Annotated in this window: 50 protein-coding genes (1 of these 50 running past the window's edge); 21 read left to right on the forward strand and 29 right to left on the reverse strand. The window is 38.4% G+C overall.

The features are described from left to right. Window positions 1-455: photosynthetic reaction center family protein (locus H6G68_RS01965; protein ID WP_479686158.1), on the reverse strand; the 455-nt coding region annotated here is incomplete at its 3' end. A 224-nt stretch (window positions 456-679) separates the two neighbouring features. After that, window positions 680-1,030 carry a histidine triad nucleotide-binding protein gene (locus H6G68_RS01970; RefSeq protein WP_190721126.1) on the reverse strand — a complete coding sequence of 117 codons (351 nt, stop codon included), beginning with the start codon at window positions 1,028-1,030 and terminating at the stop codon, window positions 680-682. 190 nt (window positions 1,031-1,220) lie between these two features. On the opposite strand from H6G68_RS01970, the gene H6G68_RS01975 reads away from it, so the two are divergent. Then, the gene (locus H6G68_RS01975) at window positions 1,221-2,090 is read left to right on the forward strand and encodes an Rpn family recombination-promoting nuclease/putative transposase (RefSeq protein ID WP_190905110.1); all 870 of its coding nucleotides are present in this window, start codon (window positions 1,221-1,223) and stop codon (window positions 2,088-2,090) included. A gap of 18 nt (window positions 2,091-2,108) precedes the next feature. Further along, a complete protein-coding gene (locus H6G68_RS01980) occupies window positions 2,109-2,342 on the forward strand; it encodes a hypothetical protein (RefSeq protein ID WP_190905111.1) in 234 nt (77 codons plus the stop codon). A 63-nt stretch (window positions 2,343-2,405) separates the two neighbouring features. Here the strand turns inward: H6G68_RS01980 and H6G68_RS01985 are convergent, their stop codons facing one another. Together H6G68_RS01985 and H6G68_RS01990 are read right to left on the reverse strand one after the other, a co-directional pair. Then, window positions 2,406-3,368 (reverse strand): S1 family peptidase, encoded by a 963-nt coding sequence (locus H6G68_RS01985; RefSeq protein ID WP_190905112.1) that lies wholly within the window; start codon window positions 3,366-3,368, stop codon window positions 2,406-2,408. A gap of 30 nt (window positions 3,369-3,398) precedes the next feature. Next, a complete protein-coding gene (locus H6G68_RS01990) occupies window positions 3,399-4,004 on the reverse strand; it encodes a Uma2 family endonuclease (protein WP_190905113.1) in 606 nt (201 codons plus the stop codon). A 135-nt stretch (window positions 4,005-4,139) separates the two neighbouring features. Here H6G68_RS01990 and H6G68_RS01995 point away from each other — a divergent pair, with 135 nt between their 5' ends. Further along, window positions 4,140-5,669 carry a YifB family Mg chelatase-like AAA ATPase gene (locus H6G68_RS01995; protein ID WP_190905114.1) on the forward strand — a complete coding sequence of 510 codons (1,530 nt, stop codon included), beginning with the start codon at window positions 4,140-4,142 and terminating at the stop codon, window positions 5,667-5,669. Between the two features lie 49 nt (window positions 5,670-5,718). Here H6G68_RS01995 and H6G68_RS02000 read toward each other — a convergent pair whose 3' ends face one another. The 4 genes from H6G68_RS02000 to H6G68_RS02015 all read right to left on the reverse strand — a co-directional run bounded on the left by H6G68_RS02000 (window position 5,719) and on the right by H6G68_RS02015 (window position 10,240). Continuing rightward, window positions 5,719-6,357, reverse strand: a complete 639-nt coding sequence (locus H6G68_RS02000) for a hypothetical protein (protein WP_190905115.1) — start codon at window positions 6,355-6,357, stop codon at window positions 5,719-5,721. Between the two features lie 311 nt (window positions 6,358-6,668). Continuing rightward, window positions 6,669-7,763: a Gfo/Idh/MocA family protein gene (locus tag H6G68_RS02005; RefSeq protein ID WP_190905116.1), complete on the reverse strand. Its 1,095-nt coding sequence runs from the start codon at window positions 7,761-7,763 to the stop codon at window positions 6,669-6,671. Between the two features lie 41 nt (window positions 7,764-7,804). Next, window positions 7,805-8,953, reverse strand: a complete 1,149-nt coding sequence (locus H6G68_RS02010; protein ID WP_190905117.1) for a DUF1822 family protein — start codon at window positions 8,951-8,953, stop codon at window positions 7,805-7,807. 117 nt (window positions 8,954-9,070) lie between these two features. Next, window positions 9,071-10,240 (reverse strand): sigma-70 family RNA polymerase sigma factor, encoded by a 1,170-nt coding sequence (locus H6G68_RS02015; protein ID WP_190905118.1) that lies wholly within the window; start codon window positions 10,238-10,240, stop codon window positions 9,071-9,073. A gap of 131 nt (window positions 10,241-10,371) precedes the next feature. On the opposite strand from H6G68_RS02015, the gene H6G68_RS02020 reads away from it, so the two are divergent. Next, the gene (locus tag H6G68_RS02020) at window positions 10,372-12,483 is read left to right on the forward strand and encodes a calcium-binding protein (protein WP_190905119.1); all 2,112 of its coding nucleotides are present in this window, start codon (window positions 10,372-10,374) and stop codon (window positions 12,481-12,483) included. 298 nt (window positions 12,484-12,781) lie between these two features. Then, window positions 12,782-13,249, forward strand: coding sequence for a hypothetical protein (locus tag H6G68_RS02025; RefSeq protein WP_190905120.1), 468 nt, complete (start codon window positions 12,782-12,784; stop codon window positions 13,247-13,249). A gap of 98 nt (window positions 13,250-13,347) precedes the next feature. Here the strand turns inward: H6G68_RS02025 and H6G68_RS02030 are convergent, their stop codons facing one another. Together H6G68_RS02030 and H6G68_RS02035 are read right to left on the reverse strand one after the other, a co-directional pair. After that, a complete protein-coding gene (locus H6G68_RS02030; RefSeq protein WP_190714496.1) occupies window positions 13,348-13,644 on the reverse strand; it encodes a hypothetical protein in 297 nt (98 codons plus the stop codon). A 197-nt stretch (window positions 13,645-13,841) separates the two neighbouring features. After that, window positions 13,842-14,744 carry a polysaccharide deacetylase family protein gene (locus tag H6G68_RS02035; RefSeq protein WP_190905121.1) on the reverse strand — a complete coding sequence of 301 codons (903 nt, stop codon included), beginning with the start codon at window positions 14,742-14,744 and terminating at the stop codon, window positions 13,842-13,844. Window positions 14,745-14,945: 201 nt separating this feature from the next. Here H6G68_RS02035 and H6G68_RS02040 point away from each other — a divergent pair, with 201 nt between their 5' ends. Further along, entirely contained in the window at window positions 14,946-19,976 is a 5,031-nt protein-coding gene (locus H6G68_RS02040) for an nSTAND1 domain-containing NTPase (protein WP_190905122.1), read from the forward strand. Here the strand turns inward: H6G68_RS02040 and H6G68_RS02045 are convergent. The 4 genes from H6G68_RS02045 to H6G68_RS02060 are packed head-to-tail and all read right to left on the reverse strand — an operon-like array spanning window position 19,973 to window position 23,746. Then, window positions 19,973-21,451 carry an NB-ARC domain-containing protein gene (locus H6G68_RS02045; protein WP_190905123.1) on the reverse strand — a complete coding sequence of 493 codons (1,479 nt, stop codon included), beginning with the start codon at window positions 21,449-21,451 and terminating at the stop codon, window positions 19,973-19,975. The two genes, H6G68_RS02040 and H6G68_RS02045, sit on opposite strands and share 4 nt — an antisense overlap. Window positions 21,452-21,464: 13 nt before the next feature. Continuing rightward, window positions 21,465-21,809, reverse strand: a complete 345-nt coding sequence (locus tag H6G68_RS02050) for a hypothetical protein (protein ID WP_190905124.1) — start codon at window positions 21,807-21,809, stop codon at window positions 21,465-21,467. Between the two features lie 48 nt (window positions 21,810-21,857). After that, window positions 21,858-22,499 carry a HEPN domain-containing protein gene (locus H6G68_RS02055; protein WP_190905125.1) on the reverse strand — a complete coding sequence of 214 codons (642 nt, stop codon included), beginning with the start codon at window positions 22,497-22,499 and terminating at the stop codon, window positions 21,858-21,860. Between the two features lie 14 nt (window positions 22,500-22,513). After that, window positions 22,514-23,746 (reverse strand): DUF262 domain-containing protein, encoded by a 1,233-nt coding sequence (locus tag H6G68_RS02060; protein WP_190905126.1) that lies wholly within the window; start codon window positions 23,744-23,746, stop codon window positions 22,514-22,516. Window positions 23,747-23,917: 171 nt separating this feature from the next. On the opposite strand from H6G68_RS02060, the gene H6G68_RS02065 reads away from it, so the two are divergent. After that, the gene (locus H6G68_RS02065) at window positions 23,918-26,506 is read left to right on the forward strand and encodes a VIT domain-containing protein (RefSeq protein ID WP_190905127.1); all 2,589 of its coding nucleotides are present in this window, start codon (window positions 23,918-23,920) and stop codon (window positions 26,504-26,506) included. Between the two features lie 169 nt (window positions 26,507-26,675). Here H6G68_RS02065 and H6G68_RS02070 read toward each other — a convergent pair whose 3' ends face one another. From H6G68_RS02070 to H6G68_RS02085, 4 genes are all read right to left on the reverse strand, one after another. After that, window positions 26,676-28,292, reverse strand: coding sequence for an iron uptake porin (locus tag H6G68_RS02070; protein ID WP_339327830.1), 1,617 nt, complete (start codon window positions 28,290-28,292; stop codon window positions 26,676-26,678). A 32-nt stretch (window positions 28,293-28,324) separates the two neighbouring features. Next, the gene (locus H6G68_RS02075) at window positions 28,325-29,593 is read right to left on the reverse strand and encodes a FecR family protein (protein ID WP_242045109.1); all 1,269 of its coding nucleotides are present in this window, start codon (window positions 29,591-29,593) and stop codon (window positions 28,325-28,327) included. A 109-nt stretch (window positions 29,594-29,702) separates the two neighbouring features. Beyond that, window positions 29,703-30,758: a tRNA dihydrouridine synthase DusB gene (gene dusB / locus H6G68_RS02080; RefSeq protein WP_190905128.1), complete on the reverse strand. Its 1,056-nt coding sequence runs from the start codon at window positions 30,756-30,758 to the stop codon at window positions 29,703-29,705. Window positions 30,759-30,817: 59 nt separating this feature from the next. Then, window positions 30,818-31,612 (reverse strand): Rpn family recombination-promoting nuclease/putative transposase, encoded by a 795-nt coding sequence (locus H6G68_RS02085; RefSeq protein ID WP_190905129.1) that lies wholly within the window; start codon window positions 31,610-31,612, stop codon window positions 30,818-30,820. Between the two features lie 463 nt (window positions 31,613-32,075). Between H6G68_RS02085 and dnaK the strand changes: the two genes are divergently transcribed. Beyond that, a complete protein-coding gene (gene dnaK, locus H6G68_RS02090; protein ID WP_190905130.1) occupies window positions 32,076-33,986 on the forward strand; it encodes a molecular chaperone DnaK in 1,911 nt (636 codons plus the stop codon). 328 nt (window positions 33,987-34,314) lie between these two features. Here dnaK and H6G68_RS02095 read toward each other — a convergent pair whose 3' ends face one another. The 3 genes from H6G68_RS02095 to H6G68_RS02105 all read right to left on the reverse strand — a co-directional run bounded on the left by H6G68_RS02095 (window position 34,315) and on the right by H6G68_RS02105 (window position 38,362). After that, window positions 34,315-36,195 carry an ABC transporter ATP-binding protein gene (locus H6G68_RS02095; protein WP_190905131.1) on the reverse strand — a complete coding sequence of 627 codons (1,881 nt, stop codon included), beginning with the start codon at window positions 36,193-36,195 and terminating at the stop codon, window positions 34,315-34,317. Window positions 36,196-36,257: 62 nt separating this feature from the next. Beyond that, on the reverse strand, window positions 36,258-37,613 hold the full coding sequence (gene gor / locus H6G68_RS02100) for a glutathione-disulfide reductase (RefSeq protein WP_190905132.1): 1,356 nt from the start codon (window positions 37,611-37,613) through the stop codon (window positions 36,258-36,260). Between the two features lie 215 nt (window positions 37,614-37,828). After that, entirely contained in the window at window positions 37,829-38,362 is a 534-nt protein-coding gene (locus H6G68_RS02105) for a peroxiredoxin (RefSeq protein ID WP_190905133.1), read from the reverse strand. A 182-nt stretch (window positions 38,363-38,544) separates the two neighbouring features. Between H6G68_RS02105 and H6G68_RS02110 the strand changes: the two genes are divergently transcribed. Continuing rightward, window positions 38,545-38,976: a Fur family transcriptional regulator gene (locus tag H6G68_RS02110; RefSeq protein ID WP_190905134.1), complete on the forward strand. Its 432-nt coding sequence runs from the start codon at window positions 38,545-38,547 to the stop codon at window positions 38,974-38,976. 205 nt (window positions 38,977-39,181) lie between these two features. Next, window positions 39,182-39,397, forward strand: a complete 216-nt coding sequence (locus tag H6G68_RS02115) for a hypothetical protein (RefSeq protein WP_190905135.1) — start codon at window positions 39,182-39,184, stop codon at window positions 39,395-39,397. Window positions 39,398-39,632: 235 nt separating this feature from the next. Here H6G68_RS02115 and hisG read toward each other — a convergent pair whose 3' ends face one another. Beyond that, on the reverse strand, window positions 39,633-40,265 hold the full coding sequence (gene hisG, locus H6G68_RS02120; RefSeq protein WP_127056753.1) for an ATP phosphoribosyltransferase: 633 nt from the start codon (window positions 40,263-40,265) through the stop codon (window positions 39,633-39,635). A gap of 55 nt (window positions 40,266-40,320) precedes the next feature. Here hisG and rppA point away from each other — a divergent pair, with 55 nt between their 5' ends. Together rppA and H6G68_RS02130 are read left to right on the forward strand one after the other, a co-directional pair. After that, window positions 40,321-41,013, forward strand: coding sequence for a two-component system response regulator RppA (gene rppA, locus H6G68_RS02125; protein WP_190905328.1), 693 nt, complete (start codon window positions 40,321-40,323; stop codon window positions 41,011-41,013). 83 nt (window positions 41,014-41,096) lie between these two features. Then, complete coding sequence (locus tag H6G68_RS02130) at window positions 41,097-41,483, forward strand: Hpt domain-containing protein (RefSeq protein ID WP_190905136.1); 387 nt, start codon at window positions 41,097-41,099, stop codon at window positions 41,481-41,483. Between the two features lie 85 nt (window positions 41,484-41,568). Here H6G68_RS02130 and H6G68_RS02135 read toward each other — a convergent pair whose 3' ends face one another. The 4 genes from H6G68_RS02135 to H6G68_RS02150 all read right to left on the reverse strand — a co-directional run bounded on the left by H6G68_RS02135 (window position 41,569) and on the right by H6G68_RS02150 (window position 45,461). Next, window positions 41,569-42,462, reverse strand: a complete 894-nt coding sequence (locus H6G68_RS02135) for a bestrophin family protein (RefSeq protein ID WP_190905137.1) — start codon at window positions 42,460-42,462, stop codon at window positions 41,569-41,571. Between the two features lie 69 nt (window positions 42,463-42,531). Then, a complete protein-coding gene (locus H6G68_RS02140) occupies window positions 42,532-42,921 on the reverse strand; it encodes an STAS/SEC14 domain-containing protein (RefSeq protein WP_190905138.1) in 390 nt (129 codons plus the stop codon). Between the two features lie 606 nt (window positions 42,922-43,527). Beyond that, entirely contained in the window at window positions 43,528-43,905 is a 378-nt protein-coding gene (locus tag H6G68_RS02145; protein WP_190905139.1) for a hypothetical protein, read from the reverse strand. A gap of 488 nt (window positions 43,906-44,393) precedes the next feature. Next, entirely contained in the window at window positions 44,394-45,461 is a 1,068-nt protein-coding gene (locus H6G68_RS02150; protein ID WP_190905140.1) for an NAD(P)/FAD-dependent oxidoreductase, read from the reverse strand. Between the two features lie 118 nt (window positions 45,462-45,579). Between H6G68_RS02150 and H6G68_RS02155 the strand changes: the two genes are divergently transcribed. Both H6G68_RS02155 and H6G68_RS02160 read left to right on the forward strand, forming a co-directional pair. Beyond that, window positions 45,580-46,422, forward strand: coding sequence for a YaaW family protein (locus H6G68_RS02155; protein WP_190905141.1), 843 nt, complete (start codon window positions 45,580-45,582; stop codon window positions 46,420-46,422). Further along, window positions 46,404-47,714, forward strand: a complete 1,311-nt coding sequence (locus tag H6G68_RS02160; protein ID WP_190905142.1) for an O-antigen ligase family protein — start codon at window positions 46,404-46,406, stop codon at window positions 47,712-47,714. The genes H6G68_RS02155 and H6G68_RS02160 overlap by 19 nt, the downstream gene beginning before the upstream one ends. A gap of 159 nt (window positions 47,715-47,873) precedes the next feature. Here the strand turns inward: H6G68_RS02160 and H6G68_RS02165 are convergent, their stop codons facing one another. Next, window positions 47,874-48,491 (reverse strand): Uma2 family endonuclease, encoded by a 618-nt coding sequence (locus tag H6G68_RS02165; RefSeq protein ID WP_190905143.1) that lies wholly within the window; start codon window positions 48,489-48,491, stop codon window positions 47,874-47,876. Between the two features lie 203 nt (window positions 48,492-48,694). On the opposite strand from H6G68_RS02165, the gene H6G68_RS02170 reads away from it, so the two are divergent. Then, window positions 48,695-49,219 carry a Ycf51 family protein gene (locus H6G68_RS02170; protein ID WP_190905144.1) on the forward strand — a complete coding sequence of 175 codons (525 nt, stop codon included), beginning with the start codon at window positions 48,695-48,697 and terminating at the stop codon, window positions 49,217-49,219. Here H6G68_RS02170 and H6G68_RS02175 read toward each other — a convergent pair. Continuing rightward, window positions 49,214-49,342, reverse strand: a complete 129-nt coding sequence (locus H6G68_RS02175; protein WP_190905145.1) for an alpha/beta hydrolase — start codon at window positions 49,340-49,342, stop codon at window positions 49,214-49,216. The two genes, H6G68_RS02170 and H6G68_RS02175, sit on opposite strands and share 6 nt — an antisense overlap. Window positions 49,343-49,574: 232 nt before the next feature. Between H6G68_RS02175 and H6G68_RS02180 the strand changes: the two genes are divergently transcribed. The 6 genes from H6G68_RS02180 to arsJ all read left to right on the forward strand — a co-directional run bounded on the left by H6G68_RS02180 (window position 49,575) and on the right by arsJ (window position 56,219). After that, a complete protein-coding gene (locus H6G68_RS02180) occupies window positions 49,575-50,726 on the forward strand; it encodes an iron-containing alcohol dehydrogenase family protein (protein ID WP_190905146.1) in 1,152 nt (383 codons plus the stop codon). Between the two features lie 90 nt (window positions 50,727-50,816). Then, window positions 50,817-52,025 (forward strand): aspartate aminotransferase, encoded by a 1,209-nt coding sequence (locus H6G68_RS02185; RefSeq protein WP_190905147.1) that lies wholly within the window; start codon window positions 50,817-50,819, stop codon window positions 52,023-52,025. A 223-nt stretch (window positions 52,026-52,248) separates the two neighbouring features. Beyond that, complete coding sequence (locus H6G68_RS02190) at window positions 52,249-52,563, forward strand: ArsR/SmtB family transcription factor (protein ID WP_190905148.1); 315 nt, start codon at window positions 52,249-52,251, stop codon at window positions 52,561-52,563. Between the two features lie 155 nt (window positions 52,564-52,718). Next, window positions 52,719-53,768 (forward strand): phosphate ABC transporter substrate-binding protein PstS family protein, encoded by a 1,050-nt coding sequence (locus H6G68_RS02195; RefSeq protein ID WP_190905149.1) that lies wholly within the window; start codon window positions 52,719-52,721, stop codon window positions 53,766-53,768. A 1-nt stretch (window position 53,769) separates the two neighbouring features. After that, the gene (locus H6G68_RS02200; RefSeq protein WP_190905150.1) at window positions 53,770-54,786 is read left to right on the forward strand and encodes an ArsJ-associated glyceraldehyde-3-phosphate dehydrogenase; all 1,017 of its coding nucleotides are present in this window, start codon (window positions 53,770-53,772) and stop codon (window positions 54,784-54,786) included. Window positions 54,787-54,956: 170 nt separating this feature from the next. Then, window positions 54,957-56,219 (forward strand): organoarsenical effux MFS transporter ArsJ, encoded by a 1,263-nt coding sequence (gene arsJ, locus H6G68_RS02205; protein WP_190905151.1) that lies wholly within the window; start codon window positions 54,957-54,959, stop codon window positions 56,217-56,219. 395 nt (window positions 56,220-56,614) lie between these two features. On the opposite strand, the gene H6G68_RS02210 is transcribed toward arsJ, so the two are convergent. Beyond that, window positions 56,615-57,671, reverse strand: the final stretch of a protein-coding gene (locus tag H6G68_RS02210; RefSeq protein WP_190905152.1) for a diguanylate cyclase domain-containing protein. 4,031 nt of this gene lie beyond the right edge of the window; only the last 1,057 of its 5,088 coding nucleotides appear in the window; its start codon lies beyond the right edge, outside the window; it ends in the stop codon at window positions 56,615-56,617.

Consider the following 57,671-nt stretch of genomic DNA (forward strand, 5'->3'; position numbering starts at 1 on the left):
GCTACAGGAGCGGAGAAAGCAACACAGATCCAAGGACGCATACCTAAGCGGTAAGAAAGTTCCCATTCACGACCGAGGTAGCAAGCTACACCGATTAAGAAGTGGAAAATTACCAATTGGTAAGGACCACCGTTGTACAACCACTCATCTAAGGAAGCTGCTTCCCAGATTGGGTAGAAGTGCAAACCAATAGCGTTAGAAGAAGGAACAACTGCACCAGAGATGATGTTGTTTCCGTAAATCAAGGAACCTGCAACTGGCTCACGGATACCGTCGATGTCAACGGGAGGCGCAGCGATGAAAGCGATGATGAAGCAGGTGGTAGCAGCTAACAGGGTAGGGATCATGAGTACGCCGAACCAACCGATGTAGATACGGTTTTCGGTGCTGGTGATCCATTCGCAGAAGCGATCCCATACGTTAGCGGTTGAACGCTGTTGTAAGGTTGTGGTCATTTTATGAGTGCTTTATTTTCGTATGATGTTGATAGGTTGTTTTGCCTATCTGTATTCAACATTAAAGCCTAAGTTGAGTTTTGTAAAGATAATTAAAATTAGTATTGGTTATGACAGTTATATGTTTTTCTAATGTGATGAGATTGACAAAAGGTATTTGGGTGGGCAGGATGCCCACACCACAAGATTTCTAGATTATTAATAGATTATTTCAGATGTGGAAGTTAACCGGGTGGCCAGGACATGGGACGACGACCTAGTATATGTATATGTAGGTGATGGACTGTTTGACCGCCATCAGCACCTGTATTCATGACTACGCGATACCCGTTTTCTAGTTCAGCTTGTGCTGCGACTTTTTGGACTGTTAACAATAGATGTCCTAATAAAGCCTGATCTTCTGGTTCGGCTGTTGCGAGGCTAACTATGGGTTTTTTGGGAATGACAAGGATGTGAACTGGGGCTTGGGGGTTAACATCTGTAAAGGCCAGGGCTAAATCGTCTTCATAAACAATATTGGCGGGAATTTCTTTACGAATGATTTTGCTGAAAATCGTTTCTGTGGTATTGCTCATGCAGATTTACTTACTCATCTGTTATGTCAAGTCCTTTAGAATAGTTATCATATCTGTTGGGGCAGGGAATAGGGAACAGGGAAACAGTTATTCTCACTAATTAGCCGGACTTGATATTAGAGATTTTAGGCGATCGCTTATTTGTGGAGAAAAAGTTAAGCTGTTGTGTAGTCAGTGCATCTATAGCTCTATGTCGAAACCTGCTGATGTCAGTACCAAACGCTTAATTAGCCTTGCACCCGACAATTGGGTAAAATGGGTGACGCAAATCTCTGATGTGGTTGCTGGGGAAATTCTCAATTCTGAGTTCCAATGGATTAGTCGAGAAAGTGATGTACTTATCCGCGTCGAAAGTCAAGAGTACGGAAAATTTCTGGTTCTGAATGAATTGCAATTGCGGTATAAACCAGAAATGCCACGACGAATGCGTGCATACTCAGGATTAGCTGAGGAAAAATATAAATTACCAACGTATCCTGTACTCATTAACATTCTGAAAACAGGTGATGCAGAAATACCCACGCGATATGAGTCAAATCTTGCTGGTTTAGAAGTTCGTCAAGATTACCGAGTGATTAACCTGTGGGAAGTAGATGTTAAAATTGCCTTAGAGCAACCTTTACCGTCTTTACTGCCTTTTGTGCCGATTCTCAAAGGTGGTGAAGATGAAACTATAATTCGGGAAGCATTGCGTTTATTGCAAGCTGATGAACAATTAAATCAATTAGAAACGGTTCTCGCTTTTTTTGCTACGTTTGTATTAGATAGCGCCTTAGTTCAAGAAATTATGAGGTGGGATATGTCAGTTTTACGCGAATCACCTTGGTATGAAGAAATATTGCAACAGGGAGAACAACAAGGCGAACAAAAGGGAGAAAAAAAAGACAGACTCTCAAGTATTGAATTATGTTTAGAAGTAAAATTTGGTAATGAAGGATTAAAGTTCATGCCAAAAATTTCTGAAATATCGGATTTTGAAACACTCAAAACAATTCAACGCTCCATTCTCACTGTTGAAACTTTAGAGGAATTAAGAATTGTAATCGAAAATTTGTCATAACCCCCGGTCTAAATCAATATGGAAGATATACTAAAATCACCTTTGGAACAACAAATATTTCAACTTGGACAAAGGCAGGGTATACTCTCAAGTATTGAAATGTTATTAGAAGTTAAATTTGGCAAGGAAGGATTAAAGTTCATGCCAAAAATTTCTGATATATCTGATTTTGATCAGCTAAAAACAATTTACCGCTCGCTTCTCACGGTTAAAGATATTGAGGAAGTGAAACTTATAATTGGAAATTTGTGATGTGAATTGTTACTGTGTTAATTACTTTTTAGAACTATCAGGATAAAGATATCTAAATTTTATTTAAGCAACTTCATTCAAGAAACATTTTTCATTCTTGAGTTTATCTACAGAAAAAGCATAACCTATTCCTACATTAGCGGATCGTTCAATCTGTTTAGCTATTTCAAGTAAATTAGCATTATTCTTGGACAATTGTTCGATAATTCCTTCTATGCTGTCTCTATAATTTATGTTATCTTGTATTTTGTTATATCCTCTCTCAAAAATTCCTTTATTAAATATGGCATCATTAATTCTTTTTTGAATTTCTTTATCTTGTTGTTGTATGAAAGATAATCTTGCTGAGTCTAGAAAGTCTATGTTGTTTTTAACAACAGAATAAAAGGAACTAAAATTTTTACCTAAACCTGTTTCTTTGCGAGTAATAATTCCAATAACTTTGTGTGTAATTGGATCGATTAGTGGACTTCCTGAATTGCTCCTATTGACACTTGCATCAACCTGTATAATATGACCGCCATTCCTTTCATTAAAAGATGAGATAATGCCTGTGTGGCAAGTAATTTGAAAATGATCAAAATGATATCCCAGGAAAAAAATAGGTTCTCCTATTCTTTTATTTTCATGAATTCCAAATGAAAAATTATATAATTTTAATTTTTCTTCTCTTAGTTCAGGAATATCAAAAACAATATAATCATTTTTATTTTCTTCACTCAATGCCAGAATAAATAAATCATCTTGCTTATCACCTTTATTAGTTAAGCCTGAGAAGTAACCATCTTCATCACGTTCTAATTCTATTATTCCCTCTAAAGCCTTGTTTCGATCACTGTCATAAGTTTTCAAAACTATTTTAGATTTGCTTGGTGCTTTATAGATAACATGGTGATTTGTGACCAAGTAGCCATTAACCATGAATCCAGTACCAGATGAAACTCGTTCTCCATCCAATACATGAACAATATGAATGATTCCTGATTTAACTTTTTCTACAATATCCGCAATAGATTTGTTTTCCATATATTAATTATTCCTTGAATCCAAAATAAATTATCGAGGTAGAACATCATCAAGACGCAGTTGCAGGGAAGGGAAAAGAGGAGATTTAATAAATTCACCTAACCGATATTTTTGCTGAATATAATCTTCACCAATTAATTGACAAACTGTAAATGTGGGTTGTTTTGGTTTACCAATAAAAACAACACCCCCCAATCCCCGATAATCAACAATCCAATATTCAGGAATTCCTAATAAAGCGTATTCTTCAACTTTACGCGCATAATCTGTTTCCCAATTTGTACTTACCACTTCAACAACTAATTTAATTGATTGTCCTAAAGCAATAACTGGTTCATTTTCCCAAAAAGGTTCATGGTGCAGCACAGTTTCATCTAATACTACAACATCAGGACGGCGGGCTGTGGCTGTTTCTGCAAAAGGACGGATAAGACAAGTGCGAGGAATAAACCAGGGAAGTTGTGCGGTAGTGATAGCAATACCCAATTGTGTTGCTAGTTTACCACCGACGGTTTCATGGGAGCCAGTTGGTTCCATATCAATCAGTTCTCCGTCTGCAAGTTCATAGCGGGGATTGTTACCATATTGGATGAGGAATTCTTCTAAGGTTAATGGTTTTGTTAATGCTTGAACCATAAGTCACCTACATCTTTAGCTGCTATTATTTTAGCTCGATTTCTGATTGCTAACAGTCTTCTTGCGTGATTTCACTCATTGTTAATCCACCCAAGAATCTGCTTTGATATCTTAAAGGTTTATTCATATACAAAAATGCTGGCTAGAGTCTGGAGTGCATCTATTATCGGTATCGACGCTGTAAAAGTGGGTGTGGAAGTTGATGTTTCCGGGGGTTTACCGGGAATTGTGATTTTAGGTTTACCAGATTCGGCTATTCAAGAATCTAAGGAACGGGTAAAAGCAACTTTGAAAAATGCGGGTTTTGCTTTTCCCATGCGAAAGATTGTAATTAACCTGACTCCCGCAGATTTACGCAAGGAAGGACCGGCTTTTGATTTACCGATTAGTGTAGGAATTTTAGCGGCTTCTGAACAGGTAAACCCTGATTTGTTGGGAGATTTTTTATTTTTAGGTGAAGTTTCTTTAGATGGTAGTTTGCGTCCTGTTGCGGGTGTTCTTCCTATTGCTGCAACTGCACAAAAAATGGGAATTACGGGTTTAGTTGTTCCTGTTGATAATGCTCAAGAAGCTGCGGTGGTGGAAGGATTAGCGGTTTATGGTTGCAGACATATTGCTGATGTGGTGGATTTGTTAAATAATCCAGGACGTTACAAACCTATAAAGTTGGATGAAACTAGAAATGGGTTAGACGCAGTTTATACTGGCGCAGATTTGCACGATGTCAAAGGACAAGCTCATGCGCGTCGGGCTTTGGAAATTGCAGCTGCGGGAGGACATAATCTCATTTTTGTAGGGCCACCGGGCAGCGGAAAGACAATGTTAGCACGTCGCTTACCAGGCATTTTACCACCATTAGAATTTTCTGAGTCGTTGGAAGTAACGCGGATTCATTCTGTGGCTGGGTTGTTGAAAAATCGTGGTTCGTTGGTGCGCGATCGCCCTTTTCGTAGTCCTCACCATTCGGCATCGGGGCCTTCTCTAGTTGGTGGTGGCACTTTTCCACGTCCTGGAGAGATATCTTTATCACATCGTGGCATACTTTTTCTCGATGAACTTACGGAGTTCAAGCGGGATGTATTGGAGTTTCTGCGCCAACCGTTGGAAGATGGTTTTGTGACAATTTCCCGAACTAGACAGTCGGTGACGTTTCCTGCACAATTTACATTGGTAGCGAGTACCAATCCTTGTCCTTGTGGTTACTATGGCGATACGATTCAAGAATGTACCTGTTCCCCTCGTCACCGAGAGCAATATTGGGCTAAGTTGTCTGGGCCGTTAATGGATAGAATTGACTTACAAGTGGCTGTAAATCGCTTGAAACCGGAGGAAATCACCCAAGCTGCAACGGGGGAAGGGTCAAAATCTGTCGCGGAAAGAGTGAAAACAGCACGAGAACGGGCTATGATTCGTTTTCAATCAGAAACAAATCTGCGTTGTAATGCCCAAATGCAAAGTGGTCATCTCCAAAAGTGGTGTAATTTAGATGATGCTAGTCGGAATTTATTGGAAGCTGCGATTAGAAAATTGGGTTTATCGGCTAGAGCAAGCGATCGCATTCTCAAGGTAGCACGAACTATTGCAGATTTAGCTGGGGATGATGATCTCAAACCACAACACGTCGCAGAAGCTATTCAATATCGGACTATTGATAGAATGCAATAATTCGTAATTCGTAATTATCTTTCTAGCTACTTTTCCCTATTCCCTCTTATCAATTAAATCTCAAAGATTGCAGCACTTGTTGATATCCTTTGCGGTATATAGCATCATCATTACCAGATCCAATTTGAGATAAGCTGATAACAATGATGTGAGAGTTTTTAGGGTTAACTAAAATGGTGTGCTTATTTTCATACAAACCACTAGATTCAAATTGGAGGGCGTTTTGTCCTGCTATTTTTACATTACTAAATTTTTTGGGTGCTGCAAAATCCTGACTTTGTTTAACCCAGTTTTGCAATGACAAACGTCGAGGATTGTAGTACACCCTAACCTGTGCATTTGCTGGGTATTCCGCTCCACCTTCATAAGCTCCTGCTTTGATTTTCTGAGCGTGTTTTTTATTCCAAAGATCAATAACTAAAAAATTCAAGTTGGAACTGGGTCGAGTTGTTTTATGATCAAGTACAAAATCCTTGGTAGAATAGTTAAACCTCAATTTAAAAGTATTATTTCTGTAATTACCTTGGTTTTGAGCAACTAATTTTCTTGAAGTTGTTGGTGATGAGATATTTGTAGTAGCAGCACCAAAGGATAGAGAAGGAGAAGATGCGATCGCTATTACTGTCAAGACACCTACAGACACAGGACTAAAAAACCATTTATAAATATGCTTAATGTTTACTTTCATGTTTCACTCCTTTTGACTCAATGAGTTGAATGCTATCGTTCTTATATATCCAACACGAGGAAAAGGATTTTCGTAAATTACCGGAAATTCATATCAATATCTATCTTTCGGATGATGTTCTTAATCTAGTTTAATGGCTGCAACTGGGTAAAATATATGACTGATAAATGCTTATATCATATTGGTTAGTGGTTTTGAAAGAGAAGATATGGCTAAAAATAATGAATGCAATTTTAACCGCTATTCGTGTGGCTAGTGAATAGATAGATCCCTGAATCATTTGAGAAATCGGGGATCTAAATAGTTATTAATTAAGCCAAAAATGATTCTAAACTCGGCACATTTACCCAACTTCTTAAATCATTTGATTGATGGGATAAATCCATTAATAATTGCGAATAAACTCCTTCTCGCAAAGATGGTGTAATTTCCTGCTGAGTTTCAATTCCTTTTACCCATTCATCTACAACACGAAGAAATGCACAAATCCGACCATCATTATAATGTTGGGGAAATAGTAATTGTTTAGGAATTTCTATTTCTGTTAAAGGTTGTCCTGGTTGAAAACTCCAAACCCGAAAACCGTGAATATAATCTTTTTGATTATCGTTACCTAAAATTATTGTACCTTTATCTCCATACACTTCTACTCGATGAGTTCTTTCTGCATGAACCACTGCACTAATAGCAACTTGGCAAGGTGTACCATTTACTAATTCCAGAGATAACATACAAGTATCATCTGTATTTACTGCTTTTAATTCTCCATTGGCTGGGTCAATTCTTTCGGTAATTGCTGTACTCAAATGGGCGTTTAATTTGTGAACTGTTCCAAATAGCCAGTTAATATAATCAAAAGCATGAGAACCTAAAGATCCTAATGCACCACCGCCTTTTTCTTTTGCAGAATACCAATTCCAAGGACGGGAAACATCTGCGCGGGAAGCACCCAACCAATCAATTTTAATTAAGCGGATATTTCCTACATAATTTGAGGAGAGAAGTTGTGCAAAAAATTGCCATGCGGGGATAAAGCGAAATTCAAAATCTACTGTTGCAATTACACCTTTATTTTTTGCTAACTGATATAGTTCTTTGGCTTCAGTTGCATTTAAAGTAATAGGTTTTTCTAGTAAGAGATGTTTACCAGCTTCTAAAACTTGTTTAGCCATTTCATAATGTAAAAATGGCGGTGTAGAAATGCTGACTGCTTGAACTTCTGATAAAGCGAGAATTTCTGTTAAGTTATCACTAGCATAGGGAATATTATTCGCTGTAGCGATAGCTTGAGCTTTTTTAATATCTCGATGATAAACAGCGACTATTTCAGTTTTGTGATGTGCTTGAAATGCGGGAATATGTACTTTTTGACCAAATCCAGTACCGACAATTGCGACCCCAATCATAAGCAGTTAAAATTTTAAGTAAGAGTTCACAAGATATATAATTAAAACCTGAGAATTTCCCGGTCATAGTTTTCTGGTAAGGGTTCAATTTCCCAAACTATGCCTTCTCCTGGTTCTAAGGCTACATCTACAAATATTGATTGTACCGCAGTTGTGGCTACTGCTTCATTATCGGGGAAAGGTTGTAAATCTTCGGTGAGAAGTCGGAGTTTAAAACCACCGGGTATGGTTGCAGCGATAGTGAGATTACGCAATTCAAAGCGCCAAGTTTCTTCTGTTTGGGGTATGACTAGTAATTCGTATAGTTGTCCTGCAATTTCTAATTGTCGAAATAGGGTTTGTTGTGGTTGAGTTTCTGTTACACTTCTAGCACTAGCTGCACCCATTTCTAAATTCAATTTTCCCCAACCTATATTTTCAGCAATTTCAGATATACCAGTTTCTAACCATTGTAAAATAGACCATTGTTCTGGTAGTCCTAAACGCTTTTGATATAGGCTTTTTCGCCAACCACCATTTTCAATTAATGCACCCCATAAAGGAAAAGGAATTGCTAATCGGGGGGTGATTATTTCTGGATTTGCTAACCGGGTAATCAGATTTTGGGCTTGTGTTAGTGGTAAATCTGGTAGGGGAGTAATAGCGGTGCGTGTGGTTTCAGTTGAACAAAGCTGCAATGTTAATGTTAATACATTGATATCTTGAATCATCTCACTCGCATCTAGGGAATAAGTGCGATCGCTTGCGTCATAACTACCTTTTGTTTTAAGCTGTGCATGGGTACAATAACCCCAAATTTTCACATAACCATCTTCTGGTTCTACTTGTACAGCTAAATAATAATCTCCTACCCAGTTTGGTATATCCACCCATTCTTGAGGTACGCGGAATTCACTCAAATCAATTGTGTCTTGAGGAACCAAAATCAATCGAGTGGAGTCTATTGTGACTGCAGTTGCATTTACCAGTTCCCAAAAACTGGATAATGCTGTGGTAGTTAGCCATATCTTTGCTTGTGGTGTCAAATCTTCTTGCAACCATTGTAAGACAGCACTTAGGCAAAGTTCATTTATATAAGCTTGATAGCGAGAATATGAGTTGGAAAAAGATTGATTGGGAAGTATCGCTTGTTGTCGGGTGGTGTTAGGAATTTCTAAGATTAAATCTGTCGGGTTCGCAAAGGTTAGCATGGTTAGGGATTAAATGAATACGGATTTAATGAACCGCGTTCGCGGAGCGTCCCGTAGGGATAGGCGCGAAGTGCGCGAAGGAAGAAGGAAGAAGAAGGAAGAAGGAATTATTACGAATTACGAATTATGATAATAATTTTGTAGCCATTCTTCCATTAATATACTCATATTTTTGAGTAGGTCTGAAGTGATGGAAATATGCAGGGTGTCTCGACTCCAGTTAGCTAAAGATTTTAATAAACTTTCTTGTGCTTTTTTCAGTCGTCGAGAAACGGTATATTGCTGCATTTCTAAGTGTTTGGCAATTTTGTCTTGAGTTAGCTGCTGACGGTAATATAATTGCAATATTTGCTGTAATTGTGGTTCTATTTCGGATATTGTGATTATTAAGACTTGATTGATTTCGCTTTGCTGGTTATTTCTGGTTGCTGCTTCTTCTTGGGCGATAATTTCGTTAACTAAAGACTCTTGTTGTAACCCTGGAAGATTATCTAACCACTCTAAAGAATCATCCCCACCTTTGGGTGTGTTGAGAGAATTGTGTGTGGGATAAAGATATTTGCGGACAGCTTTAGCAGTATTCAGCAGCCATTTTTCCAGAGTTTGGGGATTTACCTGTTGACTGCTTTGAGAATTATAACTTTTAGCGATCGCATTCCAAGTGGCTAAATCTGGGGGAGGAAGTTGACGAGACGTACCTGTGGGAGAGGGAACATAGCACGTTTTGAAGCATTCCCAAGCCAGTGCATAAGCATTCACTTCACTGGGAGATAAACCAGCAGTTTCTAAAGACTCCAGCAACCGCTTTTTCGTGATTTTACGCAATAATCCCCAATCTGTGCAGATATCAACTTCATGACGTTGACGCAAAGTCTCTCGAATAGAATTACTAAAAATCGTAGTTGCGTAATTTTTGAGACTGAAGCTTTGATTTGGGTTAAAACCTTGGAAAATTTTCTCAACTTGGGAAATTGCAATTTGAAAGCAGTCTGAAAGTTGATACTGCGTACTAGCAAAACTTGTAACTGTTTTTTGGGATACCCAATAACAAGATTCCTGTAAGTAAGCGGTGAGATGTTCTTTCGCTAAAGCCTGAGTTTCTGTAACCTGCCAAAACTTATACCAATATAATGCCCAGAACGATTCCGACGTTTCTTGGGGTGTGCGGTTGAGACAACTTTGCATACTGCGCCGCAGTTTCGATTCTACCGCCCAATGGTCAAAGCGATCGCTACTAAATTGCACAAAAGTTGAAAAAATTTCAATGATGTTTTTTCGAGAGTGCATAAAAAATAATTACTCTACCTAATAAACAGTGAAGGCGTTGATAAAGCCTTTAAAGCTGGATTATTTCATATTCTCCGTACCTTTAACTCGGAGACTGTCAAGAAAATTTTGTTAGTTTAGAGGAATCTACCATGACTACAGGTTGGGGTGTTTACGACAATTTTTCTACCGCAAATGGCGTTGAAAGTCCAGCACCGTCTGCTGCTTTAACTGCTTTTTATAACAGCTTGGGCGTTCTTGGTTTTAGAGACTACGATGATACTACAGCTAATCGTGTTTTTGCTAATACCTTTACTGGTTTAGATCAAAGAAATTTGGGTGGTAAACTAATCGGTGCTACCCTAGAATATAACGTTCAAGCTGCCGCAGGTGGTTCTGACAATGATAGTATTGGCTTGAGATTTGTTAGTGGTGCCAGTGGTTATAGCTCAGATTATTCCGCTTGGTGGGCATTTCTGGGTACAATGGAAAGTGGTGCAAATAATCCAAATAATCCAAGTAATCACTGGAATCCAGGTGATGCAGCAGCCTATAGCAAATTAGATTTAGGTAATTTAGCAGCCACCAATAGCAATGGCAAAGGCTACTATCCTAACAATATTTCTAGTATTATTCCCGGCGCACTTAGTCCCTCTTTTACCATCAACCCTTCTGGTAGCATTTCCCTGATTTCCACCATCGAAAACGAAGGAGTCCTAGATGTAGCGATTCAGGATGATACAAACGTAGATTTCCTGCAACTAAACGTTCATTATCGTGGCGATTATAACAGCAGTAATCCCGATGACGTAATTGTCGGCTTTGCTGGTAATGATACCCTACAGGGACTTACTGGGGACGATGTTCTCTTCGGAGATGATGGGAAAGATATACTTGATGGTGGTGCAGGCAATGATTACCTTGACGGTGGAGGAGGAAGTTGGAATTATTTCCTTGGTAGTTCAGGGTTCGATATCTTCGATGGCACATCAGGCTTTGATATGGCAGATTACAGTAATGGTACTTCCATTTTTGCTGCCCCCGCTAATGGTTTCTATTCCCCAATTACCTTTTTTGTTCCCCAAGCGATCGTACAAAAATCTGCTGATGGTAGTCAAGATCAGTTAATTAATGTTGAGATAGTCGCTGCTGCTGGAGGTGCTTATACTAACACCAATACGACTCTGAATGATACTATTGATGTCTCCGCTGCTCTCGGAGGTGTTAAAGTTGACCTACGCGCAGGATTTGGCCCCATTCTGCAATATATCGGTACACCTCTCTCAAGTTGGGCAAGTTTGAACTACACCGTCTGGAATTTCGATAATGTCAATGGTAGCAATTTCAATGATGTATTATATGGTAGCAACTTCGGCAATAGCTTCTTGAATGGGAATGGTGGTAATGATTGGCTTCAAGAAGATGGTACTGGTGATGACATCCTCAATGGTGGTGCTGGCAATGATACCTTAATTGCAGGCGCTGGTAATGACATCCTCAATGGTGGTGTTGGCAATGATAGTTTAAAAGGTGGCACTGGCAATGATGTTTATTTTGTTAACACTGGCGGGGATGTTGTCACAGAATTGGTTAATGAGGGTACTGACCTTGTTAAATCTTCTATTACCTACACATTGACAGCCAACGTCGAAAACTTGACTTTAACAGGCGCTGCGAACCTTAATGGTACTGGTAATGCTCTAAAGAATATCATTAATGGCAACACTGGCAACAATACCCTCAAGGGTGGCTTAGGGAATGACACCATTAATGGTGGTGCTGGTAATGACATCCTTTTTGGTGATGACGGTAATGATACCCTCATTGGTGGCTTAGGTAATGATACCCTCGTTGGTGGCTTAGGTAAGGACATCCTCTTTGGTGGTCTTGGCAGCGATACTTTTAAGTATAATGCTCTGAGTCTGGGTGAGTCTTTACTTGGGACTTCTCCGAATTTTACTTTTGATGTAATCAAAGATTACAATTACAGTCAGGGCGATAAGATAGACGCACCTGCACCTATAGGTGGTCTCCTCACATCTTCTCTTGGTAATGTTGGTGCATTGAATGTTGCAAATATCCAGACTTTACTCACACCCTTCAGCTTTGGAGTTTCTCAGGCTAAAGCTTTCACAGCTACGGGTTACGCTGGTACTTTCGTGGCTTTGAATGATGGAATTGCTGGTTTTAATCCAGCGGCTGATGCGATCGTTTTCTTAGAAGGCTATAACATTAGTGCGACTAATGCTGTACAGGTTGTATAAATGTAGGTTGAAAAACATCGGATAAGACACCATTCCCCAATTAGCATAGTATAGCGAAGTTAATTGGGGTGGTGCAAAATATCCTCATCTCGGACAAGGGATTTACAGAAGTTATAACCTGGGAGATTTTACTTCAGATATTCATAGTAACGGCAAAGTCATCAACAATAATTGTCCTAGAAATTTCAAAATCCCAATCATAAGTTCATCCACAATTCCTGCCACTAGTTCATGAAATAAAAAGTGGCGTTAATGAATTTTCACTGTAGATAAATACAAATAATGGAGAGTTACTAAAATGTTAAAACGTTCTTTAAACATTACGGTTGCTAGTTTAGCTTTAGCTACTGCTTTAGTTAGTCCTGCTATTGCTGCACCAGGCGATTTTGTCGGTACTTGGGTAAACAAAGATGCCAATACTCGCGGCATTACTCGCTTAGTAATTACCTCTGCTGGTAACAATACATTAAATATTCAAGTATTCGGTCAATGTCATCCTACAGACTGTGACTGGGGAACTAAAAAATTAGTCACCTATGGACTCAATGTCCAAGACACTAATCATACCTACGCAACAGCAAATTATAATAAAAGTTTTGCCAACTCTCTATTAACCTTTAGTTACGGTAGCAAACAAATTATGTTGCAAGGTTACACCCAATTTATTGATAATAGCGGCAGGCAAAATTACTACTCACGCGATTACTTTCAAAAGCAAAATAAAGTTCAACTTCCTGTTGATATTCGTAAATTTCCTATTAAGTAGGTCAATTTAATTAAACATCAAATATCTGTAGGGTGGGTAAAGCCCTTGCGGGCATGGCTACGCTTAGAGCGATAGCGTAACCCACCATTATCCTAATTTTAAGGCACAAGTCTATATTCTTCTACATCACCCTTAAAAACAAACCAAGTTGAAATAGAATCACCACCCTCTTGAGGTTTCAACTTATCCTTAAAAGTAACTTTCCAATGATCACCGCCATAATAATTAGCACTTTTAGGATCACTAGAACCGCGATCAACAGTTGTGGCAAAATATGTCTGACCGGCTCGTGCTAAGAATGTAGGATCACTTTTTTTCAAGTCTTTAAATTGTTGTGTGCTTTGCTTAAAAGTAGTAGTACCAATATTATCCTTGATTCTTAAAATGCTAGGCATTGATGCATCTCCTGTAATGGTTGGTTAAACCTGGCATACTTTAGTAATTGATTGTGAAAATCAACTAATAATATTATAATAGCTAGATTACTTGAAATTTCACTGATATTAAAAATGTTAATATGACATTTTTTTTATAACAATGGTAGAATTGATGTATATTCATCTTCTAGTTTATATTCTATAAATTTCATTTTCTAACATTGCTCTTTAAAATTATTCTTCTTGTCCGGTGAAAATCTTTGAATTGCTTCTATTAACTCTTGACTGGATTTTTGTCTATTAACCATTAATCTAGGAATTTTATAATTGTCTTGTAAACAACTATAGTTTAGTAACTTATCATTATATAGATATGCAGATAAATAATACTTATTCACATACTCAAGCACCTGTTTATTATAAGCACCATAGGGATAAGCAAGATGAGATGCTACTTTTTGATCTGGATCTAAATCTTCTGTACATTTTCTTAGTTTAATCCTAGCTAGTAAGAGTTCTCTTACAATTTCCTGCTGAGAAATTTCTGTCAAATTTTTATGATTATCTCCATGAGATTGAATATCAAAAAAACCTTTTTGCAAACCCGCTCTTAAATCCTGACATCCTAAGTGAGTTGAACTCATATTATCCTCATTTGCTAATGTACCTGGATTCACAAATAAAACCACCTTAACTTTTTTTCCATATTTCTTTTCCAATTTAGATAAAATAGGTAATAAATTTGTGTATACTGTTTTATAGCTATCATCAAATGTCAACATAATAGCGTTCTTGTTACGATACTCATACGGTACTTCTCTAGATTTAGTGAGAAAAAAATCATATAAATCTTGGCTAGTTAAAAACCAATAATCTTGAACTACCAAATACTCTAATAATTTCTCCATCTCTTGTTGTGTATAGTCCATATCTAATTGTTTTAATTTAGGAATATCGGTTTGAGAAACTAGGCGATGAAAACCCAAAACAGGTATCGTCGGTGGATTATACCCAGGATTCAGTAAAGGAAAAATCATTACCATTAATAGGAACACACTGATAGGAAAGGAGTTATTTTTTGAAGAGTTACTATTTTGATCATGATTATTTTCAGTCATTTTAAAATTGTTACCTATTTGTAAAAATGTGTGGTAATTTTGAAACCAAAAGATTACCATATATAATACAATATTAAACTTAAAAGTAAACTTCTATGTAGTAGGTTGGGTTGACACAAGGAAACCCAACAGTATCAAGTTTTTGTTGGGTTGTGCTGTCGCTTAACCCAACCTACAATTTTTATAAAATCTCAATTTAATATGTGTCCACGCGGTGTTGCTACCAGTCAATCAAATCAAGTTCAAAAAACAATCACTGCTAAACTGTGGTTGTTACTAGTGGGAGTGAACCAATATCAAGATCAAAAACTTCCTTCTTTACGTTATTCAGCCGTTGATTGTCAGGGATTAGCTGAAGCTTTGACTAGTGCAACACAGCAGCAATTTTCCCAAACAGAAATGGTAATTTTACATGATTTTACTCAGGAATTGCCACTTTTAGCAACTGTTACCACCAGTCTTAAAAAAATTACTACTACTGCTAAACCACTAGATACAATTCTCTGTTATTTTTCTGGTCATGGCATAATAAATCCTGAGACGCAGGAAGCATTTTTATGTTTAGCAGATACTCACAAAGACAACATCCAAAATACAGGTTTAGCAGTTAAAGAACTGTTACAAATATTAGGCAATAGTCAAGCCGAAAATCAATTAATTTGGCTTGATGCTTGTCATAGCGGTGGAATGACACTGAGAGGAGTAAATCCAACACCGCAATTAGTGGAAATATTACAACAACGTGCAGCCAAAACCAAAGGTTTTTATGCCTTACTTTCTTGTGATACCAATCAGCAATCTTGGGAATTTAGCGAACTAGGTCATGGAGTATTTACTTATTATTTAATAGAAGCTTTAAAGGGTAAATCTGCAAATGCACAAGGGCTGATTTCTGCTCATGGAATTTACAATTATATTTTCCACAAAACTTTACAATATATAGATAAAATTAATCAGCAATTACGGTTAATTAATCAGCAGAAAAGAGGCAAAGGAGAAACTCAGCTTTTTAGTGAATATCCACTGCAAACGCCGAAGCAAATTGTGGAAAGTGTGGGAGAATTAATTTTAGGAAAAATTCCCGAAATGCCTGCATCTTATCCTTCCAGAACTGCGTTAGTGATTGAGGGAAGTAATAAGTCACAAATGGCATTAGATTTTAGTAAAATCTTGGTTAGTGCTGGTAATTTTGAATTACACTATTTGCCGCTGACAGTAACTACAACATCTCAAGATGTGCAAACAGAAATTCAAGAATTTTTAAATCCAACCAGTAAACAGCAGCGCACAGCTTTATTATATTTGCGGGGACGATTAGAGGAAACTTCCACAGGTGAAGCAGCATTAATTTTATTAGAAGAAATATGCTTGAGTCGTTCTTGGTTACGTCAACAGTTACGCCATTCTCAAGTTACTCAACAAATCATTATTTTAGATTGTCCAGAAACTGCTATTTCTGCTGTTCAAGAATGGGTAGAAGATTTGCAAATCGGCACTGGAAAAGGACAATGTATTATCGCTGGAAACTCTCCTAAAAATAATTCTGAGCAATTCACTGAAGCGCTAATTACTACTTTAAAAACAGCATCTCAACCTGCTGGTTTATCGGTAGCTGGTTGGATTACTCAATTACAAGTATATCTGGCTGGGTTCTTAAATTTGCAAATTTGGCTTTCAGGTACACAGGGAGTAATAGAAATAATTCCTGCAATTACTGGTACAAGCAGTCACAAAGCAGGATTAGATTTAAAAATTTGTCCTTATCGAGGTTTACGCGCTTTTGGTGAAGAAGACGCACAATTTTTTTATGGGAGAGAATCCTTAACTCAACAATTAATTAATGAGTTAGCACATAAATCATTTTTAGCAGTAGTTGGTGCTTCTGGTAGTGGTAAATCTTCTGTAGTCCAAGCTGGATTAATTGCTAAATTGCGTTTGGGAAAACAACTACCAGGAAGCGATGATTGGTTAATAAAAAGTTTGCGTCCTGGTTCACGTCCATTACAAACTTTATCCCAAAAACTTGCCAATGTGAGGACTACAGAAAATGAAATTTTTAATTCTCCTCCTCTTTTATTAGAAGGAGTTTTATATCAAGGTGTAGAAGGTTTTGTTTATTGGTTACGCAATCGCATAGAACCAATTATAGTTTTAGTAATTGACCAATTTGAAGAATTATTTACTCTCGCACCTAGTGAAGATAGAAACCGATTTTTAGAATTGATTTTAGGAGCGTTAAAATATGCCCCAGATAGATTTAAATTAGTAATTACCTTACGGGCTGATTTTATCGCCCCTTGTTTGGAAGTTCCAGAATTAGCTAATTTATTACAAAATTCTAGTGTTTTAGTCCCACCAAAATTGAGTGATGATGATTATCATCGTGTGATTGTTAATCCAGCAGAACAGGTAGGTTTAAAAGTAGAAACTGGACTGGTAGAAATTCTGTTACAAGAGTTAAATCATTCAGCAGGAGATTTACCATTATTAGAATTTGTTTTAGAACAGTTGTGGGAATTTCGCCAAGAAGGTGAGTTAACTTTAAAGGCTTATCAGCAGCAGGTAGCGGGAATTAAAGGTGCGTTGGAGAGGAAAGCACAAGCCGTTTATGAAAGTTTAGATCAGCCAGCGCAAGAATGTACTCGATGGATTTTTCTTTCATTAACGCAATTGGGGGAAGGTACGGAAGATACTAGACGCAGAGTTTTAAAATCTGAGTTGGTGGTAAAGAAATATCCTGAACAATTGATAGAAAGAACTTTACAAGTTTTAACTACAGCGAAGTTAGTAGTGGTGAATTTAGAGGAGGAAATAGGAACTGTCAAAGGTGCGGAAACACAACCACTTTCCCCAACTGGTTTGGTGACAATTGAAGTAGTCCATGAAATTTTAATCCGTCATTGGTCAACTTTGCGCTGGTGGTTAGAGGAAAATCGTAGTAAACTGCGATCGCAACGCCAAATTGAACAAGCAGCTAGTTTATGGAAACATCACCACGAACAAGCTGATTTTTTATTGCAGGGTATCCGTTTAGCAGAAGCTGAAGAAATTTATATTAAATACACTGATGAATTATCAGCAGATATTCAACACTTTATTGCTGCTTGTTTAGAAGCTAGAGAAAAACAACAACTTGAGCAAAAAAAGCGACTTAGACAAGCACAAATTGCTGTAGCTATTATGAGTATTTTGGGTATTTCTGCTAGTGTGTTAGGAGGTTTTGCCTATTTCCAAAAACAAACAGCCCAATTTCGAGAAATTTCCGCTTTAAATTCTTCATCAGCAGCATTATTATTATCTAATCAACAATTAGAGTCTGTAATTGCTAGTGTGAAAGCTGGAAGAGAATTTAAACAAGTTTTTGCACCGGGGAAGGATATTCAAATAGCAACTGTAGCAACTTTGCAACAAGCTATTCAGCAAACTCAAGAAGTCAATCGTTTACAAAGTCATAGTCAACAAGTCAATACAATTAAGTTTAGTCCCAATGGTAAAATATTGGCTTCTGCAAGTGATGACAGAACAGTAAAAATTTGGGATGTTCAAGGAAAGTTAATCACAACTATTACAGGATTTGAAAATAGAATTACAGCCATTGCTTTTAGTCCAGATGGTGGTAAAATATTGGCTGTTAGTGCAGGGAATAATATCAAAATCTACACGCTTGATGGTAAGTTAATTTATGATTTAGTTGGACATAATGATAATATTACTGATATTAACTTTAGTCATGATGGTAAATTTCTTGTTTCTAGCAGTTTAGATAAAACGATCAAATTATGGCGAGTTGATGGTACTTTAATCAAGACATGGAATGCTGATAATGGCTGGGTAAATACTGTAAGTTTTAGTCCTGATGATAAAATTATTGCTTCCGGTGGAGAAGATAATTTAGTAAAAATTTGGAAAACTGAAGATGGTAAACTAATTAAAACTTTATCTGGACATCAAGGAGGTATTACTAAAGTTAAATTTAGCAAGAATGGTAAATCTATTGCTTCTGCAAGTGGTGATAAAACTATTAAATTGTGGAATTCTGAAGGTGAATTATTACAAACTTTAGCAGAACACAGCGAACAAATAAACAGTATCAGTTTTAGTCCAGATAATCAAATTATAGCTTCTGCATCTGCTGATAATACTATTAAACTTTGGCGTTTAGATGGTAGTTTATTAAATACCTTGAAAGGTCATGGTGAACAAGTTAGAGATATAACTTTTAGCCCAGACGGTAAATTTGTCGCTTCTGCAAGTGCTGATAAAACTATTAAATTATGGCAAGTAACTGTTAATCCACCTCAATTAGATGATATTAATAGTGTGAGTTTTAGTAAAGATAAAATATTTGCTGCTGGTTGGGATGGAAAAGTTAGCATTTTGCAAAAAAATCAGGTTACTAAATTTCAAGCACACAAAGATATTATCAATGCTTTAACTTTTAGTCCTGATCATAAAATATTAGTAACAGCAAGTGCTGATAAAAGTATTAAAATTTGGAATTCTCAAAATTATCAACTCCTGAAAACAATCACAGGACATGAAAACCGAGTTACAAGTATTAGCATTAGTCCAGATAATCAAATGCTTGTTTCTGGTAGCGCTGATAAAACAGTTAAACTTTGGCGTTTAACAGATGGTAAATTGTTAAAAACATTCACAGGACATACTGATGAAGTGACAAGTGTCGATTTTAGTCCTGACAGTCAAATCATAGCTTCTAGTAGTTTTGATAATACAGTAAAAATCTGGCGAATAAATGGTACTTTAGTTAGAGATTTAACAGGACACGGTTTAGCTATTTCATCCATAAAATTTAGTCCTGATGGAAAAATTATTGCTTCTGCTAGTTGGGATAATAATATCAAACTTTGGAATGTAAATACAGGGAAATTAATTCATACTCTCACGGGACATAATGACGGTGTAACTAGTCTCAGTTTCACTACTGACGGACAGATTTTAGCTTCTGGAAGTGCTGACCATACTATCAAATTATGGAACGTAAAAACGGGTACTTTAATCAACACTTTATTAGGATATGCAAATCAAGTTAACAGCGTTAGTTTCAGTCCTGACAGCAAAATATTGATAAGTGGTGGTAAAAATGCTGGGGTGATGGTGTGGGATTTGGATTTAGATGATTTGTTGCGAAAAGGATGCACCAGAATATCACACTATCTTCAGAATAATCCGAATGTGAGTCAGAGCGATCGCACTATTTGCAATAATTAATTATTCCGATTGACCAATGCTGTTATGTTGCAAGCGATGTAACCTATTGCTAAAGGAGATTGATTTTCTAAAAGCGGCAAAATTTGATTGAGAATTTGCGGAAGAGTCGCACCATATACCCGCCATAAATTTTCGCACAGTTGATTTAAAATGCGATCGCCTGCAATATCGTCTGTACCCGGTCGCAGTAACCAATGCGTCCGCAAGATGTGAACATAATGTATGTCATTAGTCCGCACAACCTGATGAATTTCTTGAACAGCATTTTCCACTAACTCATCAGTTGTCACTTTCATTACCAACGGTTGCAGTGTAAATGCGGGTTCTTGTTCACTGTTCCATTTTTCTAACAGCGATCGCTTTTCTAACGCCACAATACCCTCTAAAACCATAGCTGGGTCAACGGATATCAGCAAATGAGTCTGCAATCGAGAAAAAGAGATGGGTTCTTGCCAAATTGCTAACCAGTAGATAATATCTCGTTCTAAGCCGGAAAGCTGCTGAAATTGCTGTTTGAGGATGACACGCAAGCGATCGCCTACAATGATAGTATTTTGATTCAGAAAAGCTGCCACATTCCCACCGAATACAGACTGAATCAAGGGAATAACAAGTTTTATTGCTAAAGGATTACCACGATAAAGTTGAATTAAAGCTGATAAACCTAATTCTTTACCTGTAAATCCTTTAGATGTTAATAAAGCTAAAGCCTCAGTTTTTGCTAAACCTTTTAACTTGAGATTACAAACTGTTTTGGTATTAGCTTCCAGAGAATTTTGTTTTTCCCGGCTAGTAGTAATGATACAGCTTTGATGACGATGAAGGTTTGATTCTTGAATAAATTTAGTTAATTCTGAATTTGATAAAACAGCATCTAATCCATCTAGAATTAATAAACAACGATGTTGTTGTAGATAACTTATTAATTGAAAAGTATCTTTTTGAATATCATTAACCGCAGATTGATTAAAACTGTTTAATAAATTGTCTAGTAAATAAATAAGCGAAGGTGTATTATAAAGCGATTTCCAAATTAAACAATCAAACTTAGATTGCATTCTGTCTGCTATAGCCAATGCTAAAGAAGTTTTCCCAATTCCACCAATTCCCACAATATTGATTAATTTACAACCATTATTAATCCACTCCTCTAATTGTGATAATTCCTCATTTCTGCCATAGAAACCTTCGATATTAGGTGCTTCATTCCAGTCAATCAAAGGAGTGATCACATCTAACTGGATATCAGATGAATCTGTGATATTTTCCCACTCACTAATACCCACAGCTTGACAGATAGCAATAAAGATTTCCTTCTGAATGCGATCGCCCTGCCAAAACCGTCGTAAAGTAGCTTTAGAAGTATGGGCATCTTGCCACCAACGTGCCGTGCTGGTTTTAGTCCATCCTAAACGTTGACGGGCTTTATCGACAATTTCTAATCCAGTGGTTGATGCTTTGAGAGAATTGGACATAACGACATAACATTTATGGTTCAGATTCTGATTTCTTAGATAAGTCTGGAATCTGGGAATGATTTTCAAACAATTCTAACAAACCAATTGTGCCTACAAAAAAAGTATAAACTCCATAGTGGATTGGTTGATGATTTTTAGCAGGTGCATAACAAGCGGCAATTATTCCTTCAACGAAATGAGCCGACAATGCCAAACGAGCAATTATCAAAATGGGATTTAAGATAATAGGTAGATGATGGTTAGTTGTTAATGTTTGAATATCCCATATTTCTAAGCATATTGCACTTGCTATAACTGCTATAGATATTAATTTTATAATTGGAAAATTTTTTTCTTTGATATCCTTTAAATTCATGTTTTTAAGCACTGGATGTTTTAGAAAGGTATATTATATTAGTTACCGTCATTTCATCAACTTATTCATTAACTCATCTATTTTTAGAAGCTCCTGAGTAATTTGCTTAACCATGTTTACTTCACCCACAGGATCTACTAGTTGAATAGTTCGATAAGAACTAGCAGACTTATGAGCTACTTCACCTCTATTTTCTCCAAATGTGTTCATATTAGCAAGCCAGGTAATATCTAAATCATTACTATCTATACCAATAGGTAAAAGTAAAGCTAAAATATTAGCTTCTTTAACTCCATGATTTTGATTAATAACCCTCTTAAAACTTGCAAAAGCTGAGTTTATTTTTGTTTTTATCTTGATTTTCTCATCTGGAACTGTTTTAATTGCTTTTTTTGGACTAAGTGTTTCTGGTGGTGTATCCATAGTTAAACCTGAAAAACCAAGCAAACATATTAAAGTGCGACTAGTCTTACCTGTTTTATCCCAAACGTTTTTGGCATTCTGAACTACTTCCCAAGCTCTATCTTCAAGATAAGATTCAATTTCCGCATGAGCTAAAACTCGGTATGCTAGAATCCTAGTTAACTGTGTATCAGAATATAAACCAGTAGGGTTAGGTTTTGGGATTAATTGCTTTTTAAGCCTATTTAGCTCACTGGTTAAAATGCGAAATCGAGTAGATTTAGGCATATTTACTGGAAAACCTACCTGAAACCATTGAAAATAATCCTATTATCAACCAGTTCAGGTATATTAAACTCTATGCCTAACACTTCTAACAAACTTTCACCCCACAATCTCAAACGATTGTAAGTTTCTGTAATATTCTTAGTTGTTCCTTCAACACCTTCTCTAAATTGCTTATTTGATGAACATAGTCTTTTAAAAGCTTCTGCAATTTCTTGTTTATGTTCTTCAGCAGATTGTCGGATCGTCTCATCAGAAAAATAAAAAACCATCACATCTAAAATAGCTTTATTAAACCGTGTTCTGTAGGTTCTCTCATTGCTTAACCACATTCTAGAAAAATTTTGTTCCGAAAATATATTAATAGTTGTTTGTACTGCCATATCAAATTGATTGACTACATTTTCCACATCATTATGTACTTTATCCCAATTTTTATTAAGAGTTTTACAAGTCATATCCATAAAAGCTTTAAGATTACCACGATATTCAGGTAAAAAATAATGGAATCCTACATAACGCAGTAGTAATTCCACATCACGCATCCGAAAATCAGGATTTTTAGATTTGAATATTTTTTTAAGCGCCTGACTTTTAATTGATTGATCATCTAAGAAATTGATAAATTCACCTGGATGCAATGCTTGTCGAATTTCTTGTGGAGATAAAGGAGTGCTTTCTAAATTCAGACGGAGGAAAATTTTATAAAGTAAATTTTCGCTATTTACGTTCCTAAGAACGATAGTGCGAATAGGTTGATTGTCAAGATGATCCATTTCTCCACTCAAAAACAGATGGCTTTTTAAATCTTCATATCTGTAATTGTTCATATCGGTTCTGAATTCTAAATTTCTTAAAGCAAAAGCATTATTTGGAGTTTCACTACTCCCATAAAATTGTAGAATAGTTAGTAACCTTTGCTTACCATCAAGAACTATAAACTTTCCTCTTTCTTTTTCAGCTAATACTATTTGTGGTACAGGAAATCCTAAAATCAAGGATTCTATAAATCTGCTTTTACGAGTTATATCCCAAGCATCTCTTCTTTGAAATCTTGGGTTTAGCTGTATATTCTCTCGAACCATTTGGTCAAATATTGTTGCTGTTGTCCAGTCAGTTCCCATGACAACAACTTTAGATATTTTTTTTAATTCTGACTCATGATCTATGGGAGAATACGAATCAATATCTTGCTCTTCACTTTCTTCAAAAAAAGTTACTTCTTCTTCTGGAATAAATTTAGTTTGCATAATTAAATATGTAGAAAATAATAGATGATGAATTAATTATAATAGATTTATTTAACTAATTAATAGCCCTGAACCCACCACTGAGCATCAACTGAGCATAAAACTGAGCATATCTCCCCGAAAAACCAACCTACGCTAGAGACATAGAAAAACAAGCGTCAGGTAAAAAATATGATTGGCACCCTAGAACATCAATCCAGTGGTTTATACATTTACACCCCCAACCAACAACCTATAGCTTTTCCCCTCAAACACACTGAAGTCAAAGCTCAAGTCGCTGGTAATATCTCACGGGTGGAAGTTACCCAAAGCTTTGAAAATCCCTTTACTACTACCTTAGAAGCTACTTACATCTTCCCCTTACCCGATGAAGCTGCTGTTGATGATATGCTGATTCGGATTGGCGATAAAATTATCAAAGGTAGTATCAAAAAACGCCAAGAAGCACAGCAAATTTACGAACGAGCAAAACAACAAGGACGCACCGCTGGACTCCTGGAACAAGAACGAGACAATATTTTTACCCAATCCCTCGCAAACATTCAACCCGGTGAACAAATTGATGTGATTATCCGCTACACCGAAAGTCTCAAATTTGAGGCTGGAAATTATGAATTTGTCTTTCCGATGGTTGTTGGCCCCCGTTACATTCCAGGGATAAGTATTGAAGACAATACCGCCGGGAGTGGTTCTGCACCTACACCCATGTCTCTCAATCAAGATACTGATTTAGTCCCAGATGCTTCTCGCTTGAATGCTCCTATCTTACCAGCAGGTACACGTTCTCGTCATGATATTAATGTCACCGTGGAAATTAACGCCGGGGTAGAAATACGGGGTCTTAGCTCACCTTCTCACCATATCCAAATTACCCGTGTCGGGCAGCTGGCGCAAGTAAAACTAGGAGGTGGAGACACCATACCCAATAAAGACTTCATTCTTCGCTACCAAGTAGGAGGGGAAAACACACAAACCAGCATACTCACCCAAGCCGATGAACGAGGTGGACACTTTGCGGTTTACCTAATTCCTGCTCTCCAGTACCGTCCAGATCAGTTTGTCCCCAAAGACATGGTGTTTCTCATTGACAGATCCGGCTCTCAAAGTGGCGCACCGTTGATGCAATGTCAGGAATTAATGCGCCGTTTTATCACTGGACTCAATCCCCATGACACCTTTAGCATTATTGATTTTTCCGATACCACACAGCAACTCTCACCGGTTCCCCTCCCCAATACTCCCGAAAATCGCTCACGGGCAATTAATTACATCAATCGCTTAAATGCAGGTGGGGGAACGCAGATGTTACGGGGTATTCAGACTGTGTTAAATTTCCCAGTCACAGATCCAGGACGTTTACGAAATATTGTCCTACTCACCGATGGCTATATCGGTAATGAGAACCAGATTATTGCCGAAGTGCAAAGCCGTCTCCAACCAGGAACTAGACTTCATAGCTTTGGTGCTGGTAGTTCTGTAAATCGGTTCTTGCTGAATCGAGTTGCGGAAATAGGTAGGGGTATAGCTCGTATTATCCGCCATAATGAGCCGGTGAATGAAATAGTAGAAAAATTCTTCCGCCAAATTAATCATCCCGTGTTTGCTAACATCCAATTGCACTGGGAAGGTGATGGTGAATTTCCTATCATGTATCCGTCCACACCACCAGATTTATTTGCAGAACAGCCGTTAGTCTTATTTGGACGTAAATCAGATTGTCGTGCTGGCAAGCTACACATTACAGGTATGGCTGGGGATGGCAAACGCTATCAACACATTTTTAATATTGCTTTTCAAGTCACGGGTAATCCTGCTATTGCCCAACTTTGGGGGCGTTCCCGCATTAAAGATTTAATGAATCAGATGGTGAGTGGTGATACCAAGGTAGGTGTGGAAGCAGTGACACAGACTGCGCTGGCTTATCAACTGCTATCTCAATATACTGCCTTTGTCGCTGTCAGCGATGAGGTTAGAGTCAATCCCTTCCAAGAATCTCTATCTCTACAAGTACCTGTAGAAATGCCGGAAGGTGTCAGCCAACAGGGTATTTTTGGTAATGCTGCTGCCAAAAAAGTCGCTCAACAAGTAGTTCAATCTGATGCACCTGAGTTGAGGAAGAGGGCTATGAGTACAGAAGATGTAAAAATGCGTCCACAAATGCCTTCTCTACCTGTACCTGCAAGGGAATCTGCTCCACCTTTACCCCCTGTTCAAGGAGCTAGGAATGAACCTTTAGAGATGGATTCTTTAGAAAAGTCTATTGATGAAGAGTTTGCTAATCTTGAAGCCATGTTATCTGGTAATAACCAATCCTATGACTTGGGTTTGATAAATCCATCAATGATGTCTGCTCCAGCAGCAGCTGGCTCCATAGATGAAGAATCAGAAGACTATTATTGGGAAGATAATACTCCTACTCATGTTGAGTTGGAAGGCAGACCCAAAACAGATTGGTTGGCACCGGAAGTGGATGATTCTGCTCCTCGTCTGAAAATTAAGGTAAAAGGATTAAATCAACAGATGATTTCCCTACTTTTTCAACACTTGCAATCAATTCAATTATTTACAAACGTAACAGGTGATTTAGTGTTTGAGTTTGAGTTAAATCAGGGCAGAATCAGACAGTTGGTGCTAGATGAGCAAGCGTCTTCTATTCAGGATCAAGGAATGATTAATGCAATCAAGCGATCGCTCCTAACTTGGCGACCCTCCCAAACCATCACCAGTTCCGTTGTTTTGACAATCCGTATTCAATCTTAAGAGTGACTTGAGAAAAATTAAGCCGGGAACCATCCCGGTTTTTTTATTGAAAACATAGAAAACCTTACTGCTTCTTCTTTCTTTCTTCCTTTGCGTCCTTTGCGCCTTCGTGGTTCATTCAATCTTTATTCTTCAGACAGTAGAAGAGTAATCTTTCAACAAAGTAATTCTAAAAATTAAAAGTTGTCCTCAACACACCAATAAAAATATCATCATTTCTAGAAATATGCCCAGGGTCGGTAACAATAAAAAAACCAGGAGTAATTGCTATATTATCATTAACTAAATAGCGATAAAAAACCTCATAATGCGTAGAATTACCACTATCAACATTAGCAATTAAATAACCATTATTCAACTTCAACGGTTGACCATATATCAAGCCCAATAAATCGCCTTTTCTCCCAAAAGGATCATATAAACCTACAGAAGCTTGGTAAGTACTGCTAAGAGCAACTGCATCTGATTTGACGGAATCAGTAACTACTGCACCCCCCCATAAACTCAAAACCACACTATCACTTACTTGCCATTTCATACTCGCATTCAGAGCATGAATTTGAGCAGGTTCATTTAATCCCCCAGAGGTATCTGCATTACCGCTACCTGTGCCAGTATCTAATTGACCATCACTAGCATAAGCATTCACATAAGCTAAACCAGTAATTAAAGACGCTGTTGGTTTATATAAAAGTTGCACTCCTAAAGCACTATGATCTGCACCAAATACACCTTCGTTAGTGTTGTTACTATTTCTGGTTCCATAAGCAACTTGCAACCGCATTTTATCAGACATCAACCAATCAAAACCTACCCCAGCATCAAGACTACCAATTCTCAACAAAGAAGTTGAACCAGCGAAGGAAGAAATTGCTCCTTGTCCTGCATTAGCGTAGGGAGAATTAACGCTGAGAACACTACTCAAACTAAAACCCACAGGTTTAAAAGTGAAAACTACTTTATCGCCTAATCCTGCTATCCTATATTCTAAAGAATCTAATTTTACCTGATTATCATAATCTGCTTGCCAAGCCAACCTGGCCATATTCGTGTTAAAAGCTTGAGGATTACCAAAGCTATCACCAGTACTATTTCCTGAAGTTAACCCAATCCGCAAAACGTCTTTACCATTAAAAGAAGAAACTAATTGTAATTGAGTTAATTGTGTGAGAATTGTGTTAGCTTCGCCATTACCTGGAGGCGCACCACCAGCACCTGTGGCTAGTCCAAATATAACTTGTCCAGCTAATTTAGCAGTAGTAGAAAACTGTTGTGCTTCTATATTAGCATTTCGTGCTTCTAAACTATCAATTCTCCCTCTTAAAACAGATAATTCTCCAGCAAATTCTGCTTGTAACTTCTGGATTTTTTCTAAATCTTCTTTACTCACACCATTTGATAAACCCTCAGCAGATAATTCATCAATCTTCTGCATGACAGCTTGTAAACCTGCGGCAAATTCATAACGATTTAGAGAAATATTACCTTTAAATGTGCCATCAGGATAACCAGCAATTACACCGTAACGTTCAACTAAAGATTTCAGTGCTGTAAATGCCCAATCACTGGCTTGCACATCAGATAATTGTGAAACTGATGTTAAACGATTACTACTCTCAGATGCTGCTGGTGTTTGAGATATATCGATATTTTCAGCTTCTTCTAGAAAAATTAATTGTGAGTTTTGTGAATTATTCGGCTGTTCAACATTATCTGCAAAAGCTGGTAAATTTAAAGAAATTAATACCACTCCAGATAGAAGCAATAAATTTTTTGCACCCATCATTACTCCTCACATCTATATATAAAAAGAGAAAATTAGCGATCGCGTGCTACCCCAGTTGTCAAACTCCCACTATAGGGAATTCCGTTTTGAGGTTCTTCCCCATTCACCCCAAAAACATCAATTTGAGTTATTTGTCCATTAGAATTTATCACAGAACCACTAGCATTGTTACCACTTAAGCCAGCCTTATTACTTACTCCCCTGTTCCCGTCAATATCAACAGTTCCTTTATCAAAATCTACAGTAATTTCCTTAACATCATTACGATTATTCTCAGGAATAAAAATCGCATTATTCCCTTCTGTACGATAGAAAGTTCCTCTAGTTACTTGTGGGTTACTAATCCTCACCGAACCTCGAAACCGAGGATTTAAATCTCCTTCTGTTCCACCCAAAGCATCACTGAGAAAACTGCTAGTAAATCCTTGAATTCTTTTAGTTTGATTTCTCAAAGCTGCTAAAGTTTGATTTCTCACGGCATTGATGGTTTCTTGAACTTTAGGTGCTTCTTGGGCAACTAAATTTTCTTGTCCTGGAGCCAAACCACTACTCAAGTTAGTTGATTTATAAAATCCCTGTAAATCAAATTCCTGTACTTTTCCTACCAACCCATTTCTCACAGCTACAGTTTGACCACCTTTGAGAGCAACAGTTTTTTTATCTTGTTGGTCAGATATTGTAATATCTCCATCTGTGAGTGCAAAAACTTGTGTGTGATTATTTTGAGCATCATGAATTACCATCACTGCACTAGGTTTAATAGCTGGTGAAAATAGAGATGTTGGAGATAAAGATGGTGTGTTATTTGGAGAATTTATAGGATTTATTGCCAAAATACTAACTTTACTTTCTGGCGTTTCCACTTCTGTTCCCACACTACCCGGTGGACTCAAAATTAAAGCTGTACCATTTTCCAGCTTGAAAATCATTTCATTCAAAGCAATTCGATTTGGCAATTGAAAACGACGTACACCTGGCTCAAATCGAAAAATACTCCGTTGATCTACACGAATTAAAGATTTATCATTAAAGAATAATTGTGCCTCAGAACTAACCCCAGTTTTCACAGCATCACGGGGAACCATCACATCGTTTAGTTCGGCTTTCCGTGGAGTTTTATTCTGTAGTAAAAGTTCAACTGTTTTAATCAATTTATAAAGTTCTGCACGGGTTAGCGGTTGGTCTTGGGTTGCCAGTACAGGAGTCATCCAAGAGACTGCTAATAGACTGCTAACAACTAACTTCTGAGTTACTGATAACATCTTATTGCCCATTTCTCTCCACTTGTTATCACTAAACATAACAATAGAGTATTTTTGGACAGTATTTGTTCCGTAATTAAGTATTGAATAAATAACCTAACAAGATGGAATTTGACGACTTGAATAAATCGCCAAATTTGAAAACCCTTCACACTATAACTAAGTCGGCTTGTGCATCTTCCTCTGGTTCATAACCAGCTGCCAGTTTTTCCATTGCTCTATCAATTAAATCCAAACCTTGCTGCACAGTTTCTACTAAACTTAACTGTCCGCGCAACTCTGCTGCACCCATAAAACCTTTAGCATACCAAGTCATATGTTTACGGGCTTGACGTACACCTCTGTCGCCCTTATATTCCCATAAAGCATATAAATGTTCTCTAGCACATTCCAACCGTTGAATTGCATTTGGTGCCGGTAATAATTCCCCAGTTTTCAGGAAATGATCAACTTCACCTACCAAAAACGGATAGCCTAAAGTTCCACGAGAACACATTACCCCATCCGCGCCAGTTTGTTCTAGACATTTCACTGCTGCTTCTACAGAGAAAATATCTCCATTACCAATTACTGGAATTGAAAGCACTTCCTTCACCCGTGCAATCCATTCCCAACGAGCGTTACCATTGTAACCTTGAGCGCGGGTACGTCCATGCACCGTAATCATTTGTGCGCCAGCATCTTCCATTCTTTTCGCAAAATCCAGAATGGTAATTTCTTGATCATTCCAACCAATTCGGGTTTTGACTGTGACGGGGACATCAACAGCTTTCACAACTTCTCGCACAATTGCTTCTGCTATTTCTGGTTGTCGCAATAAGGAAGAACCACCACCATTTTTAGTGATTTTATTAACTGGACAACCCATATTAATATCAACAGTATCCGCACCTTCAGCAACTGCTTTTATTGCTGCTTCAGCCAAAAAATCTGGACGACAATCAAACAACTGAATGCTAATGGGGCGTTCGTTGGGATCTACCTCCATAATTATGGGTAACTCCTTGACGTAGTGCAATCCTGTTGCATTCACCATTTCGGTATACATCATCGATTCTGGGGCATAACGACGCACTAAGCGACGAAATACCAAATCTGTCACCCCCGATAACGGCGATTGCAACACACGGCTTTTAACCTCAAATGAGCCAATTTTCAGAGGTTGGGATAGTCTAGCTTGGAGAGTGGGAGACAGTGAAAGCATAGCAATAAATTAAAATACGAAATTTATGGTAATCAGAGATAGTAGGAAGATTTGTTAATCTACCTTTGAAGTTGTGCAGCTTGTTTTACCTGTTCAATTGTTAAATCCAGCGCCAGTGAGATTTGTTCCACTGTCAAACCTAAGGCTAGTAATCTAGGTACAGCTTCTAATTTTGCTTCCAAGCTACCTTCTTCTCTCCCTTCCTCTCTTCCTTCCTGATAAACCTTTGTTTGTTTCAAATCACTTAAACTAAACATACTTTCAATCTCCTTTCGACTCATTGTGGGAAACTTATAAACCAAAATAGTCTCTACTAATTCTAATAACTGTCGCTGTTGTAATTCACTGTTGATTTCTTGCTGAGTTCTATTGATTAACTCCCTAGCAGTGATAATTGCCTTGTCTTCTTCTTCGATGATTAATTTTATAGTAGCAATACCAATGGGCAGTGATGCAGTTTCACCTAATTCATCCAGATAAATACGGCTGATACGCTGACTAGTGAAAAATTCGCTGTAATTGTTAATATCTGCCGTATCTAAACTGCGAGTAGGATAAATGACTATTCCCCGCCAAGTATTTTTAGGTTGATTTTGCCTCAAGTATAAAAAGATTTCCGAAACTAGGCGGGAATAAATTTCTGTGTCAGGTTGAAACTGGACTTCAACAAAATAAATCGGGTGTTGTTCATCTTGTGTAGGCAAAAACACACCATCTATACGAAATGCAGTTTGCTTAATTTCGATAGAGGAGAATTGATAAATCTCTGCGGTTTGGGGTGGGTTGCCAATTAATTCAAAAAAGACACCTGGAAACTCTTGAAAAAGACGATAAAATATGCTGTCAGTTTTCACTCTGGATTGATTGCTGAGATTAGCTTTGTAGCTATATTACCGCGTTGCTGTTTACCCCGGTGATTTGGGTTCTCTAAAACGCTAGTTTACTAGGTTTGCAGGCAGATACACTGTGCCATTAGCTTGCCAATAACCTCGATTTGACGGCAAATACGACTTTGAGATTACGGTTCACCCCAATTCCTGAACGTATTAATTCTCCTACATTAGTCAGAGTGACAGCAAATTGATCCATGAACCAACTAAAAACAAACTTTAAAATTAACCGTCCTATTCAAGGTTCGGGAAACCACCCTTCATGGACTGGCTACACAAGTTCAGTATATATATCAGCATAACTTGCGGTTTCAAGCCCAGAAAAGCTAAACCATGCTGAATGGACTGCTTTTTTGAATCAGTTAGTTCACAATTTAGTCCTTTATAATCCCATTCATTTGTAGTTATACGGAGTCAAAAAAATAAAATGGCAAAAGTAGTTGGAATAGACTTAGGTACGACGAACTCCTGCGTAGCAGTGATGGAAGGTGGTAAACCCACTGTAATCGCCAATGCAGAAGGCTTTCGGACAACACCATCAGTAGTAGCATTTGCCAAAAATGGCGATCGCTTGGTTGGTCAAATCGCCAAACGTCAAGCGGTGATGAACCCCGAAAATACCTTCTATTCGGTCAAACGCTTTATCGGTCGTCGTTATGACGAAGTTACCAAGGAAACTACAGAAGTATCTTACAAGGTACTCAGCAGTGGCGGTAACGTTAAGCTAGACTCACCAGGCGCTGGCAAACAATTTTCTCCCGAAGAAATTTCCGCCCAAGTCCTCCGCAAACTAGTAGAAGACGCTAGTAAATATCTGGGTGAAACCGTTACCCAAGCAGTAATCACCGTTCCTGCATATTTCAACGACTCCCAACGCCAAGCCACCAAAGATGCTGGTAAAATCGCTGGGATTGAAGTTCTGCGGATTATCAACGAACCCACAGCCGCTTCCTTGGCTTATGGCTTTGATAAAAAGAGCAACGAAACTATCCTCGTATTTGACCTTGGTGGTGGTACATTCGACGTATCCGTACTAGAAGTAGGTGATGGCGTATTTGAAGTACTAGCTACATCTGGAGATACTCACCTTGGTGGTGACGACTTCGATAAAAAAATAGTTGACTTCTTAGCTGAACAATTTAGAAAAGCCGAAGGTATTGACCTCCGCAAAGACAAACAAGCCTTACAACGTCTGACTGAAGCCGCAGAAAAAGCCAAAATAGAACTTTCTAGCGTTACCCAAGCAGAAATCAACCTACCATTTATCACCGCCACCCAGGACGGTCCCAAGCACTTAGACACAACTCTAACTCGTGCCACATTTGAAGAACTTTGCTCTGACTTAATTGACCGTTGCCGCATTCCTGTAGAAAATGCTCTCAGAGATGCCAAGTTAAACAAGAGCAATATTGATGAAGTTGTCTTGGTTGGTGGTTCCACCCGTATTCCCGCAGTCCAAGAGGTAGTGAAGCGGGTATTAGGTAGAGACCCTAACCAAACTGTTAACCCTGATGAAGTTGTAGCAGTTGGTGCAGCTATTCAAGCAGGTGTTCTGGCTGGTGACGTTACAGGTATCTTGCTGTTAGACGTATCACCTCTATCCTTGGGTGTAGAAACCTTGGGTGGTGTGATGACCAAGATTATTCCTCGCAACACCACAATTCCTACCAAAAAATCAGAAGTCTTCTCGACTGCTGTAGACGGTCAAACTAACGTAGAAATTCACGTCCTCCAAGGGGAACGGGAATTCTCAAATGATAACAAAAGTTTGGGAACCTTCCGTTTAGATGGTATTCCTCCCGCACCTCGTGGTGTACCTCAAATTGAAGTTACCTTTGACATTGACGCAAACGGTATCCTCAACGTCACCGCTAAGGATAAAGGCACTGGTAAAGAACAATCCATCAGCATTACTGGCGCTTCTACCTTAGATAAAAATGATGTTGACCGCATGGTGCGCGAAGCTGAACAAAACGCTTCTAGCGACAAAGAACGCCGTGAGAAGATTGAACGTAAGAACCAAGCCGATTCTTTAGCATACCAAGCTGAAAAGCAGTTGCAAGAATTGGGTGATAAAGTTCCCGAAGCTGATAAAACCAAAATCGAAGGTTTGGTAAAAGAACTGCGGGATGCAGTAGCTAAGGAAGATGATGAGCTAATTAAGAAGCTGACACCAGAATTGCAACAAGCATTGTTTGCAGTTGGTAGCAACATCTATCAACAAGCTGGTGCTGGTGATGCTGCTGGTGCTGGTGCTGAACCTCCCTCCGGCGGTTCTACTCCCCCTTCAGGTAGTGGTGATGATGTAATTGATGCAGATTTCACTGAAAGCAAATAATTCAATTCTTTGGGGGTTTAATTGCTCCCTTTTTTATTACCCATTCAGGTATTTATCTGAGTGGGTATTTTTTATAAGTAGTCATGCAAAATAAATTTCACATTTATCAGAGGGAACAGGGACAAGAGGACACGGAGACACGGGGACACGGAGATATGGGAAAAGAAGACACGGGGATAGGGGGAAAGAGTTGACTGTCAGAGGACAATCTCTCTTTCTCACCGCGTCTCCCCATCTCCGCGTCACCGCGTCCTCTTCTTCCCCATCTCCCCGCGTCTCCCCCTTTCCCCGCGTCACCGCGTCCTCTTCTTCCCCATCCCCGCGTCTCCTAAGTTCCCAGCATCTGCAAGTTATGCAATGTGGCGTAAAGTCCTCCTTGTTCTATCAATTGTTCATGGCTTCCCTGTTCGATTAATTCCCCACGCTTCAAAACAAAAATTCGGTCTACATTGCGAATGGTTGACAAACGGTGAGCAATAATAATCGCAGTCCGTTTTGTTAAAAGCTGATTTAATGCCTGTTGAACTAAAGCTTCTGTTCCTACATCTAAACTAGCGGTAGCTTCATCTAATACTAAAATTTGTGGGTTACGAATTGCCGCACGAGCAAAGGCTAAAAGTTGTTTTTGTCCACTAGAAATATTTGTCCCTCGTTCTCGTAATTGAGTATCATAGCCTTGGGGTAATTGATCAATAAATTCAGCAACATTAGTTTTTTCGGCAGCTTGTTGAATTTCTGCAAATGTATAGCTATCCCCTAAAGTAATGTTACTTTTAACATCACCAGCAAACAAAAAGGCTTCTTGCAAAATCACTGCCATATAACGCCGCAGTTCGGCTTGTGGTATGTCACGGATATCTACACCATCAATCAGAATGCGTCCTTGTGTGGGTTCATAAAGACGACACAAAAGTCGGATAATAGAACTTTTACCTGCACCTGTAGGACCGACTAAGGCGATTTTTTCACCAGGATGAATGGTAAAGTCTAAGTCTTTAATTACATAATCATCATCTTTGTATGCAAACCAGACGTGTTCAAAGCGAATTTCTCCAAGTTCATCTCTAGGAGTAAAGTTTTGAGATTCCAGACTATTAATTATCTCATCTATATAGCCGAGATTAACATTCAAAATTGAAGACTGAGGATGGAGAATATCGCTTATTTCTATGCGTTCATCTAAAATATCACTCACTCTTTCAACAGCAGTAAAACCAGATTGAATGACAGTGAATTTTTCGGCAAAATTCCGCAAAGGATCGAATAATTGTTGGGCATATAAAATAAATGCTGACAAAATGCCAAAAGTGATATTTTTATCCAATAGCAATAAACCACCAATCCACAATACCCCAGCAATGGCAATCAGACTAATCCATTCTAAGGTTGCTGAAACAGCAGAATCATACCAAATGGTATAATCCAATTCCTTGACATATTGATTATTAGTGGCACGAAACAATTCTGCATTAAATTGTTCTCTGCGGAATAACTGGACTACATTAATTCCCACAATGTTTTCTTGCAATTGGGAATTTAGTTTTGACAGTTCCTCACGGGCTTTGTAATTTGCTTTACGATACTGCTGCTGAAAGTAAATAATTACCCAGGTGATTGGTAAGAGAATTAACAGCAGCAAGCCAGCAAGTTGCCACTGGAGAGAAAACATCAAACCAATAATCACCAACATAGAAAACAAATCGGAGACAATACCAATGGCTCCTGTCGCAAATACATCTCCTAAACTTTCTACATCGCTAGTAAGTCTAGTAATTAGTTTACCGACTGGTGTGCGATCAAAAAAACGCACTGCCAAAGATGTTACATGGTGAAATAAATCCTCTCGTATTGCAGCAGTGATTTTTTGTCCTAGTTTCTGTACCAGATAACCTTGAATACCTGTGAGTGACAATCTGATGATCATTGCTCCCAAAAAAAATCCTTGGAGGATTGCTAAACCTTGCCAGAGGGAGCGATTTTTGAGAAATTCATAGGTGCTGGGTTCTTGACGAATCAGAGATATTGCCTGTCCAATCAATAATGGTTGAATAGCGTTAGCTAAGGCAATGGGAATCAGCAGAGACATTGAAAGCGTCAGTAGTAGCCCACTGCGTCGGGCATAGGGTACTAGACGCAAAAACAACCGCCAGTCATTTTCACGCCGTCGGTATTGTTTGTTAGATTTTTGCGGGGATGGATAAATGCTCATAGTAAGAGCATTATATTAATTTTTTCACATAATTCCATGCCCAATTTACAGTAGTTTTGATTTTATCTCATGGTGACAAATTCTTCAGCTGAACTGGGATGGATACCGACTGTGGCATCGAAGTTAGCTTTAGTTGCACCCATCTTCACAGCGATCGCTATTCCTTGAATAATTTCTGCTGCATTTGTTCCCACCATATGCGCCCCCAGTACCTTATCGGTATTTCCATCTACAACCAACTTCATCATCGTTTTTTCGTCTTTACCTGCTAAGGTGTAGTACATCGGGCGGAAACGACTGCGATAAATTTTCACCGCTTCCCCATATTGTTCTCTAGCTTCTGCTTCAGTTAAACCCACGGTTGCCGCTTCTGGTGTTGTAAAGATGGCTGTAGGTATATTTTCATAACTCATAGTGCGAGACTTGCCACCAAATACAGTATCAGCTAAAGCTCGTCCTTCATTAATCGCCACTGGAGTCAGGTTGATTTTGTTGCTACAATCTCCTACTGCATAGATATTTTCTGCATCTGTGCAACTGTATTTATCAACAATAATTGATCCATCATCGTGCAGTTTGACTTTGGTATTTTCCAAACCCAAATTTTGGGTGTTTGGTTTGCGACCGGTTGCAGCTAAACTGACAGCATCAGCAATTATTGTCTCCTCTGAACCCTCAGCCCTGCTAACTGTTACTTTAACGCCTTCTGCACTTTTCTCAATTGCTATATTTTGGACTTTATTAATAATTTTAATGCCGTGGTTACTCATTGCTTGCTGAATTTCAGTCTGCAAATCTTCATCAAAACCACGCAAAATCTTTTCACCACGAATTATCTGGGTGACTTCGGTTCCCAGTCCATTCAGGATACAAGCAAATTCTGCACCAATATAACCCCCACCCAAAATTACAATCCGCTTAGGCTGTTCTTTAAGGTTAAAAATATCATCGGAGGTAATAGCGTATTCGATGCCCTCAATGTCTGGCTTCACAGGATACCCACCCACAGCAATGAGAATTTTGTCGGCGGTGATTTGGCGTTCTCCCACCATCACTGTATGAGCATCAACCAACTTACCATGTCCCTGCAAAACTTCAATTTTGGACTTATCCAGCATTCCTTGATAAATCCCATTGAGGCGAATTACTTCATTATTGACTGCTGTAATCATCTTTTCCCAATTTACAGAACTCTCAACAGCACTCCAGCCGTATCCTTGAGCATCTGTAAACAACTCAGAAAAATGAGAAGCATAAACCATGAGTTTTTTGGGGACACAACCACGATTAACACAAGTACCACCTAGTCTGTCAAACTCGGCAATTCCTACTTTAGCGCCATATTCGGCGGCACGTCTGGCTGTTGCAATTCCACCTGAACCAGCACCAATCACAAATAAGTCAAAATCGTAGGTCATATTACTTTTAGGTTTGGGATTTTAGATTAAAAATCTTGAATTAAGAATTAATAATTCGTAATTAAATGTTTGGGAATTTTTGCAGGTCTTAATAGCAATCCTAAATGATTGGGAAAAATCTATTTTTTATCGGTAATGCCTACCTAAAAAATTTTCACGAATCAAATAGGATTACTATAGCTATAACCTATTAATTACGAATTAGCAATTACGAATTAAGCCGCCCCTTTTAGATAAGCCAACATGGTATCTGCATCGGAAACTTCAAAGGGATCGGTGGGACAGTTATCATCGAAACCTGGTTCAATGAAAATCTTTTCAATTTTACCGTCATTCACCACCATTGAATAACGCCAAGACCGTAATCCAAAGCCTAGATTAGACTTATCTACTAACATCCCCATTTTACGGGTAAATTCACCATTACCATCGGGAAGCAAAAATACATTTTCAGCGCCTTGTTGTTTGCCCCATTGGTACATCACAAAGGCATCATTAACAGATATACAAATGACTTGATCAACTCCTAAAGCTTTGAAGTCTTTGTAGAGTTCTTCATAACGGGGCAGGTGTGAGGTGGAACAGGTGGGAGTAAAAGCCCCAGGTAATGAAAATACAACTACGCGCTTTCCAGCAAAAAGTTCTTGGGTGGTGCGTTCTTGCCAACGGAAAGGATTTGGTCCACCAATGGACTCGTCACGGACACGGGTTTTGAATACAACGTTGGGAACTTTTTCAATAACAGCCATGTTGACCTCTTAATATCTGGTTGATGTGTGAATTTGCTTTTCGCTGACACATCTCAGAATAATTCTTATTTAGTAAAAATTCAATAGTTATAAATACTTAATTCAGCTAAAAATACAAATTTGATATTGATTCAATAATGTGGTAGACTCTAATGTAGAAGTAATCCAACGCAGCTACAAGTATGCAGCAACAAGCAAACGCAATTATTCAAACCTTGAAGTCCAAGGGTTTGAGGGTAACTCCTCAGCGGTTTGCGGTATATGCAAATTTACTATCTCGCACCGATCACCCAACAGTTGAGCAAATCCTCACCCATTTGAATAAAGATTCTCCAGTCTCATCTCAAGCGACGATTTATAGTTCTCTGCAAGCACTAAGAGAAGTGGGTTTGGTGCGGGAAGTACTGCTGGAAGAGGGGGTTTCTCGCTATGACGCTAATGTTCAACCCCATCATCATTTCTGCTGTCATCAATGTGGGGCAATTGAAGATATTGCCTGGGAAGCTTTTCAGTGTATAGAGATGAAAAGTCTACGTCCTGGGCTGCGTGGTGACACCTATGAAGTGACAGTGCAGGGTTTGTGTGACGGCTGTAATGATATGGTCTCCGACTAATAATGATTTCTGCATCTGTGCAATAATCTGCAACATGATTAACAAAGGGTGTATTTTCACTTAAGTGTGTGATTCGTATCACTAAATCATCCCTCGTGCTATCACCATTACAACTGATGATTCTCACAATTAATAGATTTTACAATCACTCCGATGGTAGAGATTTCGGGGGATATTAAAGTTGTAGAGTTGAAAGCCATCCGCCATGTCTAACATTAAGCTTCTTCCAGGTGCTGTTTCGGAAATCATTGCTGCTTCTGCTGACACTGGAGTTCTGACCAAAGCAGATCGCTATGGATTAATGGCAGCTATTCTAGATGAGTGCCTAGAAGAAGAAGAAGAGGAAGCGCTGAATAGACTTTTGCGTCGCGTTATTAGAGGCCGTATCCAGGTAGTAGACAAAATTTCAAGCGATCGCTAATTCTTTGCTATTGCTGATTTGAAAAATCAACAAAAACCTGATTGACAAAATAAAATAATAAAATAAAATATCCTCCTGATCTTCTCCTGGATTGAAGATGGCTCTACAGTTAACAGTTATACTAATTTTTTGTGCGTTTGCCTAGAATACTTAAGTTAAAAATTCTTATATAGAAAGAGTTTTGAGCCTATTTATTCTATCAATCTTCACAGTAAATTAGTATAACTGATTACTTTTAAACTCCCTCTCTTAGCTGTTCCACCAATTGGTGCAAATTACCCATATTGAGCCGATAACTGAGAGGATGAGCAATTAATCTGGCTGTACTTTCATACAAAGTCGCAATCTCCACCAAACCATTTTCGTTCAAAGTCCGTCCTGTAGAAACTATATCTACAATCGCCTCAGACATCCCCGTAATCGGACCTAGTTCAACTGAACCATATAAAGGAACTATTTCCACAGGTAAATCCAGACTTTGAAAATATTCCCGCGCACAATTCACATATTTAGAAGCAACTCGACCGTGAGCAGGTAAATCTACAGGTAATTTGTAAGGACTAGAGGCTTTTACCGCTACTGACATCCGACAATAACCAAATTGCAAATCTACTAATTGTGCAACTTGCGGCTTTTTTTCACTCAGTACATCATAACCCACAATACCCAGCTGTGCCTGACCATATTCTACATAGACAGGCACATCTTGCGCCCTTACTAGCAGAGCCTTCGCTTGTCCACTAGCATCAGGAATTTGCAGTTGACGGGTTCCAGAATCTAAAAAAGCACTAAAGTCTAATCCCACAGATTGCAGCAGGCGGATGCTATTTTTAAGTAATTCCCCTTTTGGTAGTGCAACAGTCAGCATTCTTTTTTTTGGTGTCTTTGTCTTTGCGGTTTATTATATGCTTAGTACAAGCAGGATGAGAATTTTATTAGTCGATGATGAAGTTGAATTAACTGATCCCTTGAGTCGCGTCTTAGCTCGTGAAGGTTATATTGTAGATGCTGCTTATGATGGAATAAACGGCAGCCAACTTGCACAAGCAGGCAGTTATGATTTACTAATTTTAGATTGGATGTTACCTGGAAAAACAGGGTTAGAAATTTGTCAGGAATTACGACACCAAGCTAAAACCACTCCGGTGCTGTTTCTCACTGCTAAAGATACTCTAGATGACCGTGTGCAAGGTTTAGATGCTGGTGCAGATGATTATTTAGTCAAACCCTTTGAATTGCGGGAGTTATTAGCAAGAGTCCGTGCTTTGTTGCGTCGTTCTGGTGTGGAGACATACAGCACGACAACAGGACGCTTAGTAGTGGCTGATTTAGAACTTGATATAGAAAATCAAGTCGCTTATCGTCAAGGACGAATTATTGAACTCTCACAAAAAGAAAGCCAACTACTACAATTTTTAATGGAAAATGTTGGACAATTATTGACTCATGCACAAATCATGCAACATTTGTGGCAAGATGAAGAGCAACCTGGTAGCAATGTTATCGCTGCATTAATTCGCCTATTGCGTCGCAAAGTTGAAGTAGATAATGAATCGACACTTATCCATACAGTTTACGGTAAAGGCTATCGTTTCGGCTCTACAGTAGTTGAATAATATCAATCTCAATTAACATTACTTTTTGAAAAGTCACAGCTTTTAAATATGCAGTTTTTTTTTAATATGGGAATTAGCAAACTATGGATGAAACATCTAAAGCTATGCTGAATAATGTGCTTGATGCCATTGCCTTAAACGAGTTAAAAGATACTATTTGCAATAATATCGTTGAAGAATTTATTCAAATAATTGATACTTATTTGGAAGATACACCTCAACGTTTGCGATCTCTTAGTAATGCGATTATTCAAGGGAATGCAAAAACACTCCAATTAGAAGCTCATTCTCTTAAGTCTAGCAGTGCGATTGTTGGGGCAAAAAACTTATCTTTACTTTGTAAGCAATTAGAAAAATTGGGACGTGATGGCAATATAAATGATGCGGTGTTATTAGTATCCCAAGCTATGGCAGAATACGCGCAAGTAGAGGCAGCACTGCAATGGGAATGCAAGGTACAGCATTCGTAATTCGTAATTCGTAATCTCACATCTTGCACCAACAAAAATTGATGCAATTTAATCACACAGTATAATCCTACTGAATAAGTTAAATTTATTTATTCTGCACGCTGGGACGAAGGCTGATTAAATCGTCAATATTGAGTTTCATTGTGCGGCAAATCATATCTAGTGGCAAGTCATTGGCATCGTATCCAAAGGGATTTTCAATTTCTAAACCAATAGCTTCAATACCTAATAGAGTAAAGCTAACTAAAGCAGAAATTAACCCCGTCCACCCAGTCAGACTTTGTACTATTTGAAAGGGTAGTAGTAAGCAATACAGCAATAATAATTGCTTAAGATGAATGGAATAAGCCAGAGGAATTGGTGTTTTTAAGATACGTTCACAAGCCCCTAAGTTATCCACTAAATTATTTAATAATTCTTGCATAGCTGCTAACTGGTAGCTATTGATGCAATTACGGTTATATTGTTGTTGTAAATAATCTCCAATCCAGAAAGCCACCTCTATGGGAGGATTATTCATAGTTTTTAATTTAATAAACTTATAATCTGGTATTAATTCTTCTAATTCACTATCTATGGTTTCTCCTCGTAAATGCAGTTTTGTCGCTACAGAAAAAGCAACAAGTAAATTTAAAGCATCAATTTTATGATCTTTATCTTCGGGTTCTATTTCATCAACAGATACCCAAATTTGTCTGGCTAAATTTCGGGTAGTATTTACTAGAGAACCCCAAATTTTTCTACCTTCCCAAAAACGTTCATAAGCTGTGTTTGTACGAAATACTAGTAATAAGCCTAATACTATACTGGGGATAATACTTCCTAAAATAGGTTGGGAAACTGGGAATTTAAAATAATAAAGTATCGAGACTAATACACCAAAAGCTCCACACCAGAGAACATCTTTATAAATTGATCCGATGACTGAGCCTTTTACCTGTAATGCTATTTGGAATCCTTGCAGGTTCTTAGTTTTCATGCTGTCACTCTCAACAATAACCCTACATAATATATTTAATATATTATTTATTTGGCGAATGGATGTAATTTACGTCCCAAACCCTAAATTTTGCACTAATTCAGTCAAAGTAATACCATGTAAAAGCGCCAAATTTGCCAAATATTCTAATCGGTGTGCTTGTAATTTATCTATCTGTTCACTGAGGTGTAATAATTCTCTATATTCCTCATCTGTAAGTCTTTCTTCTTCTCTTTTAGCTATTAATTTATTGTGATAATTTAGAAAGGTAGAAGGAATATCCTGATGAGTTTGTAGCAACAATTCTCCTTCATTTTTTAGCAGGTTATCAGCTTTTTTGTGAGCGTGTAAAATAATAATTTGAGATACAAATTTCTCTAAATCTGGCTGTTTCAACTGCTCAACAGCCTTGACCAAGTGTTGTAAAGATAATTGAACTTCAAGTTTCACTGTTGACATTTTTTACATCTCGCCAGCTAATTGGTAAATTTTCTATACACATAGACTGATGAAAATCAGTATACAGGATGATTCAAAATTAAAAATTAAAAATTCAAGACAGTTGGAGTAGGGGACTTAAACCCCCTGAATCAGTTCAAATGTGCCGCATCTAAACAGTAATTGTTAAATTAATTATATTCTTACTAAGAAATATTAAGTTTTTATCCCATTTCCGCCTAATCACTTATCAAAAAAAATTCTCCGCGTCTGTGCGTCTCTCTGTCTCCGCGTCAGTCTAAATGATAAGTATATCTCTGACGAGACGCTACGCGAACAACCGGACATGATATTACCCCCAAGTAGCCATCATACACTGCTGACAACAAGAAGCATGAAAATATTTCTCCATGTCTGATATGAAGTTAGGTTAAATTCAACAGAACTGTAGAGACGTTATCTACAACGTCTCTACACTGTGGTTTAATTAACCGAAAATTGGTGTGAGCAAATGTCTATACTTAACAAGTTATCAACTGAGTGCTGACCAAATAATTACGAATTCGTAATAATGCCTCCGGCATTATTATCAATTACGAATTATGTTGACGATTCTTGTTAGAGGTATCAACCAAACCAGTGAGAAGGTTGACAACCTAATTGAACAGTTTCACACAGTTGATGACTAATCGAATCTCCTTTTTCTTGGATAATCGAGAAAATGCCTTGGTGAATCAAATTTTGGAGGTGTAATTGTTGTTCTAAAGGATTACGAGATAACTTGTAATTTAAACAGCTATCTTTTTTATCATCAGCTAGGGTAGTTTGACTATCAGAAGTTTCGCTGTAAAATCCAGGAAGCCGATTGATAACAAAGGAAATTAGCTCTTGGCGTAAATCCGGTATGGCAAAAACTTGTTGATAGGGTTGGTATGGATATGTATCTAAAACACTTTCAATTTCGCCGATGACTGATTTGTGTGTTAACTTGACTGCGGTTTTCATAATTTATGCTCTCCTTTTTAATCGAGTCAATGATTGGTGCTACAAAAAAGTTATCTGAATGTAGATTTTGTAATGATAAGCAGTTAGAGGCAGTTTCGGGATCAGACTCCACACCCCTAATCAACTATTTGATCCTGACGAAATATGATATTGTTAATCTTTGCTGAATTTTAGTTTTAATTTATACTGAAATGAGAGTATAAAATATCTAAAAAAACTCAAGAGACTAATCAATTGGTGACATTCTGTAGCTTTAAAACTAATTATTCCCAATTTACAATAATTTGGCAAAAATCTACATAAAACGCAGCATAAGCTATTGGGGATCAATTATTGATGTCAAATTCGGTTGATTAGTTATACTTGTGGAAGTGGATGTTGGGTGACGACGCGATTTGGTGATTTATCGATGAGCGTTATCAGTTAATTATCATGTCTAACCCAACCTAAAAGGTCTTCACAACCTCCCCCAGGATGGCTATAAGTAATCAGACATCCTCCAAAAGGTCTAAAAAATTGACATTCTCTAGGAGTAGATGATCTAGTTGATGATCAATTTCACCAGCAGCTGCAAGTCCAGAGAGCATTGCTCCTGCTACTAGATTCCCTCCACACCAATCACCACAGCAAACTAAAGGTGGGGAAGTATTGGCAGATAAACAAGTTACATCTAAAGGGAGACGAGGAAAGGCATAACGCCAGCGATGTATTTGCATCCATTCAGGATTTTTCAGCCAGGGAAGCGCTAAAGATTCAGCAGCTTTCTCCAACATATATTGTCCTACTGGTTGTAAATCTGGGGTTTCTAGATGAGTTTGGGCAAGTTTGGCACTACTTTGCAGTACAAAATGAGGTTGTTCTGATTGGAGACGCTTGCTACTATCGAATCCCATCCATCCTAAATCTGCATGATCAACAAAAGTTAAAGCTTTCCAGTTGGGAAGGGGTTGGGAATGGGCAGGATATCCCATCATCACACTAATAGAAGGGTCAAATTGGACAGAACCCAGGCGATCTAAAAATTCAACATCTAATATAGTTTTTTCTAAGGGTGCTAATAGATCCCAAGCTTGGGGTGAGGGGATAGCGACTACTACGGCTTTGGCGGTTAATTCGGCTTGATTCGATTCTAGGGTGATCCGCCATGTATTTTCTGGGGTGGTGTTAAGAGCGATCGCACGTTGATGGAATAAAATTTCTAAATCTGGAGTCAGCGCTTTCGCTATCGCACTCATTCCCGCTGGTGCAACATAGTATAATCCGGGCTTTTGTGTCCTGAGTCCTGAGTCTACCTGGAATTTATCAACGGTATCTGTCCAAAGTTCGATAATATGGCGATCGCGCAAAATCTCCACAAACCTGCTCAATAATTCACCTTGAGGCTGAATATAACAAGCACCATGATCAGCACAGGTTCCCTGTAAACGGCGTGTAGCGACTCTTCCCCCCACACCACGAGACTTTTCTACCACCACCACGGAATAACCAGCTTGACGTAACTGCTGGGCGCAGACTAAACCGGATATCCCAGCACCAATTATGGCAATATCAGTCATACTATTTTTGGATTTTAGATTTTGGATGGGAAAGGCTAGATCATCCTGATTTTAAGACTGCCGAAAGCTGATAGTACAATAAGGTACAGACAATCTGCACAAAAAGGAGGATGAGAAATTGGATGAACTGAGGCCAGTACTAGAGTTAGCCACCGAAGAGGAACTACAGGACTTAACAGCTATTCTGTTTAGTCGTAAGTTCAATCCCCTAGATTATGTTCACACACCAGAACCCATCGTGGTGCAAAGTCAAAACCACAAAGCTTGGTTAGACACCATAGAAAACCGCTTTCGTTTTTTAGCAGCTGATGGGATGACGGTATTACGGGGACGTAGTTACCAAGTCACTTACCGACAAACATTAATTCAAGTCTGTAAGTATCTGAAAATAGCCTATTATCAAAATTTAACAACAGTTGATTTAGAAGCAGAAATATTTTTGCACCTGTTAGGAAAAGTTTGGAAAAAGCTGCCAGAACCAGAACAGCAAAAATTAACCACACAAGTGCAGCAACAGCTTTTAACATCAGAACTTAAACAACCATTACCACTGTCATTACAAAAAGATCCTTTAGGATTAATTTTTAAAGGTGGTAGCGCCTTAGCTGTAACTTCTGTCATCCAACCATTTGTACTCAAACAAATTGCCAAACAATTTGCTCTCCATTTTGCTACTTATCAAGTAGCTAAACAAGCAGCAATTACAGGAACAGAAGTAGCCAGCAAACAGTTTCAAAGCTATATAACAGCCCAAATGGCGCGACGGAGTATGACTGTAAGTGCGGCTCGTTATGGTGCAGTTCGCAGCATATTTGCTATTGTTGGGCCAATGATGTGGACTTGGTTTTTGGCTGATTTGGGGTGGAGAGCGATCGCAACTAACTACGGTCGAATTATTCCTACTATCTTCACCCTAGCGCAAATTCGTCTCACCCGTGCAGAATGTTGGGAGCCAGCTTGAACAAGGCTTTTTATCATCCCAACCCACGATTACAAACCCCTTGGAATTTTCTACAATTTGGACTACTATCTTTCCCAATTAGTCCATTTTTGGGCGGTATCTCTATAGTTGTGGCATCATTGCTCACTTGGCGCAAACAATACCATATCATTAGCGATCGCCCAATTCACAAGGGATTTGCTTTTTTGAGTATATTACTACTCATTACCACCGGATTTGCCTCTCATAAACTAGAGGCTTTTTTAGGTTTATTCAATTTAGTACCCTTCTTTTTGTTTTTTACTGGACTAACTCCCCTCATTCAAACACCCGCCCAATTACGACAAATATCTTGGATCATGGTGTTTGGTTCTGTCCCGGTTTTAATAATAGGCTTTGGGCAATTATTTTTCGGTTGGAATTTCCAAGTTCAGTTTTTATGGATTGTCTTAGATTGGATAGTTGCACCAGGAGGATTACCACCAGGACGCATGGCGGCTAACTTCATGCACGCTAATACTTTAGCCGCATATTTAGTAACTATTTTCATTTTGGGTTTAGGTTTATGGATAGAAAACTATCACAAACTTAAGCAAAAAAATAGTCTGATTATCTTCTTAACAATTACAGTATTAGCCAATTTCATCGCCTTAATTTTAACTAATTCTCGCAACGGCTGGGTTATCGCTATTAGTGCTTGTTTAGCCTATGCTTTATATAAAGGTTGGCGATTAATTGTTGCTGCTGTTGTCAGTATTGCCAGTAGTTTTTTATTAGCAGCTTTTGCACCTACACCGATTGCCCAATTTTTCCGTAGTTTCGTTCCCTACGTGATTTGGGCGCGGTTAAATGATGATATGTATCCTGATAGACCAGTGGCATTGATGCGAAAAACTCAATGGCAATTTGCCTGGAATTTAACTCAACAACATCCTTTCACTGGTTCAGGTTTACGCAGTTTTAGCGGACTCTACAAAGCAGAGATGCAAATTGATTTAGGTCATCCCCACAACTTATTTTTAATGCTGTCTGCGGAAACTGGTTTAATTACAACTTTGCTATTTTGTGGTTTACTTGCTTGGATAATAATTGCCGCTAGTCAACTTTTATGGAAATCCAAATCTATAGAACCAGAAAATAAATTAATCTTCTTTAGTTATCTGATCACCTTTATCGGCTGGATATTATTTAATACTGTTGATGTCACCACTTTTGATATTAGGTTAAATACTCTCTCTTGGGTATTTGTCGCTGCATTATGCGGAGTTATTTATCAATATCAATCACGTCATAAACAGAATTTAACAGATTAAAATAGATATCATTTCATTCCTCGCAGCCGACTTCGTAAATAATTAAACGCAGATGGACGCAAATGGACGCAGATAATTTTGTACTTCATTAGACTAGGAAATGCTATATTAATTATTCTGTCTTGTAAATATCATTATGATTTATAAAAGGTTAAGATATCACAAATTATGAATTTGACTAGCACTAATCACCTGCTCAACTGTGATATTTAACTCTGGAAAAGTGGGAGAAATAATTTTATCTTTTCCTGTAAATGCCTTGACTTGATATTTGCCATTAATCAATTCATAAACAAACACAGTTGGTAATTTGGGATTACCTAAATAACTCCTAGAAGCAATAGCTAAATAATCGACAATCCAATATTCTTTAATTCCCAGATTTTCATATTCTTCTAATTTATCAACATAATCATCTTCCCAATTAGTTGATGTTACTTCTACAGCTAGTTGAATCGCTTCAATCACAGCACCGTAATTAGTCACATTAGCATTCCATAAATATGCACTTACCACACTCACATCTGGATTTCTTCCTCTTTGTTCACCATTGCTGGTGCAGGTTCTAATAACTATATCTTTATCAACAATATAATCAAGTCCTAAGCGCCGAATTTCATCGTTAAAACCAAACATTAAAAATCTAGCTACATTTTTATGCGCTCTAATTGCTTCCACTTTGACAATCTCTCCATTTACCAATTCATAAATACCATCATCAGGGTGCTGTTCCAGAAATTCTATAAAGTTCAATTTTTTCAATATAATGCTAGTCATACTAACCTCCTATTTACATGAGGACATCAATAAAATAATCTTCTTCACTAATATATTTTAGTACCTTAACGTAAGCTGTTAGTTAGGGAACTCTTAACAGGGAACACCTGGTTATGGAAGTGCTAACCGTTGCGAAAACTCTTGTCTTGCTTCTCACGTGTGTAAACAGTAGGTAAAATGGGTATGTCCGTAATTAAAACCTTATGCCTAGTACAGCTAATTTTCTGCAATACACCCAATGGTGTGGTATTGCGACGATAGTATTCGCAGTCCTGACAATCTTGGCTTTCCTGTTCAAATGGGGCTTTCGCTTTCGACTGGTGGGAACAACAGGCTTTATGCTGGTACTAACAGCGGGGTTATTTTCACTTTCCCTAGTTCCTCTGAGTCGCACAGTTATTCCGGGTGCTGTGAAATACACCCTAGTTTATGACAACGGTTCTAACCAAGCAGTAATTACAACCACACCGGAAATTACCCCCACGCAATTAGAAGCAACTTTACGTCAAGCAGCTAGTAATCTCTATTCTCCTGGTCGCTTAGGTAGCGGCAATAACAAGCAACTGACAGTCCGCGCCCGCACCATTATCCACCCAGAACCAGGTTTGTCTATACCCGTGTACTTGGGTCAAGTAAACCGCGCTCTAACCAGTCGTGAAGACCCAGAAATGGCAGTTGAAGTTTATTTAGACAAGTTTGCTTCATTACCAAAACCTACAGCTTCATAGGGAATAGGGAATAGGGAATGGGTAATTGGTAATTGGTAATTGGTAATTGGTAATTGGTAATTGGTAATTGGTAATTGGTAATTGGTAATTGGTAATTGGTAATTGGTAATTGGTAATTGGCAAATTCTTTCCCCCTGCACCCTGCACCCTGCCCCCTGCACCCTGCACCCTGCACCCTGCACCCTGCTCCCTGCCCCCTGCACCCTGCACCCTGCACCCTGCTCCCTGCCTTCTAACTCCTGAATTTTGCTGTATATTTTTCCCTATTACACAATTTTTTTGTCACCTATAATACAATAAAGATTATTTTAAAATTTGATTAAGAAGTATCAATACTTTTGGCAAAATAGTGACCATGCCTAATCAACATTCTACTGAAACTTTGTCTACTCAAACCTCTAGTTCATTTTTGAGCCTGACTGTTTCCCCTGGGAAAGTAATTCGCGGTGCGGGTGTGTTGTCCACAGTTGCGTCTGAAGTCGCTCGTTTGGGAACTCGTCCGTTTATTGTGTCAGGAAACCATACTCTCCATATTAGCCAAGAGAGTTTACAACCTATTTTTCAATCCCAAGAATTACATACTGTCTCAGTTTCTTATGGTGTTGATTGTTGTGAAGCGAGTCTGAAAGCTTTACGCAAAGCCGCCAAGGAACATAAGGCTGATATCATTGTCGGTGTTGGTGGTGGTAAAGCCCTAGATACGGCTAAATTAGTTGCCCATCAATTGAAGTTACCAGTTGTTACAATTCCCACCTCTGCGGCTACCTGTGCTGCTTGGACTGCCCTTTCTAATGTATATTCGGCAACGGGGGCGTTTTTGTATGATGTGGCTTTATCTCGCTGTCCAGATTTGCTGATTTTGGATTATGATTTGATTCAGACTGCACCCCAACGAACTTTAGTGGCAGGAATTGGGGATGCGATCGCTAAATGGTATGAAGCATCAGTTAGTAGTGGACATTTACAAGAAACTCTAATTATTGCCGCAGTCCAGCAAGCACGGGTTTTACGAGATATTTTGTTCCAAAAATCCGCCGTTGCTTTACAATCGACCGGGAGCGAAGTTTGGCAAGAAGTTGTAGACGCAACAGTTTTACTAGCTGGTGTAATTGGTGGACTTGGTGGCGCACAATGTCGCACAGTTGCCGCCCATGCCGTCCATAATGGCTTAACTCACATTGCTGGACATGGTAGCATTCACGGGGAAAAAGTCGCCTATGGCATCTTGGTGCAATTGCGGTTAGAAGAAATGATCCAGGGAAATCAATTAGCAGCATCAGCAAGACAACAATTGTTGAAGTTCTATGCAGAGATTGGACTACCCCAAAAATTAGCAGATTTGGGATTAGGTAATATCACTCTGGGCGAATTACAAACAGCAGCAGAAACTAGTTTAGAACCGAATTCTGATATCCACCGGTTACCATTTAATGTGGCGTTAGAACAATTAATGGCCGCAATGGTTTCTACCACTGCACCAAACCAATTAAAAATTAAAAATGGGTAATTGGTAATAGGTAATTGGTAATTGGTAAAATTTTCATCTATTCCCAGTCTCCAGTCCCCAGTCCCCTGTTTCCTATTTCGAGGTTATAGAATGAATTTGAGTTGGATTACTCCCGCAGCACGTATACAAAAATTGCCACCTTATGTATTTGCCCGTTTGGACGAATTAAAGGCTAAGGCTAGAGAACAAGGGCTAGATTTGATTGATTTGGGTATGGGAAATCCTGATGGACCCACACCCCAACCTGTAATAGAAGCCGCAATGGCAGCTTTGCAAAATCCGGCTAATCACGGTTATCCCCCATTTGAAGGGACTGCGAGTTTCCGCAAGGCAATTACTAAATGGTACAATCGCCGTTATGGTGTGGTACTTGATCCTGATAGTGAGGCTTTACCGCTGCTGGGTTCTAAGGAAGGGTTGGGACATTTAGCGATCGCTTACATCAATCCCGGTGATACTGTTTTAGTACCTTCACCATCCTATCCTGTTCACTTTCGTGGCCCCATCATTGCTGGGGGAGTTATCCACAATTTAATTCTCAAAGAAGAAAATAACTGGTTAATTGATTTAGCTGCTATTCCTGAGGAAGTGGCCAGAAAAGCCAAAATCCTCTATTTCAATTATCCTAGTAATCCTACCGCTGCCACCGCCCCCCGTGAATTCTTTGAAGAAATTGTTGCTTTTGCGCGGAAGTATGAAATCCTCTTAGTCCATGATTTATGTTATGCAGAATTAGCTTTTGATGGTTATCAACCCACTAGCTTGTTAGAAATTCCCGGTGCAAAAGATATCGGTGTAGAATTTCACACCCTTTCCAAAACCTATAATATGGCAGGTTGGCGTGTGGGGTTTGTAGTCGGAAATCGTCATGTGATCCAAGGTTTACGGACTTTAAAAACCAATTTGGATTATGGCATTTTTTCCGCTTTACAAACAGCAGCAGAAACAGCTTTGCAACTTCCTGATTCTTATTTACATGAAGTCCAACAACGTTACCGCACCCGTCGAGATTTTCTCATTGATGGTTTAGGAAAATTGGGTTGGAATATTCCCAAAACCGAAGCGACAATGTATCTATGGGTAAAATGTCCTGTAGGGATAAATTCCACAGACTTTGCTTTGAATATTTTGCAGCAAACTGGTGTGGTTGTCACTCCTGGTAATGCTTTTGGTGTTGGTGGTGAAGGCTATGTGAGAATTAGTTTAATTGCCGATTGCGATCGCTTGGGTGAAGCTTTACAAAGATTCAAAGAAGCTGGAATTCGCTATCAACCAGAAGCAGTAGTTTCTGCGTCATAATTGAGGTGACAGGGAACAGAGGAGACATGGGGACACGGGGACACGGAGACGCGGAGACACGGGGACACGGAGAAAATTAAGAATAACTTAATTACCCATAATCACCAATCCCTAATTACCAATTACCAATTACCAATTACCAATCACCAATTACCAATCACCAATTACCAATTACCAATCACCCAATTTTCAATTTTCAATTTTTAATTTTTAATTTGAAATAATGCCAATTGCTACTCACAATTCAATTGTAGCGGGTTTTCATGCCCTCTCTGACCCGATTAGAATTAGCGTCCTAGAATTGCTACGTCAACGTGAACTTTGTGTATGTGATTTATGTGATGCTTTAGAGATAAGTCAGTCAAAACTTTCTTTTCATCTCAAAAATCTTAAAGAAGCTGGCTTAGTTAATGCCCGTCATGAAGGACGCTGGATTTATTACAGTTTAAATTTGCCCCAATTTCTGGTTTTAGAACAACATTTAGCAGATTTTCGCCTCAATCATATCATGTCAAAACCTCGTTCTTGCTGTGATTAACAAGCTGGATAATATCAAGACGATAAGTCTCCTATCCAATACATCAAGTTTTTTTGATTAATTTTTATATACAATGCTATCCTTGTGGTTGACATATCAATTTTTTTTGAAATGATAGAGAAATACTGTTAGTATCAGCAATACAGGTGCGGTCAGTGAAAGCAACAGCAACTAAATTGGCTTTAACGGTTGGGATGTTTACATTTGTGACTAGCTGTGCAAGTACATCCAACTCATCAATTCAAACTCAACAAGCAACACAAGTTACTGATTCAGCAAAGGTCACAATCATCAAAATAGATGGTTCTAGTACAGTTTATCCGATTACCCAAGCGATCGCTAAAGAGTTTCAAGCCGACTCCAAAAATAACGCCCAAGTAAAAGTCAATATTTCCGGTACTAGCGGAGGTTTTGAAAACTTCTGCACTGGAGAAACAGACATTAGTAACGCCTCTCGGCCGATTACCCAGACAGAGATGGCAGCTTGTAAAAAAAATGGCGTAACCTATATGGAATTACCCATTGCCTTTGATGCCCTAACGGTAGCTGTAAACCCGCAAAACAACTGGGCAAAAGACATCACAGTAGCCGAACTAAAAAAGATATGGGAACCAGAAGCTGAAGGAAAAATTACCCGTTGGAACCAAGTACGCGCTTCTTGGCCAGACCGCCCCATCAAATTATACGGTGCTGGCGATAAATCTGGAACCTTTGACTATTTTACCGAAGCAGTTGTTGGTAAAGCCAAAGCCAGCCGCAAAGATTACACAGCCAGCGAAGATGATGAAGTGTTAGTTGCAGGTATTAATAAAGACCCTGATGCATTGGGTTACTTTGGCTATGCTTACTACGAAGAAAACAAAGATAAATTAAAAGTCGTAGCAGTTAATAACGGTAAAGGGGCTGTTTTACCATCACGAGAAACAGTAGAAAAAGCCAAGTATCAACCACTTTCTCGACCTCTATTTATATATGTCAATCTTTGGTCTAGCAAAAATAAAAGTGTAGTGTATAAGTTTGCAGACTTCTACATTAAACAAGCAGCAACTACAGCTATTTCTGTCGGCTATGTTCCTTTACCAGAGGAAGCTTACAAACTTGATTACGTTCACTTATACAAAGGCAAAATAGGAACAGTATTTGCTGGAAAGTCGCAATTAGACTTGACACTGGGAGAATTATTGCGTAAACAAAAGGAATTTTAACATGGCAATTCGTGTAGGAATCAATGGATTTGGTCGCATAGGAAGGCTTGATCTCCGGGCTGCTTGGGGTTGGAAAGAACTAGAATTTGTGCATATTAATGAAACTAAAGGTGGTGCAGAAGCAGCAGCGCACCTGCTCAAATTTGATTCTGTACATGGACGCTGGACACCGGAAGTTGAAGCTGTAGAAAACCAAGTTGTGATTGATGGTAAACCCCTGACTTTTAGTGAATATTCTCTACCAGGTGAAGTTCCTTGGGAAGACTTTGGTGTTGATATAGTTTTGGAATGTTCTGGTAAGTTTAGAACACCCGCTTCCCTGGAACATTATTTTAAAAGAGGTGTGCAGAAAGTAATTGTTGCTGCACCAGTAAAAGAAGAAGCTTTAAATATTGTCATGGGGGTAAATGATTACCTTTATGAACCTGAACAACATCACCTATTAACAGCAGCTTCTTGCACTACAAACTGTTTAGCCCCAGTGGTCAAAGTAATTCATGAAGGCTTAGGAATTAAGCATGGAATAATTACCACAATTCACGATAATACTAATACTCAAACTATCGTTGATGCACCTCATAAAGATTTGCGTCGCGCTAGGGCAACAAGTATGTCATTAATTCCCACTAGCACTGGTTCAGCAACAGCTATTGGTTTAATTTATCCAGAATTAAATGGTAAATTGAATGGTTTGGCAGTGCGTGTACCTTTGTTAAATGCTTCTTTAACAGATTGTGTATTTGAAGTTGTTCGCCCCACAACTATAGCAGAAATTAATGGTTTGTTGAAAACGGCATCAGAACAAGAACCATTAAAAGGAATTTTGGGTTATGAAGAACGTCCTTTAGTGTCAATTGATTATAAAGATGATCCTCGTTCTTCAATTATTGATGCCCTTTCCACAATGGTTGTAGATGAAACTCAAGTGAAAATCCTGGCTTGGTATGACAATGAATGGGGTTATGCTAACCGCATGGTGGAATTAGCGCGAAAAGTGGCTTTAAGTTTGCAGAAATAATGGTTTTAAAGGGGTGAGATTTTGTTTCTACCCCACAAGGATTTTTTCACGCAGAGGAGGACACTTGCATGGGCGGGTCTCCCGACTTGTGCAAAGTGTCCGTCACGCAGAGGCGCAAAGAGTAAGAGTTTAATATTTGGCATTGTAAATTTTTTAGTGAATTTTTAATTATGGCTTCTACTACAAGTTCTAGTGCTAATTTAAAGAACTACGCTTTAGTTACTTTGGCTTATTGGGGTTTCACCATTACTGATGGTGCTTTGCGAATGTTGGTGTTGCTTTATTTTAATAAAATTGGTTATACACCTCTACAAATTGCTTCTCTGTTTCTGTTTTATGAGGTTTTTGGTATTGTTACAAATTTTTTAGGTGGTTGGATTGGTTCACAATTTGGATTGAAAGTTACTCTTTACACTGGTATTGGGTTACAGATTTTCTCTCTGGTGATGTTGTCTTGGTTAAATCCTAATTGGGTACAGTGGGTTGCAGTTCTCTATGTGATGGTTGCACAGGCTTTTTCAGGAATTGCAAAAGATTTAACCAAGATGAGTACTAAAAGTGCTATTCGTTTGGTAGTTCCTCAAGATGCTCAATCTTCTTTGTTTAAATGGGTGGCAGTTTTAACTGGTTCTAAAAATGCTTTGAAGGGAGTTGGTTTTTTTGTTGGTAGTGCGATTTTATCTTTATTTGGGTTTGTTAATTCTCTGTTGATAATGGCTAGTGGACTATTTTTAATTATGTTCACTGGGTTGATGTTGCCAAAGGGAATGGGCAAAATTAAGAAGAAGGTTAAGTTTAGACAATTGTTTTCTAAAAGTCAGGAAATTAATATTTTATCTGCGGCTAGATTCTTTCTTTTTGGTTCGAGAGATGTGTGGTTTGTTGTGGCTTTACCGGTGTTTTTGCGTGAGACTTTAGGTTGGTCTTTTTATCAGGTGGGAGGGTTTTTGGCTTGTTGGGTAATCGGTTATGGAATTATTCAATTTTTAGCCCCAAATTTGATGCAAAAGTTTGGTTCTGGTCGTCCACCACAATCTAAAACGATTCAATTTTGGACTTTTACTTTAACTGCTGTTCCTTGTGCGATCGCTCTTGCTCTCCAAATCGGTTTACCTGCTAATGTAGTAATTATTAGTGGACTCCTCATCTTTGGTGTTGTATTTGCCTTCAATTCCGCTGTTCATTCCTATTTAGTGTTAGCATTTACCGATGATGACAAAGTAGCCTTAAATGTTGGATTTTACTACATGGCTAACTCTGGTGGTCGTCTTGCAGGTACAGTATTATCAGGTTTGGTTTATCAGTTATTTGGTTTAGTAGGTTGTTTGTGGACATCCATGTTTTTTGTTTTAGCAGCAGCTTTGGTTTCTCTGAAATTACCAAATCCCAAACCGAGTCAAAATATTGCTTGGAAAGCCGGTGAGGGTGATTAAAATAATTCGTAATCAGGGAACAGGGAACAGGGAACAGGTGACAGGTGACAGGTAATTCTTAATTTTCCCCGTGTCCCCGCGTCAGGGACTTAAACCCCCAGAATTAGTTAAAAAGTTAAAAAATTCAAAATTAGGTAATGGGTAATATGTAGTTTTCCCAATTACTAATCATAAATTACATCTGTTGATTATCAAGATATTGACACTTTTCGTCGTGTGAGTGAAGAAGTTAAGGAAAGAGTTATATAGCAGGAGGCAGGAGGCAGAGGGCAGGAGGCAGGAGGGAAAGCCTTATTATATCTAAGTTTCAAGGATTAATAATGTCCTAATTATCCTGGCTACAGTTATAAAATTAATTGTATCTCTGAGTTAAATTAGTTATTAGTTATTAACCTTTATCTGCAATCCGCTATATGTTCAATTGCCCGATTCCGTCCCTCTTTCTTAGCTTTGTAGAGTGCTTTATCTGCGTTGTTAATTAAGTTTTCTACACTGGTTTCTGGAGTGGGAATTAAACTGGCTACACCCAAACTTAATGTGAGATATGGACTCACCTCTGAGTTAGGGTGAGGGATAGCAAGGAATGCGATCGCATTTATTATAGACTCTGCCAGCATTAACGCCCCTTCTGTATTGGTATAGGGCAAAATGGCCGCAAATTCCTCACCACCGTAACGCGCTACTAAATCCCTTGGACGTTGGGGAACTTTAGCAATTATTTGGGCTACCTGGATTAAACATTCATCACCACCTTGGTGTCCGTAGTAGTCGTTATAGCGTTTAAAAAAGTCAATATCTGTGAGAATTAGAGCTAGAGGTTGTTGTTCTTGCAAATGTCGTTGCCATTCATCAGCCAAATATTCATCGAAACGACGACGATTGGCAATTTTGGTCAACCCGTCGGAAGAGGCAATTCTTAATAATTCCTGATTAACAAGTTGGAGTTCTGCGGTGCGTTCGGCAACTTTTTCTTCTAATGTGCGGGTATATTCTGCCTTCTCGGCATAGAGTTGGGCATTAATAATAGCGATCGCAGCTTGGCCGGAAAGCAACTGTAAAAGTTCAATACGATCAGCTGTAAAAGCCCCCGTCGTGACGTTATTTTCTAGATAAACAATCCCCACCAACTTACCTTGATTCAGCAGAGGATAGCACAGAACTGACAGAGGTTTGACCGATTGAATATAAGAATCTCTAACAAAATTACCCTCCATCGCTGCATTATTGAGAACAACATTGTAACGAGTGCGAGCTACATAATTTAGGACTGACTCCGGTAAAGTCATATCAGCCGGAATAGCATCAATCGGTTTGGGTAGTGAGCAAGTTATGGCATTGGCACAGCTACAAGCTGTAATAGAGAATTGTCCTAACTCCCCCGATGCCGTTGGTTTATGCAGCAACAAATAACCGACTTGTGCGCCTGCATTTTCCAGCATAATTTTCATCAAA

Source organism: Anabaena catenula FACHB-362 (assembly GCF_014698735.1).
GTDB lineage: Bacteria > Cyanobacteriota > Cyanobacteriia > Cyanobacteriales > Nostocaceae > Anabaena > Anabaena variabilis_A.

Bases quoted from the DNA above. Each gene is read 5' to 3' on its own strand.
- H6G68_RS02060 (WP_190905126.1), bottom strand. From the start codon at position 23,746: ATGCAAACTAAATTTATTCCAGAAGAAGAAGTAACTTTTTTTGAAGAA.
- H6G68_RS01995 (WP_190905114.1), top strand. From the start codon at position 4,140: ATGCTGGCTAGAGTCTGGAGTGCATCTATTATCGGTATCGACGCTGTA.
- dusB (WP_190905128.1), bottom strand. From the start codon at position 30,758: ATGCTTTCACTGTCTCCCACTCTCCAAGCTAGACTATCCCAACCTCTG.
- H6G68_RS01985 (WP_190905112.1), bottom strand. From the start codon at position 3,368: ATGGAAAACAAATCTATTGCGGATATTGTAGAAAAAGTTAAATCAGGA.
- H6G68_RS02135 (WP_190905137.1), bottom strand. From the start codon at position 42,462: ATGAAAACTAAGAACCTGCAAGGATTCCAAATAGCATTACAGGTAAAA.
- H6G68_RS02035 (WP_190905121.1), bottom strand. From the start codon at position 14,744: ATGACTGAAAATAATCATGATCAAAATAGTAACTCTTCAAAAAATAAC.
- H6G68_RS02095 (WP_190905131.1), bottom strand. From the start codon at position 36,195: ATGAGCATTTATCCATCCCCGCAAAAATCTAACAAACAATACCGACGG.
- gor (WP_190905132.1), bottom strand. From the start codon at position 37,613: ATGACCTACGATTTTGACTTATTTGTGATTGGTGCTGGTTCAGGTGGA.
- H6G68_RS01975 (WP_190905110.1), top strand. From the start codon at position 1,221: ATGTCGAAACCTGCTGATGTCAGTACCAAACGCTTAATTAGCCTTGCA.
- H6G68_RS02185 (WP_190905147.1), top strand. From the start codon at position 50,817: ATGAATTTGAGTTGGATTACTCCCGCAGCACGTATACAAAAATTGCCA.
- H6G68_RS02025 (WP_190905120.1), top strand. From the start codon at position 12,782: ATGTTAAAACGTTCTTTAAACATTACGGTTGCTAGTTTAGCTTTAGCT.
- H6G68_RS02200 (WP_190905150.1), top strand. From the start codon at position 53,770: ATGGCAATTCGTGTAGGAATCAATGGATTTGGTCGCATAGGAAGGCTT.
- H6G68_RS02000 (WP_190905115.1), bottom strand. From the start codon at position 6,357: ATGAAAGTAAACATTAAGCATATTTATAAATGGTTTTTTAGTCCTGTG.
- dnaK (WP_190905130.1), top strand. From the start codon at position 32,076: ATGGCAAAAGTAGTTGGAATAGACTTAGGTACGACGAACTCCTGCGTA.
- H6G68_RS02130 (WP_190905136.1), top strand. From the start codon at position 41,097: ATGGATGAAACATCTAAAGCTATGCTGAATAATGTGCTTGATGCCATT.
- H6G68_RS02075 (WP_242045109.1), bottom strand. From the start codon at position 29,593: ATGTTTAGTGATAACAAGTGGAGAGAAATGGGCAATAAGATGTTATCA.
- H6G68_RS02030 (WP_190714496.1), bottom strand. From the start codon at position 13,644: ATGCCTAGCATTTTAAGAATCAAGGATAATATTGGTACTACTACTTTT.
- H6G68_RS02190 (WP_190905148.1), top strand. From the start codon at position 52,249: ATGCCAATTGCTACTCACAATTCAATTGTAGCGGGTTTTCATGCCCTC.
- H6G68_RS02145 (WP_190905139.1), bottom strand. From the start codon at position 43,905: ATGAAAACCGCAGTCAAGTTAACACACAAATCAGTCATCGGCGAAATT.
- H6G68_RS01980 (WP_190905111.1), top strand. From the start codon at position 2,109: ATGGAAGATATACTAAAATCACCTTTGGAACAACAAATATTTCAACTT.
- H6G68_RS02045 (WP_190905123.1), bottom strand. From the start codon at position 21,451: ATGTCCAATTCTCTCAAAGCATCAACCACTGGATTAGAAATTGTCGAT.
- H6G68_RS02040 (WP_190905122.1), top strand. From the start codon at position 14,946: ATGTGTCCACGCGGTGTTGCTACCAGTCAATCAAATCAAGTTCAAAAA.
- H6G68_RS02150 (WP_190905140.1), bottom strand. From the start codon at position 45,461: ATGACTGATATTGCCATAATTGGTGCTGGGATATCCGGTTTAGTCTGC.
- H6G68_RS02170 (WP_190905144.1), top strand. From the start codon at position 48,695: ATGCCTAGTACAGCTAATTTTCTGCAATACACCCAATGGTGTGGTATT.
- H6G68_RS02160 (WP_190905142.1), top strand. From the start codon at position 46,404: ATGTTGGGAGCCAGCTTGAACAAGGCTTTTTATCATCCCAACCCACGA.
- H6G68_RS02050 (WP_190905124.1), bottom strand. From the start codon at position 21,809: ATGAATTTAAAGGATATCAAAGAAAAAAATTTTCCAATTATAAAATTA.
- H6G68_RS02015 (WP_190905118.1), bottom strand. From the start codon at position 10,240: ATGCACTCTCGAAAAAACATCATTGAAATTTTTTCAACTTTTGTGCAA.
- H6G68_RS01970 (WP_190721126.1), bottom strand. From the start codon at position 1,030: ATGAGCAATACCACAGAAACGATTTTCAGCAAAATCATTCGTAAAGAA.
- H6G68_RS02070 (WP_339327830.1), bottom strand. From the start codon at position 28,292: ATGATGGGTGCAAAAAATTTATTGCTTCTATCTGGAGTGGTATTAATT.
- H6G68_RS02180 (WP_190905146.1), top strand. From the start codon at position 49,575: ATGCCTAATCAACATTCTACTGAAACTTTGTCTACTCAAACCTCTAGT.
- H6G68_RS02005 (WP_190905116.1), bottom strand. From the start codon at position 7,763: ATGATTGGGGTCGCAATTGTCGGTACTGGATTTGGTCAAAAAGTACAT.
- H6G68_RS02140 (WP_190905138.1), bottom strand. From the start codon at position 42,921: ATGTCAACAGTGAAACTTGAAGTTCAATTATCTTTACAACACTTGGTC.
- H6G68_RS02065 (WP_190905127.1), top strand. From the start codon at position 23,918: ATGATTGGCACCCTAGAACATCAATCCAGTGGTTTATACATTTACACC.
- H6G68_RS02010 (WP_190905117.1), bottom strand. From the start codon at position 8,953: ATGCTAACCTTTGCGAACCCGACAGATTTAATCTTAGAAATTCCTAAC.
- H6G68_RS02110 (WP_190905134.1), top strand. From the start codon at position 38,545: ATGCAGCAACAAGCAAACGCAATTATTCAAACCTTGAAGTCCAAGGGT.
- arsJ (WP_190905151.1), top strand. From the start codon at position 54,957: ATGGCTTCTACTACAAGTTCTAGTGCTAATTTAAAGAACTACGCTTTA.
- H6G68_RS02105 (WP_190905133.1), bottom strand. From the start codon at position 38,362: ATGGCTGTTATTGAAAAAGTTCCCAACGTTGTATTCAAAACCCGTGTC.
- hisG (WP_127056753.1), bottom strand. From the start codon at position 40,265: ATGCTGACTGTTGCACTACCAAAAGGGGAATTACTTAAAAATAGCATC.
- H6G68_RS02020 (WP_190905119.1), top strand. From the start codon at position 10,372: ATGACTACAGGTTGGGGTGTTTACGACAATTTTTCTACCGCAAATGGC.
- H6G68_RS02165 (WP_190905143.1), bottom strand. From the start codon at position 48,491: ATGACTAGCATTATATTGAAAAAATTGAACTTTATAGAATTTCTGGAA.
- H6G68_RS01990 (WP_190905113.1), bottom strand. From the start codon at position 4,004: ATGGTTCAAGCATTAACAAAACCATTAACCTTAGAAGAATTCCTCATC.
- H6G68_RS02115 (WP_190905135.1), top strand. From the start codon at position 39,182: ATGTCTAACATTAAGCTTCTTCCAGGTGCTGTTTCGGAAATCATTGCT.
- H6G68_RS02055 (WP_190905125.1), bottom strand. From the start codon at position 22,499: ATGCCTAAATCTACTCGATTTCGCATTTTAACCAGTGAGCTAAATAGG.
- rppA (WP_190905328.1), top strand. From the start codon at position 40,321: ATGAGAATTTTATTAGTCGATGATGAAGTTGAATTAACTGATCCCTTG.